Here is a 56,954-nt window from a genome sequence, read left to right on the forward strand (position 1 = left end):
GCGCCCCGAGATTGCCTTCTAGCAGCAGGATATAGCGGCCCGTATGCGGCATGGTCCGGGTATCGACGTCGCGAGCGTAGTCGCTGAACACCTGATTGCCGAAGGGATCGATCAGGCGCCACCAGCTGTTGAAATCGACATTGCTGCCGAAATCGAAGAACAGCCGGTCGCCCTCGCTGGCATCGAAGCTGTAGGCCCGCGTCTCGCTGCCCGGCGCGAGCTGGTCGGAGACCGCGGTGCCCAGCGTCAGCGGCGCGGCCTCCGCAAGATCGAGCACCGAAAAGCTGTAATCCCCGGTGGCCCCGTTCAGCGGTGTCACCGTCAGGGTATAATCGCCCGGAATCAGATCGAAGAGTGGCGCGGAGCCGGGATTGTTGGCGGCATCGCTATTGGTGAAGCGCCGTTCTGCCACCTTACCGCGCGGCCCGCTGAGGCTCCATTGGAAATTGCCGTTATAGGGCGTCTGCACATCGACAAGGATGCGTTTGGCCTCGCTCAGCGAGAAGGTGTAGCTCGCGGTCTGTCCCGGAAGATCGACGGAGCCTTCGACCGTGGTGTCGAATTCCAGCGCGGTGGCGGATCCGGTGAGCGGAACCAGGCGGAAGGAATGGGTCTGCTCCTCGCTCTGGGTCACGATGCCTTCGATGATCAGGTAGTGCGTGCCGGCGATGCTTACCGAAAGCGTGGTGATGTCGGAGCGCAGATTGGTCGTACTGCCGACAAGCTGGCCGAAGCTGTCGACGATCTTCCAGCGGCCCTGTAGCGTGCCTTCGAGGAAATCGAGATAGAAGCTGTCGCCTGCTTCGCCATCGAACATAAAGATCTGGGTGCTGTTGCCGGGATCGAATGTCAGGTCGGTCTGTTCCGAGAGGGTCAGCTCTTCGGCAGAGGCGAGCGTGCGGACCGCGAAGGAGAAGGCGCCGGTATCGAGATCCTTGCCGTCGATCCGGACGGTGTAGCTGCCTGCCGGCAGCGACAGCACCGCTGCATCGCTGCGATAGGTGGAATCGACGGCGTTGAGGTCGCGCGTGTAGATCTGCCCCTGCGGGCCGTCGAGCGTCAGCGTCAGCCGGTTTGAATTCGTCAGCGTGTCGAGCAGGATCTGCGTGTCGTTGTCGAGCGTGAAGGTGAAGTCCTGACGGTCGCCGGGGGCCTCGATCTCGCCGCTCACCACGGTGTCGAGTGTCATGGCCGTGGTGCCGGTGCCGGGTTCGCGCAGGGTCACGGCGTAGTCCACCGGTTCGCCGATTCCGGTGCGGCCCTCGATCAGCAGCAGATAGCGGCCGGCGACCGAGAGACCGGTGGTTTCGTAATCCGCCTCGGTGCGGTTGCGCTGGGAGATGACGCTGCCATTGGGCGCCACCAGTTTCCAGTAGGAATCGGGTCCGCTGACCGCGACGGTCTCGAGCAGGGCGCGGGTATCGCCGCCGGCCCAGTCGAAGGCATAGATCGCCGTGCTGTTGCCGGGATCAAGCCTGTCTTCGACGGTCTCTCCCGTCTCGAGCAGGGTCGGTGCTGTCGCGTCGCGCAGCGCCAGGGCATAGCTGCCGACCGAGGCGCCGCCCGTGTAGACATTGAGCGTGTAGGTGCCGGCGGGCAGGTCGGCCAGCGGGCTCGTGGTGAAGTCGTAGGAATCGGTCTGGGTGAACCGCCGTGCACCGAGACTGACGGGACCGTCCAGGCTCCAGAAGAGATCGCCATTGTCGGTCATCGCATCGAAAACGATGCGCGCCGGTTCCGAGAGTACGATCCGGTAGCGGTCGACCGATGCGCCGTCGGTCAGCTCGCCTTCGAGCATATCGCCCGGTGCGGCACTGAGCGCGGAGCTGGCCGCCGCCGTCGAGATGGCGACATTGTCCACCGTCATTCCCATGACCGTCGTGGTGCCGTTGCGCGCCTGTATCGCGACGCGGCGGTCGTCGAGATCGAGCCCGCCGACAAAGAAATCCTCGATCAGCGTGGTTTCGGTGCCGTCGGTGGTGAGCCTGACGGTCACCGTCGCGCCACCCGACGCACGCGCCATGCTGAGCGACAGCTTTCCGGGGGTCGAGATCAGGTCGGCCAGCCCGAGCCCGATTTCGCTGAACGGCACTTCGATCAGTTCGGAGCCGAAATGCAGCGACAGATGCGGGACCGCGCCGTCGCCGCCGTCCTGATACATGTCGATCACCGCGCCGAAGACGTTCGGCGCGTTGGGTTCGAGCCCCAGGAAATCCACCGAGCCACCGGCGCCGTAGGTGCCCGTCGGAAGCAGAAGCAGCGAAAAACCGTTGCCCGGCTCGCCGGAAGCGGGCGCGGTCAAGTCGTAGTCGAAGGACACCGCATAGCTCTCGGCGCGGCCCTCGCGGGTGGCGGAGAAGGCAATCGAGCTTTGGTCATTGGCCGACAGCACGTCGAGCAGGTTGAGAACCGCCGCGCCACCGCCCTGCGAGACCTCGGTCGGAGCGCTGCCGCCGTGATTGATCAGCACATGTCCGATCGAGGAGCCGGTTCCGAATTCCTCCAGCGTGTCTCCGATGGCCGGCGGATAGGCCGGGCTCACCAGCTCGAAGCGATAGCCGTTTTCGGTCTCGCCGTCCGAGACCGCGCCTTCGAGCAGCAGGTCGTAGCTTCCGGCATCGGGCAGGACAAAGCCGCTCTCGTCGCCCATGCGGCGGAAGCCGTAAACCTGGTTGCCGGAGGCATCGAGCAGCCGCCAGCCGGTATTGCTGGCGGGCCGTTCGATGGAGTCGAAATCGAAGCGCTGATGGCGGGTGCCGTCGATGCGGAACACCCGTGTGCCGAGCCCGCTGCTTGGCAGGTTGCCGAAGGTCTCGTCGTTGAAGAAGGCCTCGGTGGCGTTGTCGAGGTCGATCACCCGGAAATCAAAGGCGCCGGTCAGCGCGCCATTGCCCCAGATCGACAGCACATAGCTGCCTTCGCCCAGCAACAACGCCGGGTTGTCGGCAAAGCGGTTGCCGTCGGAATTGGCGAAATTCCGGTCGGTGACCACGTCGCCCTGCGGACCCGTCAGCGACCAGTGCAGCGCGCTGTTGTAGACGAGGCTGTCCATCACCATGCGCTTGGGGTCGCTCACATCGAAGGCGAAGCGGCGCACCTGGCCGGGCGTGTCGATATCCGCCGTCTGTACGATGTCGAAGGTCAGCTCCGCGGGATCTTCGTCGGCGATCTCGAAGACCGCGATCTCATAGGCGGAGCGGCTGCCAGGCGCGATCTCGCCCTCGACGAGGAAGGTCCAGGTGCCGTCATAGGGCAGCGACACCGTCCGGTCGCCGGGGTTCTCGTAGAGATGCACGCGCCCGAACGGGTCGATCAGCCGCCAGTCCATGCGGCCCTGCTCGGAGAGGTTTTGCAGGAAGACCTCCGCCTCGCCCGCGACATCGAACCGGTAGGCATGGGTCCGGTTGGCGGGGCGCAACTCGCCCGACACCGCCGTGCCCGGCGTCAGCTCTGTCGCCGCCGCGAGATCGAGCAGCGCGAAGTTGAAGGCGCCGGTGGTGTTGCCGTCTCCCTTGATCCGCAGCGTATAATCGCCGGGGCCCAGCGTCAGAACGGGATTGCCGCTGTTATCGGCCTGATAGAGGTTCCGGCTGACGATCAGCCCAGACGGCCCACGCAGTTCGTATTGCAGGCCGGCGGAGGGGTAGAGGCTGTCGAGATAGAGCCGGGTCTCCGCGTCCAGCGTGAAGGTATAGTCGTACTGCTTGCCGACCGTGTCGATGATGCCGGTCACGCCCTGGGGCAGCAGATGCATCAGGCTTGCGGTCAGCCCGGCGCCGCTCGCCTCCGGCGTGGTGCGGTCGCCGGCGACCTCGTCGAGTGGCAGGTAGAGCTCCAGATCGGCCTCGTCGCCGGAGAGCGCCGCCTCATAGCTCTCGGCGATCTGCGCCTCGCTGCGCGCGGTCGACCACAGGCGGATGTCGTCCACCGCGCCGTCGAACAGACCGTAGCTGTTACTGATCTCGCGTGTCCAGCCGATGAGCAGATCGCCGTCGCTGGCCTTGGCGACAGAGGTCGCCATCGCTTCGGTGGCGAGGAGCGCGCCGTTCAGATAGATGCGCTGCTCGCCCGCGGCGCGGTCGAAGACTGAGGCGACATGGAACCAGTCGCCCGTCTGCACGGCCCCGGCGCTGGTCTGGATGCTGTCGCGGCCGCCGGCATCGCGGTCGGTGGAGGAATAGATCGAGCCGTTGCTGTGCAGCCAGAGATCGTAGGTGCGGGTGCCGTCATCGCCGGTCTTGGACAGCAGCGGTGTCCAGGTGTTGTGGAGGCGCTCGACCCGGAACCAGCCCTCCAGCGTCAGATTGCCGGTGAGGTCGAGCGCCGGATCGTCGGCAACGACCAGATGTTCGGCGCCCCGCAACCGCACCGCCTGTCCGATCGGGCTTTCGACTGCCATCGGATCGCCGCCGGGATTGTCGCCGCCGGGCGTGATCGGCACGGTCTCGGTACTGATCCGGTGGACCTGGAAACTGTAGGCGATGTCCTGCTGCGGCTGCTGGTTGCGGTTCGATTCAAGCACTAGCGTGTAGCGCCCGGTGAACTGCATCGTCGTGGCGCCGATATCCGATGCGCTGCTCGGTCCGTAGACGAGCTGTCCGAACGGATCGAAGAGCCGCCAGCCCGCGCCTCCCGCGCCGTTCTCAATGCTGGCGAGATCGACGAGGATCTGGTCGCCTGCCTCGACGTCGAAGGCGAAGGCTGCCGAGGCGCGCCCGGCGGGGATCGCGCCTTCGACGGCGGTGCCGTCGGTGGAGACAGGCTCTGCCTCGGCGAAGTCGAGCAGCCGCAGCGCATAGGCGGCCTTAACCCCGGCATTGGCGCGCACGGTCAGCGTATACTCGCCGGCGGGCGCCTCGAAGCTGTAATTGCCGCCCGTCGAGCTGTGCCCGGTGTCGTCGAGCTCGCGGGTGATGCTGACCCCGCCGGGGCCCAGAAGCTCGGCGCGGATATCGCTGCGGTCGCCCAGTGTGTCCCAGTAGAGGCGCTTTGCCTCGTCCAGGGTGAAGCTGTAGACATGCACCTCGCCCGCGGCTTCGAGCCGGCCCTTGAACAGCCCCGCCAGCGGCTCGGTCAGATCGACCACGGTGCCGGCGAGATCGTTGCCGCTGGCATCGGCCAGCGTATCTGCGCCCGCCTCTTCGGTCATCGGCAGGTCGACGACCGGCGCGGCGGAGATCTCGTCGCCCTCGAACAGCGCTAGCGCGTCGTCGTCGCTCAGCGCAGTGTCGTATAGGGTGAAGCCGCCCATGGCGCCTTCGAACGCCTCGCCGCTGTTCGGCCCGCCGCCCAGCCGCAACGGCGAACTGGCCTCGACGCTGTCCTGATCGCGCAGCGCCGTCGTCGCGACGCGGGTTCCGTTGACATAGAGCCGAAGCTCGTCATTGCCGCGATCCACCACACCGGTCACATGGTTCCAGGTCTCGGGCACGATCTGCCCGGCCGGGGAGTTCACGGTGATCTGGCCAGAGCTGTCCGCCGATGTCAGATGCAGATAGCCCGCCGCGTTCAGCCAGAGCGTATATTGCCGGTCGCGCGCATCGTCGCTGTCGCTGTGATAGACCAGCGGCTGCCATGTGCGCTGCGGCACATCCGCCTTGACCCAGAGCGAGAAGGACACATCGCCGGTGATATTCACCGCCGGGTCGTCGATCTGCACCTGCTCGAACCCGGTGAAGCCCTGGGCGGTCGCGCCATCCGGGCCATCGGTGTTCAGAAGACCGCCATAGGCGCCTGCGGCGTCCGCATCTGCGTCGAAGCTGCGGGTGACCGCCGGTTGCAGGATAAAGCTGTAGTCGGTCTCGCCGGTGTCGCCTTCATAGATCCGGCCCTCGATCAGCAGCGTGTAGGTGCCGCTGCGCTTGAGCGTGTAGGGCCCTGCATCCTGAAAGCTGCTGCGGGTGATCTCCTGGTTGCCGGAGGGGTCGATCAGCCGCCAATAGACCGTCTGGTTGTTGCCGCTGAGGCGCAGCCGGTCGAGGACGAGGCTGTCGCCGGCCGTGCCGTCGAAGTGGAAAACATCGGTCTCGCGTTTGGGGTTGAGCGTGCCCTCGACAATCTCGCCCAGGCCGATATCGGTGCCCGCCGCCAGATCGCGCAGCGTGAAATCATAGGCGCCGGTGGTCGCGCCGTCGGCAAAGACCGTGACGGTGTAGCTGCCTGCTGCCGCGGCGATGGCCGGGTTGCCGGTGCCGAAATCGACGCTGTCCGCATCGCGCAGTCGGTAGAGCCGGTCGAGCCCCTCCGGCCCCTCGATACGCAGGCGCATGGCGTAATTGTTGGTGAAGCTGTCGAGATAGAGCAGCGCGTCGTCGTCCAGCTCGAACGTATAGACATGCTGCTGACCGGCGCGGGTGATCTCGCCCGCGATGTCGGTCCCGGGCGTCAGGGCCTGGGGATCGGGATCTTGCGGATCGAGCAGGGTGAACCCGTAGGTGACGGTATTGTCCGGGTTTTCGTAGATCCGGCCTTCGATCAGCAGCGTATAGGTGCCGGCCAGATCGAGCGTGCGCCCGCCCGATCCTTCGAGCCGCGTCGGCCCGGCGATGACCTCGCCCAGCGGGTCGATCAGGCGGTAGGACGCGTTATAGCCGCCGCCCGCATTGGCCACATCGGCAAAGGAAATCACCTGGCCCGCTTCGACGGTGAAGCGATAGATATCCGTTTCGGTGCCCGGTTCCAGCGTGCCGGACACCGCTTCGCCAAGCGCGATCTCGCTGCCGCCGGCGGCGTCGAGTACGCGCAGACTGTAGGTCGGACGATTATAGAAATCGTCGCTGCGGATGGTGAAACGGTACTGCCCGGCGGCCAGCCGCAGGAGGGGGTTGAGACCGGTATCGAAACCGTCCACCCCGTTCAGGTGCAGCGAGCGCGAAAAGCCATTCGGTCCACGGATGTCGAGAAATCCGTCATCCGAGCGCGCCAGGCCGTCGAGCACGATGTCGGTGGTTTCGTCGAGCGTCAGAACATAGGTGTCGGTGCCGTGCACCGTGCCGATCTGCCCCTCTATCGTGTCGCCCAGGGTGAGCGTTTCGGTGTTGTGCTCGACCTCGGTGATCGTGAAACCGAAGGGCAGGGTCGCGACCGTCTCGTAGGGATCGCCCTCGAAGAGCAGGGTGTAGGTGCCGTCCTGAAGAATATCCAGCGCCGGCGCGTTCCGCAGCCCCTGCGGGCCGAAGATCTCGCGGTTCCACGGGTCGAGCACGCGCAAGACGGGCTGGTAGCGGACACCGCCGAGGCTGCTGTCGCTGAAGCTGAGCTGCTGGCCGGCGCTGGCCTCGAAGGTGAAGACCTGTGTCTGCCGCGCCGGGTCGAGCGTGCCGGTGACGGCGGTGCCGATTTCGATCTCGGTGTTTTCGCTCAGGTCGAGCACCCGGAACCCGTAGGTGCCCGTCGTGTCGCCGAAATGCGCGATATCGATCTGATAGGTGCCCGCTGGCAGGTCGAAGGTGACCGCTTCGAAGGCGTTGTCGCCATTCAGCCGGTAAAGCGGGCGGTTCTCGATCTCGATGCCGCGCGGTCCGAACAGGCTCAGGAAGGGCAGGTTGGTGTTGTCGCCGAGCGCGTCGAAATAGACCGTCGCGGCTGAGTCGAGCGTGAAGACATAGCTGTCCTCCTCGCCGGCCTGCGCGATATTGCCCTCCACCGCCGCCCCCAGAGCGATCTTCGTGCCGCTCGGGCTGGCCACGGTGGAGGTGCGCAGATGGTTCAGCACGAAGCTGTGAGAGATCGACTCGGAATTGGCGTTGTAGGGAAAGCCCTCGACCATGAGCGTGTAGCTGCCGGCCACCCGCAGGGTGATCTCGCCCCGGTCGGCGAACTGGTCGTTGGCAAAGATCTCGCGGCCGAACGGATCGATCAGGCGGCCATAGGCCGAGCGCCTGTCGTCGGTAAAGGAGATGACATCGCCGCCCTCGGCATCAAAGCGGTAGATCTGTGTCGCGCTGCCGGGGCTGAGTACGGCGGTGACCTCGTCGCCATAGCCGATCTCTGTGGCCTCGCCGATGTCGGCGAGGCGGAAGCTGTAATCGCCGGTGGCGGCGGCGCGGCCCGAGACCACGAGCCGGTAGTCGCCGGGGGGCAGCATGAGGATGGCGTTGGCGACATTATAGGAATCGGACGCGCTGAAACTGCGGGCATCGACCTCGATCCCGCGCGGGCCGAGCAGCATCCATTCGATATCGCTGCGTCCGCTCGACACGGAGTCGAAATAGAGCTTGGTCGCCGCATCCAGCGTGAAGCTGTGGCTGTCGGCCTCGCCGATGGCCTCAAGTGTGCCCTCGACCAGCTCGCCGATGGTCAGGCTAAGGGTCTGGGTACTGGGTGGCACGAGCACGAACTCGTAATCGCGCGGTCCGAAATTCGCGATATGACCTTCGACGATCACCGTGTAGCGGCCAGCGATCTCTGGCAGCTCGATATCGGCGCCGTCGCCGGTGCTGGGGGCGAAGATCCGATTACCGTCGGGGTCGTAGACGCTGAAATAGACGCCGGAGCCGAGCTTGCTCAGCACCAGCGCTTCACCCCCCTCTGCGTCGAAGCGGTAAAGATGCGCCTCGGTGGCATGGCCTGACAGTGTTGTGGCGTCGAACCCGTTGCCGGAGCGGTCCTCGGCGCCCTCGGGCGCCGTAGCGTCGAAGCCCAGCGACAATTGCAGCCCCTCGGCAGAGGCGACGACCTGATCGTAGCCGCCCGCAATCTCCTCGGCGGTCCGTGCGTGATCCCAAAGCCGCAGCTCGTCCACCGCCCCCTGAAAGCGGTAGCCCTCGGAATTGCCGCCGATCATGAAGGGATCCGCGGTATGGTTGATGGTGCCGGAATAGGCCTGCTCGGCCGCGAGCTCGCCATTCACGTAGAGCTTGATCGATGCGCCGTCATATGTCGCTGCGACATGGCTCCAGACGCCCAGCTGAAGATCCGCGCTCACCTGGCTGCTGGAGTTGAACCAGTCGTTCAGAAAGAACGCGACCCCGCTGTTGGTCATGTGGAAGCCGTAGCCGTCGTTCAGCGCGCCGGCGGTGGTCTTGCCGGCGATGAAATCGTACCAGTCCTCGGCATCCGGGCGCAGCCAAAGCTCCAGCGTGAGCGTCTCGGGTGTCAGCGCCTCGTCGTCGGCGATCTCCATGATCGGTGTCGACAGCGAGAACTGCTGCGCTTTTCCGGGCGAGGGGAGGTCGGCCCCGGAGTCAATCCGCGTACCGAAAATTCCGGTGCCCTGATCGCCGAGCGTTCCGGCAACCGGATCCGCCAGATCTATCGCCTGCGCGGCGTCAATCGGCAGAAGCTGAAAGCCGTAGGTTCCGATATCGTCATCGCCGCCGCCGACGGTCAGCGTGTAGTCGCCCGCGGTCAGTTCGAGCAGGCCCGGCGCGTTGCCGCCATCTGCACGGTTGAGCTGGATATCGCTGCGCACGGTGCCGCGCGGACCGGTCAGCGAATAGGAGACGGGCGTGTCGGTGAGCGCGTCGAGATAGACCGCGGTGTCGGTGTCGACCGAAAAGGTCAGCGCGTGTTTCTGCCCTGGCTGGCTCAACACGCCGCGCACCGTCTCGCCGATCTCGATGCCGCGGGTCTCGTCGACCACCTGCGCGATCATGAACGAATAGTCGAGATCCGTGCCGTTCGAGACGCGGCCCTCTAGCATCAGGGTATAGGTGCCGGTTTTGGGTGCGGCAAAGCGCGTGACATCGCTGAAGGTGCTGAAGCTCTGCGGCCCGAAAACGGTCGCCCCATCGGGATCGACCAACTGCCAGGTCGCCGATCCCGCGCTCTGGCTGCGGGCATCGAAGAAGAGCTCGGTGCCGGCGGTTACGTCGAACTGGAAGAGGTCGGTCTCGCGCCCGTCCTGTTCCAGCGTTCCGGCGATGACGGTGTCGGTCTGGACCGGTTCGGCATTTTCGATGTTGAGCAGCCGGAAAGCGTATTCGCCCTGCGCGTCGCCTTCGCCGTCGATGGCGAGCGTGTAGCTGCCGGCGTCGAGCGCGATGATCTCGCCGCCCGAAGCACCGTCACTGTTGCCGAGATCGGTGGGCGCGACGATCTGGCCGCCGATCCCCTCCAGGGACCATTGCAGATCGTAGCGTTCGGTCAGCGTGTCGAAGAGGATGCTGCGCTCTTCGGCGAGTTCGAATGTGTAGAAATCCGTCTCGCCCGGAACCTCGATTTCGCCGGCGACGGGAATAAGGTCCGCCGAGAGCAGCAGCCGGGGCTCGAGCATTTCGACGTGAAGGCCGCGGCTCAGAATGCTTTCGCCCCGCAATATGCTCTTGGCGTTGCGCGGTCGGCCCCGTCCGCCGCCCGAGCGCCCTTCGGCGTCAAGCAGCCTCCTGGAATGGAGCTCCTCCAATTTTTTCATCTGCTCCCCCTCTCCTGGGGGCCGAAATGGCCTTGAAGTAACGACGACTTGAAAACGAATCCGCTTGATCGATATTTTGAAGACTAAGATGACCCGACGGCAGAAGGGAACATTTTTATGAGAATCAGCTCTTTCGCTTGTCTATGCACCTCCCGTCACCCCCAGCATCTTGTGTCTTCTTTTCCCTGGGCAGCGGTATTTGTCGTGTTACTTTCGTCATCCGTGTGCTCACAAGAGGCGATGCCTCCCATAAGTTGTTTGATCGAGCCGAATCAGGTGATTCGGCTTTCCACCCCGGTGGCGGGCATCGTCGATGAGGTTTTCGTGGATCGCGGCGACCAGGTCGAAAAGGGCGAGATCGTGGCGCGCCTGAATACCGATCTCGAGGAAATCGCACTGGAAATCGCCCGCGCCCGCGCCGAAGATTCTTCGCAGATTGCCTCGCTCGAAGCGCGGATCGCGTTTCTCGAAAGCCGGGCCGAGCGCAACGAGCAACTGGCGGAAACCAATGCGGTCTCGCAAGCGCAGGCGCAGGAGGCCAGGCTCGAGGCGCAGGTCGCGCAGAAGGAGCTGGACCTCGCCCATCTGGAGAAGCGCCTCGCCGCCATGCAGGTCACCGAGGCCGCGGCGCGGCTGGAGCAGAAGGTCATGCGCAGCCCGGTGGACGGGGTGGTGATGGAGCGGTTGCTCAACCCCGGCGAATATCGCGACGGCGAGGCTCATATCGCCACCATCGCCAAGCTCGACCGGCTGCGTGTCGAGGCCTTTGTGCCGATCGACTACTATGACCGCCTCGCGCTGGGTCAGCCGGTCACGATACGCCCCGAGCCACCGCTCGATTCCCTATATGCTGCGGAGATCACGGTGATCGACCGTATTTTCGATGCGGCGACGGCGACGGTGGGGGTGCGTATGGAGATCGCAAATGAAGAGCTTGCTCTGCCGGCCGGGCTACGCTGCGACGTGATTTTTGACGGTGCCATGGCCGCTGCCGGCAAAGACTGACCGCCTCAGCCGGTCAGCAGCCGTTCCAGGCTGCGGCCCATCACACGCGCGCTGTCGAGCATATCCGTGACACCGACCCATTCGTCGGGCTTATGCGCCAGCTCCAGCACGCCCGGCCCATAGGCGATGCAGTTCTTCAGCTTGCCGATGCGGTCGATATGTTTCTGATCGTAGCTGCCCGGCGAGGCGACATAGGTCGCCTCCGCACCCAGCTCCTCGCGGATCGCCTCGGTCACCGTGCGCACCACCGGCGCGTCGCGGTCCGTCATCGACGGGATCACCCGGTTCAGCTCGCGTATTTCGTAGTCGAAATTGGCGCGCCGGGCCTTGAGATCTTCGAGCAGCCCGATCACCTCGTCGCGCACGCCCTCGACGGTCTCCTCGATCAGAAAACGCCGGTCGATGACGATGCGGCAGCTATCGGGGACGCAATGGGCGGGCAGCCCGTCGAAATCCGGCGGGTTCTCGGGCTGGCCGCCATGGATCGAGTTGATGTTCATGGTCGATTGCCGCGCGCCCTCGGGCACCACCGGCATATCGGTATGCCGCGCCGCCATGGCGGGGAAGAGCCGTTCTTCGAAGGCCGCCAGCACCGCGCCCATATGGCGCACGGCGCAATCGCCGAGGAACGGCATGGAACCATGGGCGATCTCGCCCTTGGTCTCGATCTCTGCCCACCAGCCGCCGCGATGGCCGAGGCAGATGCGATCCTTGTTGAGCGGTTCGGGGATGATCACATGCTGCACCCGCTCGGGCGCGAAAAACCCCTGCTCCGCCAGATAGGCGACACCGCCATAGCCGCCGGATTCCTCGTCGGCCGTGGCGCTGATCTCGATGGTGCCGGCGTAGCCGGGATGTGCCTCGACAAAGGCCTCGGCGGCGATGATGGAGGCGGCGAGCCCGCCCTTCATGTCGCAGGCGCCGCGGCCAAAGATCCGGTCGCCGTCGAACTCGCCGCCAAAGGGATCGCGGGTCCAGCCATGGCCGACCTCGACCACGTCATGATGCGAGTTGAAATGCACGCAGTCGCCGCCCTGCGCCCCTTCATGCCGGGCGACGAGGTTCCAGCGCGGATAGCGGTCGCTGTCGCCGGGGGCACCCTCGGCGCGGATCATCTGACAGGCAAAGCCGCGGGCCTCCAGCCGCTGCCGGAGATAGTCGCAGACCGCGCGGTAATTCTCGCCGGGCGGGTTCAGCGTCGGGATGCGGATCAGATCCTGGGTCAGCGCGATCAGCTCTTCGCGCCGCGCCTCGATCCTTTGGGAGAGGGTGTCGCTCATGGGCGCCACTGTTCACGGGATCGCGGGGCGGCGCAAGACGCCATCACGCCGCGCGCGGGTGTCAGCGCGCCACCACCACGGGCCGACCCTTGTGGTGCAGCAGGTCGAAGGGCGTGTCGAACACCTCGCGCAGCACCTCCGGCGTGAGCAGCGCGGCGCTGCTGTCCTGCGCCAGGATCCGCCCGTCCTTCATCGCGACGATATGGTCGGCCCAGCCGGCGGCGGCGTTGATGTCGTGCAGCACGATGACGATGCTGCGCTTGTCGTCCCGCGACAGCGCGTGCAGCCGCGCCATCAGATCGCGGGCGTGGCGCGGGTCGAGCGCGTTCAGCGGCTCGTCGAGCAGCATCCACGGCGTATCCTGCGCATAAGTCATCGCAATAAAGGCCCGCTGCCGCTGCCCGCCTGACAGCGTGTCGATGCTGCGCCCGGCGAGATCGTCCAGCGCAAAGGCGGTGAGCGCCCGGTCGATCTGGGCCGCGTCCTCCGGCCCGGGGCGGCCCTGGTGATGCGGCCAGCGCCCAAAGCCCACCAGCTCGCGCACTTTCAGCCGGCTGACCAGCGCCGGCGATTGTTGCAGCAGCGCAACCGTCCTGGCGCGCTGCCGATGCGGCACGGTGAACGGGTCGATGCCGTCGATGCGGACGCTGCCCGAGGACGGTTTTTCCAGCCCCGAGATGCAGTGCAGCAGCGTCGATTTCCCGGCACCGTTCGGCCCGATCAGCGCGGTGATCCCGCCGCGCTCCAGCGTCGTGGTGATGCCGTGCAGGATCGGGGTGTGGCCCGCGGAATAGTGCAGATCGGCGATCTCGATCATCGGCGTCTCCGTTTCAGGACGAGGGCGAGGAAGAGCAGCCCGCCAAAGAGCTCGACGATCACCGCCAGCGCCGACTGGCTGCCCATGAGCCGCTCGAAGACGAATTGCCCGGCGACGAGGATCAGAGCGCCGATCATCGCGGCGGCGGGCAGCAGGATCGCATGGCGGTGGCTGCCGGTGAGCTGGCGGGCGAGCGAGGCGGTGAGCAGGCCGAGAAAGGTGATCGGCCCGACCAGCGCGGTCGAGACCGAGACCATCGCCGCCATCAGCAGCAGCGTCACCAGCACCAGCCGGTCGTGATCGAGCCCAAGCCCGCGCGCGGTGCTGCGCCCGAGTGCTGCCACATCCAGCGCCGGCGCCATGCGCAGCGCGGCGGCCAGCGCGGCAAGCAGCACCACGGCCGACACCGCGAGCTGCTGCGGATCGACCCGCCCGAAGCTTGCGAACATCGCCTGCTGGACCACCGCGAAATCCGACGGGTCCATCAGCCGCTGCACCATCTCGGCCAGCCCGCGCAGCATCACGCCGAGGATGATGCCGGTCAGGATCATCCGGGTCACGTCGCGCGCGTCGCGGCGCAGCAGCAGGCCGAAAAGCGCGGTGGAGGCGGCGGCGAGCGCGATCACCTCCATGCCGAAACGCAGGCTGGAGGGCAGTTGCGCCAGCCCGACGCCGCCGAGCGCCAGCACCAGCAGCGTTTGCAGCAGGATGAACAGCGCGTCGAAGCCGACGAGCCCCGGCGTCAGCAGCCGGTTCGAGGCGACGGTCTGGAACAGGATCGTGGCCGCTCCGGTGGCGGCACCGACGCAGACCAGCGCGCCGAGCTTGGCGGCGCGCAGCCCGAGAATGAAGCCCATCGGCGCCCGCAATTGCCAGGCGAGGAACGCGGCGCAAAGCGCCATCAGCGCCAGCGCCAGCCAGAGCACCCGACGCTCAGCCATGTCGGCGCCCCGGGGCGGCGTGCAGCAGCCAGAGGAAGACGCCGGCGCCGAACACCGCGATCACGGTGGCGGCGGGGATCTCGAACGGGTAGCGGATCAGCCGCCCGATGACATCGGCAGCGAGCAGCAGCGCGCCTCCGCCGAGCGCGATCAGCGGCAGGTTGGCGCGCAGGTTGTCGCCGCGCCAGCGCGCCACGAGGTTGGGCGCCACGAGCCCGACAAAGGGAAAGGCGCCGACTGTGACCAGCACCAGCGCGGTGATCACCGAGACCACCACCAGCCCCAGCGCGCGGGTCTGCGCATAGTCGAGCCCGAGGCTGCGTGCCTGCGCCTCGCCCAGCCCCAGAATGGTGATGCGGTCGGCGATGACGTAAAGCAGCCCGGCCAGCGCGGCGATGGCCCAGAGCCATTCATAGCGCCCCTGCATCACGCCGGAGAACTCGCCCAGCCGCCAGGCACCGAGATATTGCATGAGATCGGCGGACCACGCGGCCCAGACGCCGATGGCGCCGAGAATGCCGCCATAGACCATGCCGACGATGGGCAGCAGCATCGGGTCTTCGCGTGGCAGCCGCGCGGCCAGTGCCAGATAGCCCGCCATGCCGGCCAGCGCGCAGCCGGCGGCGATCAGCATCTTGCCCGCCACCGCAAGGCCCGGCGCCAGCAGCGTCACCGCCAGTAGCCCCAGCATCGCCGCTTCCGGCGCGCCGGTGAGCGAGGGCTCGACCAGCCGGTTCTGCACCACCTGCTGCACCACCACCCCGGCCAGCGCCAGCCCGGCGCCCGCCAGCAGCGCCGCCGCCGTGCGGGGCAGGCGGCTCACCATCAGCAGCCAGCCCGCATCCTCGCCAAAACTCGCCGCGCCCAGCGACAGGCTGAGCGCGATGAGACCGGCAAGCGCGGCAAGCGGGAAGAGCCAGCGGCGCAAAGGGCGTCAGCCTTCGTCCGGGGTGAAGGCGGCGACGATTTCGTCGAGCGTGTGCATCATCGCGCCCGCGCCGCCGCCGGCGATATAGAGCGGGGCCGCGTCGAGATAGACGATATGGCCCTGCTGCGCCGCCTTGGTGCGGGCGACAAGCGGGTTGTCGAGCGTCGCGGCGGCGGCTTCGCCCTCGGCGCCGATGGCGGCGCCCCGGTCGATCACCAGCAGCCAGTCGGGATCGGTCTCGGCGAGGAACTCGAAGGAAACCGCCTGACCGTGCGATTCAGAGCTGAGGCCTGGATGCGCCTCGGGCAGATCCAGCGCGCCATGCAGCCAGCCGAACCTGCTGTCGGCGCCAAAGGCCGAGATCTTGCCGCCATTGGTCAGCAGGATCAGCGCGTTGCCCTTGCCGGCGACGGTCTCGCGCGCCTCGGCGAGCTTGGCGTCGAGCGCGGCGCTGAGCTCGGTGGCGGCGTCCTGCCGCCCGAAGATCTCGCCATAGGCGTCGATGCGCGCCTTGGCCTGTTCGACCATGCCGTCGCCCCAGATCGTCATGTCGATCACCGGCGCGATCTGTTCCAGCGCTTCGGCCTGGGCGGAAGAGCGTCCACCCACGACGATCAGGTCGGGCTGCATCACCGCCAGCGTCTCGAAATCCGGCTGGAACAGGGTGCCGACGGGCTCGGCCCCCTCGGTCGCGGCCTCCAGCCGGTCGATATAGAGCGGCTGCGGCACCCCTGCGATGGGCTGACCGAGCGCCGAGATCGTGTCGATGGCGGCAACGTCGAACACGGCGACGGTCTCGGGGGAGGCGGGCACCTCGGCGGTTCCGGTGGCGGTTTCGACACTGACGGTGTCGGCGGAGGCGGCGCTGGCGCAGGCCAGCAGTCCCGCGATCAGGAGGGTACGCATCTGTAAGATCCCGGTCGGAAATGGGCGCGTGGCATGGCGGATCGCCGGCTTCGCAGAACTATTTTGCTAGATAGCGGATTGTTCTTTGCGCCTGCAATGCATAATCTGACATAAACAATCAACTTTTGGAGCGCAGCCATGCCCCTGCACGAGACCGGCACTTTCCAGACGTCCAACGCGTCGAAATATCTTCAACAGCTCTGCAAGCATTTCGCCCACAAGATCGAGGTGGAGTATGACGAAACCTCGGCCCGTATGGCGCTGCCGACCGGGCCGGCGACGCTGAGCGCTTCCGGCGAGGCGCTGCGGGCAGAGATCAGCGCGGAGAGCGATGAGGGGCTGGAGCGCGCCCGTGGCATCATCGACAAGCATCTGGAGCGCTTCGCCTTTCGCGAAGAGTTCACCGGGATGGCCTGGGCGGCGGCCTGACGCAGGGTCGTCACGACCTGCAAAGCAGTTGTGCAAGAAAAAAAGAGCGGGCATCGCTGCCCGCTCTTTTCGTTTTCAGCGCTCTGCGTGCTATTCAGAACCGCATTTTAGCCGTGACAAGGAAGGTACGGCCCGGCTCCGTCAGCGGCACGACCGTGCCGGTTGAATCGAGCCCGTCCGAGCTGCGGCTGGCATAGGTTTCGTCAAACACATTCCGGATATCGAGCCGCAGTTCGAGATTGTCGAACCCTCTCGGCGTGTAGCTTGTGTAGAGGTTCAGCACCTCATAGCCCGGCAGGTCGGGATCGGTATCGCTGTTTTCCAGCGCAATCTCGGCGCTGCCGCCGACGCGCCAGTTGTCGTAGATGTCATAGCCCGCCTCCAGCGCCATGATGCTGCCCACCGGGCGGCCGATATAATAGGCGGTGGTGCCGACCGTGTCGTCGTCGAGCTCCACATCGGCATAGGTGTAGTTCAGCTTGGCAAAGCCGCGCGTGCCGGTGTAGCTGACCGACCCGTCAAACCCGCGCGAGACCATATCCGCCTGTGCGCCCCGGTCGCCGCCATCGGGCAGCACAGCGGTGATGTCGCTGATTTCGGTGTGGAACAGCGCGCCGCTGACCGCCCAGGGGCCGGCCTCATATCGCAGTCCCAGCCGCGCGGCATTGGCGCGGGAGGCTTCGAAATCGTCATAGGTCCAGGGCGTGCGGAAATCGACCAGCGCCGCCTCGCCCAGGGCGAAGCCGCCCCAGGTGGAGGCCAGCCCCGCGTTCAGCGTCAGGCTGTCGGTCAGCACCACGTCGACGGCGCCGTTGACGCTGAAACCGCCATCCTCGAAATCGCTGCCATCGGCGCCTTCGAACCACTGATAGTCGTAGCGCGCGCCGTAGCTCACCGAGACGCGGTCGCTGATATCCTGCCGCGCCTGAGCGAACAGGCCGACATTGAAGCGGCTCTCGTCGCCATCGGCGCCCTCGGTCGCCTCGGCGCTCTCGTCGAAGAAATCGAGGCCAGCGGTCAGTGTGCCGTTGGCCAGCTGCCATTCGTTCTTTGCAGTGCCCGACAGGCTGGTGTTGATCCCGGAATTGCTGCCGACATCGACCTCCTGCTCGTTATAGGTCAGCTGCGCGGTGGGCGCGAACCAGCTCTCCGGCGCCTCGTCGGTATAGGTCAGCGTGTAAGAGCTGCGGCGGGCGTAGCCGTCGATGATTTCGGTCGGTCGGCCGGGGCTTGTCAGACCGGCGAAATCGGCACGGATAAAGCCGCCCTGCGAGGCGCGTGCGCCGGTGTCCTCGGTTTGCGAGGCCGAGAAGGAGAGGCGTTTGCCGGTCTCGGAGGTGAAGGCCAGCTTGAGCATGTAATCGTCCAGCTTGGCGCCGGTGCCGTCGATGCTGTCGCCATCGCCGTCCTCGTAATCGTCGCCCTCCTGGCTGGTCGTGCTCAGCAGCCATTCGAAACCGCCCTGCTGGCCAAAGAGCGACAGGGTGCTGCGCAGCCCCGTGCCGTTGTTGCCGCCGCTGAGGGTGACGATGCCGCCAAAGGGATCGCCCGGTTCGAGCAGGTCGCGCGCATCCTTTGTGGTATAGGCCAGCGCGCCGCCAAGCGCGCCGGGGCCCGCATCTGCGGGGGCGAGCCCTTCGCTCACCTCGACCGATTTCAGCAGCGACGGGTCGAGCAGCACATTGCCGGTGTGGTGAAAGGCGCCCTTGTTCTGGCGCGCGCCGTCGATGGTGACCGACAGCAGCGATTCCTCGATACCGTTTACCATGACCTTTTGCGCCATGGCCGAGCCGCCGCTCACGGTGACAGAGGATTCGCCGGCGAACACGTCTTTCACCGTGGCCGGGTTGCGCGCTTCCAGCTCTTCCTCGGTGATTTCGTCGTTGCCGAGCAGGTTCTGTGCCGCCACGCCCTCGATGCGCAGCGTGCCGAGAAACAGCGGGTCGGTCTCTTGCGCCATGGCGGCGCCTCCGGCGCAGAACGCCGTCGTCAGGAGCAGCAGCCCCCGTGTCGTCTGGTTCATTGGAATGTCCCCGGTTTGTGACATGCCGCGCTTGCTGGATGGCGCCTCACGGGGGTGCGGGGACGGCTTTCTGGCGTCATGATGCGGCTTGCGGAACCGGGTATCTTACAAAAAGACTCGGGTCAACGTCAGGCTGTACGGTTTGCGCCTCAGCGTGCCAGGCCGAGCAGCCCCTCCACGTCGAGATGTGCTTCCATATGTTCGGCCAGCGCATCAAGCACTTGCTCGACTGCGGCGTCGTAGCGGCCCGCTGCCTGCACATCGAACCCCGCCAGCCAGGCAGCGCGAAAGGCGTCGTCGCGGAACATGCCGTGCAGGTAGCTGCCGCAGACCCTGCCATCTGCGCTGACGGCGCCCTCGGGCCGGGTCTCGACCGTGGCAAAGGGCCGCGCCCGGTCGGGCCCGTCGCTGCGGCCGATATGAATCTCATAGCCGTGAAACCCTGTGCCGGTGGCGGCATGCACCGCCCGGGTTTCCGTCAGCCGCTTGTCGCCAGTCATCACCGTGTCGATCTCCAGCAGGCCGAGCCCGGGATCGGTGCCCGGCGCGCCTTCGATCCCGTCGGGATCGGCGACGCTGCGCCCGAGCATCTGATAGCCGCCGCAGATCCCCAGCACATGGCCGCCGCGCCGGATATGCGCTGCAAGGTCCACATCCCAGCCCTGCGCGCGCAGAAACGCCAGATCGCCCCGGGTGGATTTGCTGCCGGGCAGGATCACCACATCCGCATCGCCCGGGATCGCACGACCCGGGCCGAGCATGGTGAGCCGCACACCGTCTTCCTGCGCCAGCGGGTCGAGATCGTCGAAATTCGCGATCCGCGACAGCGCGAGGCAGACCACATGCAGCCCGCCGCTGCGCTCCGGCGCGCCGATGTCGAGCGCGTCCTCGGCGGGCAGCTTCCACGCATCGGGAAACCATGGCAGCACGCCGAAGCCGGGCCAGCCGGTGCGGTCGACGATCAGCGCATAGCCGTCGTCGAAGAGGCGGGGATCGCCCCGGAACCGGTTGACCAGGAAGCCGGCGATCATCGCGTTGTCTTCCTCGGAGAGCACCGCCTGCGTGCCGACGATCTGCGCGATCACGCCGCCCCGGTCGATATCGCCGGCCAGCACCACTGGCACATCCGCCGCGCAGGCAAAGCCCATATTGGCGATGTCATTGCGGCGCAGATTGACCTCGGCGGGGCTGCCGGCGCCCTCCACGATCACCAGATCATGGGCCGCGCGCAGCCGGGCAAAGCTCTCCTGCACCGCCGCCATCAGACGCGGTTTCAGTTGCGGATAGTCGCGCGCCCGGGTCGAGGTCAGGCGCTTGCCCTGCACCACGACCTGCGCGCCGGTATCGGTTTCGGGTTTCAGCAGCACCGGGTTCATATCCGTGTGCAGCGGCAGTCCGCAGGCCAGCGCCTGCAACGCCTGGGCGCGACCGATCTCGCCGCCATCGGCGGTGACGGCGGCGTTGTTGGACATGTTCTGCGGCTTGAACGGCGCCACCGAAAGCCCGCGCCGCCGTGCCGCGCGGCAGAGCCCGGCCACCAGCAGAGACTTTCCCACGTTCGAGCCGGTGCCCTGAATCATCAGCGCGGTCATCGGGGGCCTAGCTCACCGGCTTCTTGCGGGCGCGGATCAGCGTGTGCTGGTGGACGATCTCGTAGCCCAGCCGCGCCACCAGCTCCTGACGCAGCCGGTTGATCTCTGCGCTGTCGATCTCGATCACCTCGCCGGTGTCGATATCGACCATGTGGTCGTGCTCGGAAACCGGCATGATCTCGAACCGCGCCGGCTCGTTCTCGAAGCTCAGCCGCCGGATCAGCCCGGCCTCTTCCAGAGCCGCGAGCGTGCGGTAGACCGTGGCGAAGGAGACCGAGCCGTCGATCTCCTTGGCGCGGGTAAAGACCTCGTCGGCATTGGGATGGTCCTGCGCCTCCATCAGAATCGACAGAACGCTCATGCGTTGCTGGGTGACCCGCAGCCCCGCCGCGCGCAGCGCGTCGGCAAATTCCGTCGTTTCCGCGTTCATCCGATCCGCCCATCCGTGAAGTGAGCCCCTTGGTATCGCCGGCGGGAGAGGCTTGCAAGAATTTGAACCTGCGACTGCGTCTCATTTACGTGCTTGACAGGTGAGAATGGTTCGCATTTACATGACGCAAATCTGAAAGGAGAGCCCATGCACGCGATTCCGATGCGCCTTGCCGCCGCCGTCCTTCTCGGTCTCTGCTCCGCGCAGGCTGCTCTGGCGGCGGAGAAGATGAAGGTCGTGACCACCTTCACCGTGCTTGCCGACATGGCGCAGAACGTGGCGGGCGATGCGGCGGAGGTGGTCTCGATCACCAAGCCGGGGGCCGAGATCCACGGCTACGAGCCGACGCCACGCGATCTGTTCCGCGCCCATGGCGCCGACCTGATCCTGTGGAACGGGCTCAATCTGGAGCTGTGGTTCGCACAGTTTCTCGACAATCTCGGCGATATCCCCTCGGTGACGCTCTCCGAGGGCATCGACCCGATCGCCATCGGGTCCGGCAGCTATGAGGGCAAGCCCAACCCGCATGCCTGGATGGGGCTGGATAATGCGCTGATCTATATCGACAATATCGCGGCTGCCTTTGCCGAGTACGATCCGGAGAATGCCGCGACCTACGCGCAGAACGCCGAGGACTACAAACAGGCCCTGCGCGACACGCTGGAGCCGCTGCGCGACGAGATTGCACAGATCCCCGAGCCGCAGCGCTGGCTGGTGACCTGCGAAGGCGCGTTCAGCTATCTGGCGCGGGATTTCGACATGCAGGAGCTCTACCTCTGGCCGATGAATGCCGACCAGATGGGCACGCCCCGGCAGGTGCAGACCGTGATCGACAGCGTCGAGGCGCATGACATTCCGGCGGTTTTCTGCGAAAGCACGGTCAACACGGCGCCCGCCGAACAGGTCGCCCGCGAGACCGGCGCGGCCTATGGCGGGGTGCTCTATGTCGACTCCCTGTCGGAGCCCGGCGGCCTGGTGCCCAGCTATCTCGACCTGCTGCGGGTGACCTCCGAGACCATCGCGCGCGGCCTGAGCGGAACCGGCGAGTGAGCGCGCCATGACCACAGCCGGAAGGATGCCAGAGATGATCCAGCGATCCGATCCCGCCGAGCACGCGCAGGCGCCGGACGAGGGGTTATGGGCCCGCGACGTGACGGTGACCTACCGCAACGGCCACACCGCGCTGCGCCGCGCCAGCTTTGCGGTGCCGCGCGGCAGCGTGACCGCGCTGGTAGGGGTGAACGGCGCCGGGAAATCGACGCTCTTCAAGGCGATCATGGGGTTTGTGCCCGTCGCACAGGGCGAGATTCGGCTGCTGGGCCACACCGTCAAACAGGCGCTGAAACGCAACCTCGTCGCCTATGTGCCGCAGGCCGAAGAGGTGGACTGGTCCTTTCCGGTGCTGGTCGAGGACGTGGTCATGATGGGGCGCTACGGCCATATGGGCTTTCTGCGCCGCCCGAGCCGGGCCGACCGCGACGCCGTCGAGACCGCGCTGCGCCGGGTCAATATGCTGGAGTTCCGTCACCGCCAGATCGGCGAGCTGTCGGGCGGGCAGAAAAAGCGCGTCTTCCTGGCACGGGCGCTGGCGCAGGATGGGCAGATCATCCTGCTCGACGAACCCTTTACCGGCGTCGACGTGACCACCGAGGAGCAGATCATCGCGCTGTTGCGCGAGCTGCGCGAGGAGGGGCGGGTGATGCTGGTCTCGACCCACAATCTGGGCTCGGTGCCGGAGTTCTGCGACCGCACGGTTCTGGTCAAGGGCACGGTGCTCGACCACGGCCCGACCGCGCGCGTCTTTAACCGCGAGAACCTCGAACGCGCCTTTGGCGGGGTGCTGCGGCATTTCACCCTTGGCGGTGGCGATCTGCATCAGGACGACGACGCGCGCCGCGTGACGATCCTCACCGATGACGAGCGCCCGCTGGTGCAATACGGCGACGAGACCCGCGTGCGCGGAGAGGAGCAGTGAGCGTGCTGCTGGAGCCCTTTGCCTATGGCTACATGTCCAACGCCATGTGGGTCTCGGCGCTGGTGGGCGCGGTCTGCGCCTTTCTCTCCGCCTATCTGATGCTCAAGGGCTGGTCGCTGATCGGCGACGCGCTTTCGCATTCGGTCGTGCCCGGGGTTGCCGGCGCCTATATGCTGGGCCTGCCCTTTGCGCTGGGCGCGTTCCTCTCGGGCGGGCTGGCGGCGGCGGCGATGCTGATGCTGTCCGAACGGTCCGGGCTCAAGGTAGACGTGATCATCGGCATCATTTTCACCAGCTTCTTCGGACTGGGGCTGTTTATGGTCTCGGTCAACCCGATGGCGGTCTCGGTGCAGACCATCACCATGGGCAATATCCTGGCGATCTCGCCGGGGGACACGCTGCAACTGGCGATCATCGGATTGGTGTCGTTGATGGTGCTGCTGGCCAAGTGGCGCGACCTGATGGCGGTGTTCTTCGACGAGGCGCACGCGCAGAGCATCGGGCTGCGGCCCGGGCTGCTCAAGGCGGTGTTCTTCACGCTGCTCTCGGCCTCGGTGGTGGCGGCGATGCAGACGGTGGGGGCGTTTTTGGTGGTCGCCATGGTGGTGACGCCCGGCGCCACCGCCTATCTGCTCTGCGACCGCTTTCCCCGGCTGATCGTGACCTCCGTCGCCATCGGCGCGCTGACCGCCTTTTTCGGCGCCTATCTCAGCTTTTTCCTCGACGGCGCGACCGGCGGGGTGATCGTGGTGCTGCAAACGCTGCTCTTCCTCGCGGCCTTTGTCTTTGCGCCACGGCACGGGATGCTAGCAGCGCGGCGCCGGGCCGCCGAGGCGCTGCGGGAGGACGTGGCATGAGCGAGCTTCTGATGCCCTTCCAGTTCGCCTTCATGCAGAACGCCTTCCTGATCTGCGCCATCGTGGCGATCCCCACGGCGCTGCTGTCGTGCTTTCTGGTGCTCAAGGGCTGGGCGCTGATGGGCGACGCGGTGAGCCATGCCATCCTGCCCGGTGTGGTGCTGGCCTATGTGGCCGGGCTGCCGCTGGTGCTGGGCGCCTTTGCGGCGGGCATGTTCACGGCGCTCGCCACCGGGTTTCTGTCGCGCAACAGCCGGGTCAAGCAGGATACGGTGATGGGCATCGTGTTTTCCGGCATGTTCGGGCTCGGCATCGTCATCTACACCCAGATCGACACCGCCATGCATCTCGACCACATCCTTTTCGGCAATATGCTGGGGGTGGGGACGCAGGATCTCTGGACCGCCGGTATCATCTCGCTCTTTGTCACCGCGGCGCTGCTGCTGAGCTGGAAGGACCTGCTGCTGCATGCCTTCGATCCGGCGCAGGCGCGGGTCTCGGGCCTGCCGGTGGGGCTGCTGCATTACGGGCTGCTGGCGCTATTGTCGCTGACCATCGTCGCGACGCTGACGGCGACCGGGCTGATCCTGGCGGTTGGGCTGCTGATCGCGCCGGGGGCCATCGGGTTCCTGGTGACCCGCAGCTTCGGCCACATGCTGGTGGTCGCCTGCCTCGCCTGCCTGTTCTCGATGCTGAGCGGCACCTATCTCAGCGTGTTTCTCGACAGCGCGCCCGCGCCCACCATCGTGCTGATCCTGACGGCGCTCTTCGGGCTGGCCTTCGCACGACGGCTCTGGCTGACCCGGCGCGCCACGCAACTGGGCTGATCCGCCGGCATGTGGGCGATTTCCGCGCCTTTGCCTGTGCCCTGCCTTGCAAAGCCCGGGCGGCGGTGAAACCAATCGCGCTATCGTTCAATGCTCCGGGCGGCGCGCGGCGCGCCCGGATGGAGATGCGCTCATGACCCTTTCCGCCGATCTCTGGGACCGTTCGCTCTGGTACGCCACCGCAGAGGAGCCGGACCCGGGGAGCGACGCGCCCGAGGACGCGCAGGTGCTGGTGATCGGCGGCGGCTTCACCGGGCTCTCCACGGCGCTGCACCTGGCCGAGCGCGGCGTCGCGGTGACGCTGATCGAGGCGGAAAAGATCGGTTTCGGCGCCTCGGGGCGAAACGGGGGGCAGGTGATCCCGGGCCTCAAGATCGACCCGGCGGAGATGCGTGCCCGCTGGGGTGCGGAGGCGGGCGACAGGCTGGTGGAGTTCGCCGGCGGCGCGGCGGACCGGGTGTTCGACCTGATCGAGCGGCATGGCATCGCCTGCGCCGCGACGCGGCAGGGCTGGATCCAGGGCGCGCATTCGGCCAAGGCCCTCAGCGCCGTGCATGCGCGGGCGCGGGACTGGGAGCGCGAGGGCGCGCCGGTCGAGATCTACGACGCCGACACCATGGCAGAGGCCACCGGCACGCGGGTCTATCACGGCGGCTGGCGCGATCTGCGCGCCGGGCTGGTCAATCCGCTCTCCTATGCGCGGGGGCTTGCGCGGGCGGCACGGGCGACGGGCGTGCGCATCGTCACCGGTGCGCGCGCCACGGCGGTGACGCAGGAGGGCGCGGGCTGGCGGGTCGACTTCGGCGGCAGCCACCTGCGCGGCCAGACCGTGGTGATGGCGACCAACGCCTATGACGACAGGCTCATGCCGCGCATGGCGCGCTCGATCCTGCCGGTGCAATCCTCCATCGTCGCGACCGAACCGCTGCACGAGGCGGTCGCCGCGACGATCCTGCCGCAGGGCGCCTGCTGTTCCGAGACCCGCAAGCTGGCCTTCTACTACCGCCTGACGCCGGACCGCCGCCTTGTGATCGGCGGGCGCGGCGCCACCGGGCCGGTCTATTCCACCGGCTTGCAGGACGCGCTGGAGCAGGGCATGCGCCGGCTCTTTCCGCAGATCGCGGACGCGCGGGTCGAGATGGCCTGGTCGGGGCATCTCGCGCTGACCATGGATCACCTGCCGCATATCCACGAGCCCGAGCCGGGGCTCTGGGCGGTCGCCGCCTATAACGGGCGCGGGGTGGCCATGGCCACCGCCATGGGCGCGGCGCTGGCAGACCGGCTTGCCGAGGGGACGCCGCTGCCGCTGCCGGAAACGCCGATCCGGCCCATCGGCTGGCATGCGCTGCGCGGGCCGGTGATGGATATCGGCGTGCGGTACTACTGGATGAAGGACAGGCTGGGCTTTGCCTCCTGATCCCGTGCGCCGCGCTCAGCGACAGCGCCGGAAGAACGGCATCCTGTCGGTCAGCTGGATTTCCGCGTCGGCGCTGAACAGATCGGCGTAATGCAGAATGAGCACTTCCGGATCTGGGCCGCGCAGCGGCGCGTGTGTGGCATGCGTGGCGACGGCGGCGATGATCTCCTCGCCCACGCCGAGTTCGGCCAGCATAAGCCCCGCGAGCACCCCATGCGGAATGCGGCTCGATACGGGTGTGTCGATATCCAGCCCGTTTTCGCGCCGCATCAGCAGCGGCTTGTCGAGATCGTGTAGCAGCAGGATGGCGAGCAGCCGTTCGCGGTCGACCTCCCATCCCCAGCGGCTTTCCGCCAGCGCATGCAGCGCCAGCCCTGCCTCGATCACATCATTGGTATGGTCGATGAGCCGCGCCTTCGAGCCGTGCGAGAACGGCACCGCGCCGATCTCCGCGAAAGACGAGCTCGCCACCATGGAGGCCCAGGCGACCTGCGCCTTGTCGCGCAGCTCGGCGCTCAGCTCTGTCATGCGGGGAAATGCCTCCAGAAGGGCGGTGCGCTCTGCGTCGGTCGGCGCAACGATCTTGTAGCTTTTCATTTGGGGTTCGACCTGCTCATTTGGAAAGATGACAAAGACGGGTTCTCTCAACGGATCGGCGGAATCGGGTCTTGAGCGGCTGTCGCTCGAGGCGCGTATCTATCGTGCGCATGCCGGCCTTACGCGATCGGAGAAACGACTGGCGGATGTCCTGCTGGAACACCAGATGGACCTGCCGCTTTTCACCGCCGTCGAGCTGGCGGAAAAGGCCGGCGTGTCCAAGAGCACGGCGGCGCGGCTGATCCGGGCACTGGGCTACAAAAGCTATACCGAGGCCAAGCGTGCGATCCGGACCGAGCAGTTCTGGGGATCGCCGCAGGCCGGTCTGCCGGTCAGCACCGAGCACGGGGCGAGCGCCGCGAAGATGATGGAAGCGGATCTGGAGAATATCCGCCTGACGCTCGCGACCATCTCCGAACAGCGCCTGAGCGAGATCGCCCGGCGGGTCGCCGAGGCGCGGCGCGTCTGGATCATGGGGATGCGCAGCGGTGAGGGTCTTGCCCTCCACGCCGACCACTATCTGAACCTGATCCGCGACGGCGTGCAGATCCTCGATTACGGCGCGGGAGCGCTGTCCCGGTCGGTGGCGGCTGTGGGGCCGGGCGACCTGCTGCTGGTGATCGCGTTCCGACGCCGACCGCGGGTTCTGGTGCGGCTGCTCGAAGAGGCGCGGCAGGCCGGCGCCGAGACGCTGCTCATCACCGACCGCTCCGCCGGGGCGAGCGCCCGGGCGGCGGATATGACCCTGCGCTGCCACACCCAGAGCCCGGCGCCTTTCAACTCTTTCGCTGCGGCGGTGACGCTGATCAACTGCCTGGCCTGGCAGGTGCATGCGGCCATGGGCGCGTCGGCAATCGAACGCTACCGCCGCATCGACGACCTGGTCTCGGAATTCGACGACGTGTCGACTCCGCTTCCGCAGAAGTGACGCGCCGGGCGCCGTTGCCGGCCGACACTCACCCAACGAGATGACTCCGGGAGGGGCGTGCCCAGACACCCTGTCGCGAGCTCACCGCGTTCTGGCGGGCGAGCAGGCTGGCCAGACCGACCGCGGCACCGACCCCTTCGACCACCGGCAGGCCGTGCCGGGCTTCGAGCGTGCGGGCGAACTCGGCCATGCCGGCGCAGCCCAGGACGATGGCCTCGGCGCCCCGTGCGCGGGCGGTCTCGATATGGCCGGAGATGATCTCGGGCGCGCCGGACCGGGGATCGTGCAGGGACAGGACGGGGATGTCGCTGGCCAGCACCGCCCGGCAGCGCGAGGCGAGCCCGTATCGTGCCACGTTGTCGCTAAGCACCGGCACCGAGCGCGATAGCGTCGTGACGATGGCAAAGCTGTGGCCGAGCAGCGAGGCGACATGCATGGCCGCTTCGCCGATGCCCACGACCGGGCGTTCGAGAAAGGCCCGCGCCGCGTCGAGCCCGGTGTCGTCGAAACAGGCAATGACATGAGCGCGCGCGCCCTCGGCCTCGGCGTCGCGCATCCGCGCCAACATGCCCGGCACCGCCAGCGCTCCGTCGAACGGGCCCTCGATGGCCGCCGGGCCCCTGACCGACTGGCCGGCAATGATCTCCACATCCGGCGCGGCGGCAAGCCGGGCGGCAGCGGCGATGCTCTCGGTCATCGCGGCGGTGGTGTTGGGGTTGGTGACGGCGACGCGGATCATGCGGCCCCCCGCGCGGCGAAGGGCAGGGTCGGCACGCCGTCGTTGAGCGTGTCATACGCGATCGGCGCCGCCGTCAGATGCGCATCGGCGATGCCGGTCTGCCAACGGGCGTATGACGCCTCGCCGATACGCGGCGTGGTCCACATGTTCTGCGCGCGGTAGATCTCCACGACACGGACCGAAATGCCGGGGTCGATGTTGGGGAAGGTCTTTGCCAGCATGTCGCGCATCCCGGCCGCGTCACCTTCGTTGACCCGGCGCATGCCGCGCGCCAGGGCACGGGCAAAGCGCGCGGGGCGGGTGTCGTCTGGCGCCAGCCCTTCGGTGTAGTAGACGCTCCAGGGGATATCGCCGCCGTCGATGGCAAAGATCGCGGCCACATGCCCTTTGCCGGCAGCTTCGACGGCCAGCGCGCCGGGCAGGTCGATCAGCAGGTAATCCCCCATGCCGCCCGCAAAGCAGTCTTGCAGAATGCCGGCGTCGAGATCCTGGATGTAGTTCACACGATCGGGCTCGACGCCGTTTTCGCGCAGCATCATCTTGAGGAAGATGCCGACGCTGGCGCCGTTCGATCCCTTCATCAGCACGGTCTTGCCCACCAGCGTCTGCGCGTCAAAGCGCGGGGTGCCCGCCGACCGCCCGACCAGCGCCAGCGGTGCGCGGTTCGACACTTGCGCGAAAGGCACGAGCCGCCGGCCGCGCCCGTGGAACATGGAGGGCACCCAGATGCCGCCGAGCGCGGCTTCGGCATTGCCGTTGCGGATGTGATCGAGCACCAGATCCCACGGGCGCGGCACGACCTCGGACACCGCGAGGCCCTCCTCGGCGAAATAGCCCTCTTGGGCGGCGACATAGTGCGGGAGGTAGTTGAGGCTATGGCCAGTGGCGGAGACGAGAAACCGGTCCACGACGGGTGTCCTTTCCTTGCGGGGTTCGGCGAGTGGGCTCAGAGCGCGCTTGCGGCCTCTGGCGTCGCGGTGGCGGGCAGCGGCGTGACCCGCTGGCCGGTGGGTTTGTCGAACCAGACGGCATCTGCATCGTCGTAGTCGAGAGTACAGGCGGCGCCGAGGCCAAGGGGCGGATGGCCAGGCATCCGCACGAAGACCAGATTTTCGGTGCTGATGCCGCCATACTCGCCGTCGCCCAGCCGGCACCCCAGGATGGTTTCGGCGCCCAGCCGTTCGATCACCGCGACAGTGCCGGGCATGCGGCCGTCGCCCGTGGCGGAAATCGTCATCTTTTCGGGGCGGATGCCAAAGATCGCGCTGTTCGCACGTTCCGGTGTGCCGCCGCAATGTGTCCAGCCGATGCCTTCGGCGCTCAGCTCGTCGCCGACGATCTGCACCGGGATCAGGTTCATCGGGGGGGCACCGACGAAGCGCGCGACAAAGGTATTGGCGGGCGTGTCGTAGATCTCGTCCGGTGTGCCGATCTGCTGGATGATACCGCTGTTCATCACCACGATGCGGGTTGCCATGGTCATCGCCTCGACCTGATCGTGGGTGACGTAGACAAAGGTCTTTTTCACCTTCTGATGCAGGGTGGTGATTTCCGAGCGCATCTGGGTGCGCAGTTTGGCATCGAGATTGGAGAGCGGCTCGTCCAGCAGATAGAGCGATGGATCGCGCACCAGCGACCGTGCCAGCGCCACGCGCTGCCGTTGCCCGCCAGAAAGGCTGCCGGGGCGGCGGTCGAGCAGCGCGGTCAGTTCGAGCTGCTCGGCTATGCGCTCCACCGCCGCTTTCACCTCGGGCTGCTGCATCACCCGCCAGCGCTGGACCATGTTCACCAGCGGAATGTGGTGCCATTTGCGGAACGCCGCCATGACCAGCGGAAAGGCGATGTTGGACCGCACCGTCATGTGCGGATAGAGCGCGTAGCTCTGGAACACAAAGGCCACACCGCGTTCCTTGGGCGACCAGTCATTGGCGCGCTGGCTGTCGAACAGCAGGTCGCCGCCCGAGATATCCGCCAGCCCCGCGATCATGCGCAGCAGCGTGGACTTGCCGCAGCCGGACGGCCCGAGCAGCACCAGGAACTCGCCGTCCTCGACGCTGGCATTGAACCTGCGGATGACGGTGTTGGATCCGAACGTCTTGGAAATACCGTTGAAATCTATCTTTGGCATCTGATCAGCCTTTCACCGCACCAGAGGTCAACCCGGCGACGATCTTGCGTTGGACGAGGAGAAAGAAGGCGACGGCGGGCAGCGAAAAGACGAGCGCTGCGCCCATCACCGCCGAGAGCGGGGTTTCGTACTGGCCGATGAAGCTGGCCAGCCCCACAGAGGTCGGCCACAGCTCGCGGTCCATTAGGAAGGTGGCCGCGAACAGGAATTCGTTCCAGCCGGCAAAGAACGAGATGACGGCGGCGGCGGCCAGGCTGGGGGCGATCAGCGGCAGGATGATGAAGGTGAGGATGCCGACGCGCGGACAATTGTCGATGGTCGCGGATTCCTCGATCTCATAGGGGATCGCATCCATCGCGCTCTTGAGGATGAAAGCGGCCACCGGCAGCGAAAAGCCGACATTGGCGAGCACCAGCCCCCACAGGCTGTTCAGCAGCCCCATGGTGATGAACATCGCATAAAGCGGCACCACCAGCAGCGCTTCGGGGATCACCTGGGTCATGAACATCAGAAAGCCGATCATGCCGCGTCCGTGGAACCGGAAGCGCGACAGGGCGTAGCCGAGGATCGAGCCCATCGTGAGGCTGAGCGCTGTGGTGCCGCCGGCGATCAGCCCGGTGTTGAACAGCCAGCGCAGCAGCGGCAGCTCCACCAGCTCGCGAAACAGCTCTGGCAGATTGCCGAACTGGAGCCAGGGCACCTGCCCGGTGTTGTAGAGCTGGGCGTTCACATTGAGGGCGGTGGAGGCCATCCAATAGATCGGGAAGCCCGCGAAGGTCACCAGAACCACGATCAGAAGGGCGCGCAAGGCGGCGGTCAGCGGGGCGTTTTTCATTTCGACATCACCTTGGCGCGGCGGCGCTCGAACAGGTAGTTGATCAGCGCCACCAGCAGCGCCAGAAGCAGGCCCACCGCGCCATAGGCGCTGGCCAGGCCGAGTTCGTAATCCTCGAAGGCGGTCAGGCGGATCTGCACCACCAGCGTGGAGGTCGAGCCGATGGGGCCGCCGCCGGTCAGCAGATAGATGATTTCGAACCGCCGGATCGACCAGACCGCCACCAGCAGCGAAACCAGCTGCATGGTCGGCATGATGTAGGGCAGGGTGACGTTGCGAAACACGTTCAGCCCGTCGGCGCCGTCGATGCGGCAGGCTTCGCGCACCTCCTCCGGCACCGATTGCAGCGCTGCCAGCATCACAAGCATGACGAAGGGCGCAACCTGCCAGACCGTGACCGCGAGGATCGAGGGCAGGGCCCACTGGATCGAGGTCAGCCACTGGATGCGTCCCAGCCCCAGCCATTCGGTGATCTCGTTCGCCACGCCCGAGGGCCCGTTGAAGATCCAGAGCCAGACCAGCGTGGCGGCGACGTTGGGCACCGCCCAGCCGAACAGCAGGATGGCACGGATGATCGTGCGCCCCTTGAATGGGCGATCCATGGCAAGCGCCGCGACGGTGCCCAGCCCGACACCCAGAACGACCGTCCACAGCGTGTAGAGGATGGTCACGTTGAGCGAGGTATAGAACTGCGGGTCGGTGAGCAGATCGCGGTAGTTTTCCAGGCCGACGAAATCGCCATGGGTGGGGTTCATCAGCCTGGTATCGGTGAGGCTCATCCAGATCTGGCGACCAAGCGGCCAGAACATGAAGACGCCGAGATAGGCGAGCGGAGCCGCGACAAAAGCGTAGGGAACAAGTGCCGCCAGCCGACCGGATCTTGTCCGGTTCTTGCGGCTTGTGGAGGCAAGCCCTGTCGTTTGCACCGTCTGCATTTGTCGCGGTCCTTTCGGGTGTCAGGCCAGGATCAGTTGAAGTCGGCCTTGATTTCGGCTTCGGCCTCGGCCAGCGCGTCTTCTGCGGTCTCGGCCCCCAGCAGGACCTTTTCGACCGCCGTCATGACGATGCGCATGATCGAGGTGGTTTCGACTTCATAGCCCGGGATCAGCGTCGAGCGGGAATTTTGCGCAAGCTCGGCAAAGGCGGGTGCCCAAGGATTGGAGGCAATGAAATCCTCGGTCACCGGAACGTCGGTCGCCAGGGCATCCGGGCCGGACACGTCGCGCAGCGCCTGCTGCGCCTCGTCGCCCAGCATCCAGGCGATGAAGTCCAGCGCCGCTTCGGGATGCTCGGAATGGCGGCTCAGCACGATAAAGAGCTGCTGGTGCGCACCCGGCTCGGGGAATGGCAGCTTGCTCGCGCCCAGATCGGTGGAAGGCATCTCTCCGCCCGAGGATACGTTGAGCGCGCCGCCGGAGCTTTCGATGGCGAAGGCCACCTGCTCTTCCTTGAAGCGGGTTCGCTGTGTGGTCATCGGATCGCCGATCGGCATGATGCCGGCGCTGTAGGCCTTGGCGAAGTTCGTCACCGCGGTGATCGCCTCGGGCGTGTTGATGGTCAGATTGCCGTCTGCATCGACCCAGTTGACGCCGAACCCGTAGGCCCAGTTCTGGAAGTCCATGAACCAGGCGTTGAATTCGTTCATGGAATGCCGCCCGGCGAGGCCGATGGCGCCGGTGGCTTCGGTTGCGGCCTGTGCGGCGGCGATCAGGCTGTCGACATCGGTCGGCACCTCGGCCCCTGCTTTTGCCAGGATCGCGTCGTTGTGGATCAGCGCATAGACCGCGCGCTGCCAGGCAATGCCGAGCCGTTCGCCACCGATAACGCCGTTTTCATTGGTGACATTCAGGTCAATGCCTTCGGCGGCGGCATCGAGCGGCAGCAGAAAGCCGGCATCGGCCATGGTGTAGAGCATGCCTTCCTGCACGATCGCCATATCCGGGCCTTGCCCGGCGCCCATCTCGGTCATCAGCCGGTCGGCATATTCGTTGTAGGGGACGGCCTGTTGCACCATGTCGATCTCGGGATTGACCTCCTCGTATTTTTCGAGGGCGGCCCAGAGGCGCGAGCCGCGCAGCGCGTCGAGCCATTGCGAATTGGCAACGACCAGTTCGGTCCGGTCCTGTGCCAGCGCAGGCGAGCCAAGCGCGCCGGCGATCAGGGCGATGCTGGCCGCTCCGGCCAGAAGAATGCGTCGGTTGAAGGTCATGACAAGGGTCCTCTCGTTGGATGTTTTTTGTCTGAAGCCGGCTCAGGCGGGAACGCGATGAGCCGCAAGGGGAACGTGACGGGAGAGGTTCTCTGCCCCTGTTTCCGTCACGAGATAGCAATCCCCGATGTTCGCCCCTGCCTTCAGCGGGTCGAGCCATTGGGAATGCAATACGAAGGTCATGCCCTCTTCGAGCCGGGCATGGTTGTTGGACTGGATGTTGTAGGGCGGCATCTTCGGCATCGAGACCGAATGCCCGACATTGGGGTTGTGCGGCCCCTTGGTGGCGGGCCAGACATGGTTGACACGGCGGCCCATCGCCTCCCAGTCTGGGTTGGGCACATGCTGCGCTGGCACCTTCAGCGGGGCGCCGTTCTCGCCCGCGCTCCAGTTATACGGCATGGTCCGGCTGTCGGCGTCGGTCAGATAGCCGCGCGCGATATAGGGCTCGAAAGACGCGTTGGCCACGTCAGAAATCAGGGCGCCCGGCCGGACCAGCGCGGCGGCCGTCTCCACGCCCTCGGTGCACATCGCCAGAACCTCTTCCTGCGCGTCGGTGATCCCGCCGACGGCGATCATGCGGGCGATCTGCGCCGTATAGCCGTGGTATTGCACCGCAGAAATGTAGAGATTGATAAGCTCGCCCTCACGCACCACATGGCCGTATGGCTTGCCGCAATGGGTGCCCCAGGGATTGATGCCGATCTGATAGCCGTCGCCGGTTTCTCCGCCGCGCGCCATTTGCGCAAATGTGAAAGCGGCATAGATCTCGTGATCGGTCACGCCGGGGCGGATCACATGATAGGCGGCCTGCATGCCGATGCAGGCAAGCTGTGCGGCAGCCCGTACGACCGCCTGCTCGGCCTTGCTGCGCCGGCGCTGCATGCGGTCGACGATCGCATTGCAGGTTTCGAACCGACTGGCGGGCAAAAGCTGTTGCAGTCCGCCCCAGTAGGGCGCGGAGGTGGCGTCGCCGATCAGGCCGATCTGCGATTTGGCCAGGCCGAGATCGGCGAGATGCCGCGCCGTCGCCTCGACGACCTTGTCGACGCCGCGCCCGGGGCGGTTATAGGTTTCGCGGCCCCATGTGCCGATCTGCCAGATGTCCTCCACCAGAACCGGCTCGCCTGCCGGGGGCAGGACGACCGAACTGGAAAAGATCGTGTAGAGCGCCAGCGGCTTGTCGGTATCGGTGGGGATGACGAGCATGCCTTCGCGTGCCCAGTCGCAGATATAGCGCAGGTAGGAGTTCGAGGTCTTGTAGGATCCGATACTGTCGCTGTGGATCAGAAGCACATCATGGCCAGCGGCGCTGGCCTCCTGACGGATGCGCCGCAAACGGTCTTCGAACTCCGCCTCGGCGAGCGGCGGCACCGGCTCGAAATCGAAATCGGGGACGAACCCGTCCAGCAGGCGCTCCATGCGCGGTAGCGGTTTCGTCGGGGCGTCCAGTCTGGTCATATAGTGCGCTCTGTCTGAATGGCTTGCGCCGGAAGGTCGGCGGTTTCAGTCACAAGAGCGGAGCACCGACGCCTCCGACAAGCGCCTTCGCAGCCGCGGTGATCGGAGTGTCTGAAATTTGGTCGCTGCGGAGCGGGTGCAGTTTTGAGACTTTTCGCACACGACTCTGGGCGCAAAGTCGTCATTTGAAAAATTTGCAATAATATTATGATTTTTAATGATAAAATAGGGAATTCCTGACAGGAGCGCATCGCTATTCGGAAATAATTACGCGAATTTTGGGAAAAAAGTTTCAGGCGGAGAATCTCCGTCCGATGAAACTTTGTGCGACATCTGGATGGGTGGGGCGGCGTGCCGGACTCGAAGCAACGACGCGAGTCAATCAAAAACCGCAGGTCAGGGTTGGATCGCTGGTGTTCGAAAAGGCGTCGGATGCGCAAAGGCGAGTTGCGAATGCACTTTTTCTCAGGAAAATGCGTCATGATTTTCGGTGTCAGAAGAAGCGCATTAATGAAAATCAGTGAGTTGGGCATCCTTTCGGGTTCGGGTGCGACGGATTGCATCCCAGTAATACCTCAAATGGCGTATTTGCCTGAACAATAATCTTCTTTGCTTTCAGCGGCCTGTTTATCCTTACCCAAGGTAACAAGACGCATCGAACAGATGCGCGACACTGATGTACTCGACCAACAAGGAGAGCCCTCATGACATCCGCTTCAAAGTTCCTCCAATTCGCAAGGTGCGCGTCTGTTATGGCGCTTGCCGCGCTGCCGCTCGGCGCGGCGGCGCAGGATGCGCCGGAGCCCGTCACGCTGACGATCGCGAACTCCCAGTGGCTCGATGCGCTGCGGGGGGAAAACCTCTGGAATGCGCTTCTGAAATATCAGGAGGTTGCGCCGCATGTGACGCTTGAGCAGCGCCCCATTCCCTCGTCTGAATTCGCTGCTCGGATCACCACCGAGCTGGCGACAGGGCAGGGTCCGGATCTGGCCATCATGCTCGAACCGGTCTTTTACGCGCTCGCGGATGCGGGGCTGCTGGCGGATCTGACCCCGGTGGTCGATGGCCACGACGATCTGAACATTACCAATGAGAGCGGCATGATCGACGGCCATCAATATGGCATCGCATGGCAGCGCGCGGTTTATGGGCTGATCTACAACAAGGCGCTTCTGGACAAGGCCGGGGCCTCCGTGCCCACCACCGTGGACGAGCTCATAACCTCCGCCAGTATGGTCAAGGAGGCGACCGGTGCGCAGGGCTTTGCCGCGCGTCACCAGATGAACGAGTTCGAAGTCTGGAGCCTGGATTTCCAGAACTGGGCCTTTGGCAACGGCGTGCACTATGTGGACGATGCCGGAAATCTGACCATCGACACGCCCGAGCTGGCGGCGGCCTTCCGCGATTTCAAAAAGGTCTATGACGCGGATGTCATTCCGCGCGGCGACGACATGTCGACCCAGCGCAACCGCTTCAAGTCCGAGCAGATGGGCTTCAGCATCGACAATACCGGCGGCTCGCTCAATATCGCGTCGGGCGGCGCCATGCCCTCCACAGATCTCTATACGGCGCCTTTGCCTTTCGAGCATGTTGGCGCGCACAACCAGCTCTTCATCACCGTATCCGATAGCAGCGAGAACCGCGAGGCGGCGTTCGATTTCCTCGACTGGCTGATCGGCCCCGACGGTCAGGTGGCGCTGCGTGCGGTGTCCGGTCCGGACGCGCTGGCGACGGATGTGCCCATGCTGCCGGAATTCGCGGCGCAGCACCCTTGGGCAGAGGAAATGGTCGAGCTGGCCAAGACCTCGCGCAGCCCGCTCATTCCCGGCTATGAGACCCGGACCAATTCGATCATGCGGTTCGTCATGACGGCGCTCGAAGAGGTGCTGGTCGCCGATGCCGATCCCGAAACCGTGCTTGCGCAGGCGCAGGAACGTATCGACCGCGAATTTTGAGGATCGGAATGACCAGTACCTATCTCCCCGAACTCCGGCGCGCTACGCGCCGGACATCGGGCGCGCCCGGCGCGCGCCCGGCACAGCCCTGGCCGGGGGAGGCCAGATGCGCCGTCGCGATCACCGTCGACATGGATGGCGACGGCAACGAGGCCGGTATCGGAGAGGCGCCGCTCGGCATCCACTCCATGGGGCGCTACGCTGCGCGCCGCGGCGTGCCGCGCTTCCTCGACATGTTCCAGCGCCACGGCATCCCGGCGACCTTCTTCATCCCCGGGTATGACTGCAAGCAATCCCCAGACCTGATCCGCCGCATCGCCGCCGAGGGGCACGAGGTGGGCTCGCATGGCTATATGCACGAGGGGTTCATGATGAGTGACGAGGAAGAGGAGCGCAGGCTCCGCCTGACTCACGATCTCATCTCCGACGCCATCGGCAAGGCGCCGCGCGGCTGGCGGTCGCCCTACGGGCAGAAGACCCGCCACACGATGAAGGTGCTGAAATCGATGGGCTATATCTACGATTCCAGCGACAAGGACACCGATACGCCCTATCTCTTTGCTCCACACGACGCGCCCGGGGCGATGGTCGAGATACCCAACAACACGCCCATTCTCAGCGATACCTCCTGGTATCAGGACGCGCGCACGGCGCCTTCGGATGTCGAGCGCGAATGGTGCGCAGAGTTCGACAGCGTCTATGGCGGCCACGGCTTCTTCATTCTGACCTTCCATCCGCGCCCGGGTTTCGGCTCGGGAATGCCGGCGCGGGCGAATGTGATCGACCGCCTGTTGCAGCATATCAAGAGCCACGCGGATGTCGCGTTCGTCACGCTGGAACAGGTGGCGGAACACGTCCTCGCGGGGGCCGAGGCATTCGAGGAGCTGGCAATTTGACCGTCGCCTTTCATGACACGGGTTTTCCGGCCTGTCCGGCCTTTCTCGGGGTGACGCTCGAAGTCACCGCGCGGGATGGCAAGGCGGCGATAGAGCAGGGCTTTCTCGGACGGCACTCGCATGGCCGCTACGCCTTGCGTGAAGGTCTTTGGAACCTGCTCGAGGTGTTCCGGGCCGAAGACGTGAAGGCCACGTTTTTCACCGACCCCGACGATGCGCTGCGCTACCCGGAGATGCCCGAGGCGATCGTCGAGGCCGGTCACGAGCTTGCGCTGCTCGCGCCCGCTGGTCTTTGCGACCCACGCCATCCCGAGCGGCTGGCCCGCCTGGAAGAACAGCTCGACCGTCTGCGCGAGGTGACCGGCGCGCCGGTCACCGGTTGGCGGGCTGCCGATGGCCGGTTGAGCGATGCGCTGATGCAGCGCCTGCCAAGGCTCGGTTTTACCTATGACAGCAGCTTTTACGACGATGACCGCCCCTATGTCTTCGACGCCGGAGGCGGTGCGGTGCTGGCCGAGCTGCCGGTATTCGAGTTCCTGACCGACACGGTCCTGCACGGTGCCAAGCACCCGCTGGCGCTTGTCGAGAGGATCTGGGGCGAGGAGCTGAACGCGCTGCACGAGGCCGGCGGCTATCTGCCGCTGTCGCTGTCCTGCCGCGCTGATTTCGGATCGGGGCGGATGTCGCGGGCGAGGGCGGTCGGCGCATGGGTCGCAAAGGCGCGGCGCAAGCCCGGTGTCGGGTTCCGCACCGCCGCCGAGATCGCGGCGGCGGCGGTCGAGACCTGTGTTCCCGAGCCGATCCCGGCCATTGTCGACTGAGCGAGACCAGGACGGAGCCGGCAGGCGCGTGTCGCGCGCCGCGCGCCTGCCGGCCTTGACCTCGCCGGGGTTGGAAAAATACCCTCCGGTTCCGGACATCTTCGCGGCGCAAGGACGAACGCTCTGGAAACGCGCATATTTCAAGCCTGGGAAGAGCTTTCGGTCGCCGAGAAACGGCTGGCGCGGGTGTTTCTGACCTATCAGGCCGATATGGGCCATCTCCGCAAGGAAGCGCTGATCCGGCTGGCCGATGTCTCCAGATCCACCGCCGACCGGCTGGTCCGGCGCCTCGGCTATCGCAACTACCGCGAGCTTCAGCAATCCGTCCGCAACGATTTTTCCTGGGGCGCGCCGCAGGTGCCCGAGGGCGCGGTGGCGCCGAACTGGAGCGATGTGATCGAGGCGGACCGCTTCAATATCACCGAGACCTTCTCGACCATCGACCCCGCCGAGATCGAAGCGCTGTGCGAGCGCGTCGCCTCGGCTCCAAAGGTCTGGGTCATGGGGCTGCGCGCCAGCGTCGGGCTGGCGGAGATCGCGACGCATTATCTCGGGCAGGTGCGGCGCGGCGTGCATGGTATCTCAGGCGACAGCGCGACCTGGTCGCGGGATCTGGCGTTGCTCGATCCCGGCGATGTGCTGCTGATCTTTGCCTTTCGCCGGCGCCCGACGGTCTTGCCCAGACTGATCACGGAGGCGCGCCGGCTTGGCGCGACCACCGTTCTGATCACCGATATCAGCGCGGGCGCCAGCGCGCGCGTGGCCGATCACGCCCTGCGGTGCAGCGGACAATCGCCGTCGCCGCTGATCTCATTCTCCGCCGCGATCACCATTGTCAACGTTCTGACCCTGGGTGTCGCGCAGCGGCTCGGTGAGGCCAGCCGCAAACATATGGACGATGTGAACAAACTCGTGCGTTCGGTCGAGGCGGTGTCTTCGCCCTATCAGCGGCCCCGCGACGGGACCGCCGACTGATCGCGCAGGAAGCGCTCACTTTTCCGTCTGTCCCGTGGCATGGCTGAGGGGGCGACGTGGCTCGGCCCCGCGCAGCAGGCTGGCATAGACGAGCGCAAAGATTGCCACGCCGGCGACATCCGTCCAGATCGCGCTGGGAAACAGCCCGGCGGGCAATAGCGCCAGCAGCCCCCCGAGACCCAGCAGGCCACGCCAAAGGCCGCTCACCCTTCGGTGCAGGAACCCTACCATCGCCGCAGTGACCATCAGGATGCCGAGGATCGCCGAGCCGAGCGCCCAAAGAATATGCAGCCAGTCCCCCTCGAGGATCAAGGACGGCGCGAAGATGAAGAGGAACGGCACGATATAGGCGGGCCAGGCCAGTTTCATCGCGGCGAGGCTTGTGTCCCATGGGCTCGATTGCGCGATATTGGCGCCGGCAAAGGCGGCGAGTGCGACAGGCGGCGTGACCATCGAGAGCAGGCCGAAATAGAGCACGAAGAGATGCGCGGCCACGACCGGCACGCCGACCTCGACCAGCGCCGGCGCCACCAGCGTGGCCAGCAGCACATAGACCCCGACGGTCGGCATTCCCATGCCCAGCACGATGCTGATGAGCGCGGTGATCAGAGCGAGCAGGAAAACCGACCCGCCGCTGGCATTGATGATGTGCAGGGTCAGGTTGAAGGCCAGGCCGGAGATATTGAGCACCCCGATAATGAGCCCGGCCGCGGCGCAGACGATGACCAGTCCGGAGGCGGCAATTCCGGCCTCGCCCAGCACGCTCCAGCTTTCGCGCAAGGCGATGCGCCGGCCTTTGTAGCCAAAGGCGAGGCTGACCGCGAAGAGCGTCACGATGGCCCAGATCGCCGCCCGCTCCGGCCGCATGTTCAGCTCGAAAAGGCCGTAGAAGAGCACGGCGAACGGCAGCAGGAAATGCCAGCCCTCGCGCAGGGTTCCGAGCGCAGAGGGCAGATCCTCATGTGGGATCGCCGTGACCCCCGCCTTGCCGGCGTTCAGGTCGACATTGATGAAAATCGCCAGGTAATAGAGCGCCGCCGATGGCAGCGCGGCGAGCATGACGACCGCATAATCCACTCCGATGAAATCCGCCATGATGAAGGCGGCGGCGCCCATCACCGGCGGCACGAGCTGGCCGCCGGTGGAGGCGACGGCCTCGACCGCTCCGGCATAGGTGCCGCTGAAGCCCGCCCGTTTCATCATCGGGATGGTGACCACGCCGGTGCCCACCACATTGCCGACTGCGCTGCCGGAGATCGAGCCGAAGAGGCCGGAGGCCGCGACGGCGACCTTGGCCGGCCCGCCCCGGAAGCGCCCCATGCCGGCGAGAGCGATATCGTTGAAGAAATCGGCGGCGCCGCAGCGCGCCAGAAGTTGTCCGAAGAGCAGATAGGGGATCACGATCACGACGCCGACCTTCAACGCCGTGCCCAGCATGCCGTTGGCGTCGATGGCCAGATAGGTGACGAGCTCGGCGGCGCTGCTCGGGCGGCTGCGCAGCTCGCCGGGCAGCAGGTGGCCGAAGAGGCCGTAGCCCAGGAAGAGCAGCACGACCACCAGAATGCCCATGCCGACGCTGCGCCGCAGGGACAGCATGAGTGCGCCGAAGAGCACCCCAGAGAGCGCGATCAGCCAGGGCGGCATGAACGGTGCGTCCATGGAAATCTCGGGGTAGAAAAGCCCGACATAGAAGCCCACCCCAAGGGTCAGAGCGGCGCAGAACAGCATGAGCCCACGCAGCAGCGGGCCTTTCTCGCCCTCGATATGGATCTGCAAAAACCCTCTGGCGAGGGCGATCGACAGCACCGTCACGAGAAGCTGCGCGTCATAGACAGAGAGGCCGAGCTGGCGCTGAAGATTGGCCGCATAGGCCACCGGCAGGGCGACCAGCAGGATATTCAGCGTCAGCGCCAGCAGCGTGGCCCATGACGCGCGTGGCGTCATGGGAGCGTTATGATCGGCGGATCCCATCTGCGTCAGTCCATCAATCCGACGGATTTGTAGTAGGCGACGGCGGCCGGATGGTAGGGCAGCCCGCCGAAGTCCGGCGCCATCGTGTCGACCGCGAACTCGGAAAAGGTCGAGCGGATGGCGCGGACACCGTCGGGATCGTCATGCAGCGCGCCGAGGATCTTTGCGACCACCTCGTCGGACACATGCGCGCCGGCCACCAGCACATAGTCATAGCCCATCATCGGCGTCGGCTCCGCCACGCCCACGGCGGTTGGGCCGGGCTCCACGGTCTTGATGTATCCGGTCGGCAGAACGCCCTGCATCGCGGCTTCCGCCTCCGGCGTGTCGTCGAGCGCGAGCCAGCGGATACCGACCGCGGCGTCGGCCTCGCGGGTCTTGCCGCCCTGAAGTGCAAAGAAGGCCACGTCAGCCGCACCGGCGATGAACTCGTCCACGCCATTGGGCACCGAAGGCACCATGACCGGCTCCATCTCGTCGATGGACAGCCCGGCGGCGGCCAGCATGCCCTCGACCTGCGTGACAAGGTTCGGCTGCGCCGAATAGCCGTAGGTGATGGTCTTGCCCGCGATGTCGGAGACCTTGGTATAAGGCGAATCCGCCCGCACCATGAACCCAACGACCGAGGGGCTGAGCGAGGCGAGAACGCGCAGCTGCGACAGCTGCCGGCCTTTGAACGCGCCCTTGCCGCCGGCGGCTTCCTCGAATTCCGGGCTCGGCACCAGCTGAAGGTCGAGCCGCCCGGCGTCGATCAATGGCATGGATTGCCCTGAGCCGCCATAAGACTGGACACGCAGGTCCATGCCCGCCTCTTCGGTCAGAAAGCTGGCGAGCCCGGCATTGCTGGCATAGTTCTGCGAGCCCTGACGGCCCGCACCGATGCCGAGCGACTGCGCGGCGGCGATGTCGCCGAACGCAATCGCGGCGGTGACGCAAAGCATGGACAGTTTGAAGATTTTCATTTTCCCCTCCCTTGGTTGAAAATCGCTCGCGCGCGCCTCTGGTTCTTTCGGCGCGCGCAAGGCGGTCACAGGCCGGAATATCCGGCGCGCGCGACCCAGTAGTCCCAGGCCCGTGCCAGCGGCATCTTGCCCAGAAGCATGGCGCTGGTCTTTTCGATCTCGCCATCGGTCAGCGGAACCGGCTCGCCGATCTGGAGCGCCTGCTGTACCAGCTCGGCATTGTCCCGCAGACCCATCGAGATCATGCAGACCGACTTGATGTCGGGGGCGACGCAGATGCAGCCATGCCCGCGCAGCAGCGCGACGCTGTTCTGACCCAGCGTCCGCGCCAGCGAATGGCCCATCTCCATGCTGTCGACCAGCATATTGGTATCGCCGAACTCATCCTGGCTTTCCCAGATCGGCACCTCCTTGCCGATGACCGAGGACATGTGAAAGATCGGCCGCAGCGAGATATTGTTCATGGTGAACGGGATGATCGAGCGCGCATGGTGATGCGTCACCGCGTTCACATCCGGGCGGTCCTTATAGAGCGCGCCATGAATGTGCCGCTCGCTATAGGGCCAGCGGTGATCCTTGCTCAGCAGCTCGCCTTCGAGCGTGAACTCCATGATATCGTCGCGTGTCACGTTGCCCGGGCTGCGCGAGCGCGAGAGCAGATAGCGGTCGCGGTGAACCGGGTGGCGCACGCTGACATGACCGAAATTGTCGATCACGCCTTCATGGTCGAGAATCCGGTTGGCAACCACCAGTTCGGCAATGGCGGCATCGACCAGCTGGGTCTGGTCGGGCGGGAGCATGTCTTCGGGCATCGAGGCCTCCTCTTTCGTTCCGTGGGCGAAAGCTAGCAACCCTGAAGAAAACCGAATAATATATATCTTATCAGCGTAACATAGCTTATGAGATATGATATGCGCTCCGCGGTTTCACAGCTTTCCCTGCACAAGCTCGAAGTGTTCTGCATGGTTGCAGAGCTTGAATCGGTGTCGCGGGCGGCAGAGCGGCTTGGCATCGCGCAGCCGGTGGTGTCGGCGCATCTCAAGGCGATGTCGGAAAAGCTGGGCACCCCGCTGACGCAGCGAAACGGTCGCCGAATAGTCCTGACCGACGAGGGGCGCCGGGTGCTGAAATGGGCGCAGGAAATCACCGTCCGGACGCTGGAGCTGGAACGCGAGCTGATGGAAAGCAAGAGCGGGCTGCGCGGTGCGGCAAGTGTCGGCGCCTCGATGACGATCGGTTCGTTCATCCTGCCAGCCATGATCTCGGATTTCCGCAGACGGCATCCGAACGCGCAGATCTCGGTCCGGGTGGCGCCGCCGTCCTCGGTCACGGATGCGGTGCATAGCGGCGGCTGCGATTTCGCCTTCACCATACTCGATCCGCGCCAGGAACTCGCGGGGTTGCAGATCGAGCAGGTCCGCGACGAACGGCTGATGCTGGTGGCGTCTGACAGGTCCGGGTCGGTTGCCCCCCGGATCGCACCGGCCGAACTTTCGAAACACTGGTTCGTAACCGCCCAGACCGGCACGCCGCGCCGCGAGCTGGAAGAGGCGGCGCTGCGGCGGCATGGAGTGTCGACGCGCCGGATCGCGATGGAATTCGGTCATGCGGAGGCGATCAAGCAGGCAGTGCGCGCCGGGGCCGGCATGGCATTTCTGTTCGAAAGCTCGGTGCGCGACGAACTGGCCTCGGGTGTCCTGCGCGAGATCGAGACGCTGGGCATGCGCCTTGCCGTGCCCGCCTATCTGGTGCGCCGCGAGGGCAAGCGTCTCAACCAGTATCAGACCCGCCTCATGAAGGATCTGACGGCCGCGATGCGCGGCAGCGCCGCGGGCTGAGACTGGGCGGGGCCGGACGGCTCGTTTTGCCGATTCTCTGCCGCTTGTAACGGGTCGCTCGATGCGGTGCGCGCTGCGTGGCAGGGGCCGCCGACCACAGGTCGCCTTGCCAAGCCGACAGCGCTGCGTGCCTGAGTTCGCACCGCTCCGCGCTCGCGCCGGCGCCTGACACTCGAGTGGAGATCCGTTTGAAACCCTGCGGTTGCCCGGAAAGTCTATCGATGGGCCGGCGACGAGCGGGAGACGCTTTGCGGCGACTGTCGCGCGGCGGTCAGGGCAGCCAATGCGGCATGATCACATTGGATCTTGCTTGTGTTGCCGGACAGGAGTATCCCCCGCAGCGGGACACCCCTCCCAACGAGGGACAGGCGTTGTCCCGGATTCTTCCATATATTTCATGAGCTTGGTTCCTCGTTGTCGGGGCGCTGTGTCGCTGATGTGTCAAACAGCGTGTCGGTGACGGTCTTGTCCTCGATCGCGTGGGCGTATGTGCGCAGCACCGTGGTGGCATCCTTCCAGCCGCCACGCTCGGCCACGGTCTTCACGTCATAGCCGTTCCGCAGCATCGAGGTGGCGAAGCCATGTCGGCAGCAATGGGGCGTCAGCCGCTCGATCCCGGCGCGGGCGGCGACGTTGTTCCAGGGGCCCCGAACGCTGCCGCGACCGGCATAGCCAAAGACGCTGTCATCCGGCCTGCGGTTCGAGGGGATGCTCTCCAGCGCCCGGACGAGGTCCGGCTGAAGGTGGGCAATCCGGCTCCAGGGCCGCGGCTTTTGCAACTGGATCTTCGCAGTTGATCCGGCGAGGTCGACATCCCGCCACTGAAGACGGCAGGCTTCCCCGACCCGCGCGGCGGTGCCATACATGAACAAGCAGATGGCTGCGAGGTGCGGCAACCCGTCCTGCTCTGCCTGACGGGCGAAGGCGCGCACCCAAGTCAGGGTGGCTGGCGTCTTGATCGCAGGGTCTTCGCTGTAGCGCTTCACGGAGAGCCGCTGGCACCAGCCAAGCTCGGCCGCGTGATTGATTGCGGCCTGCGTCGGCTTGATCACCTGGCGGTTCCAGGTCGGCTCTGCCGCATGCGGATAGATCTTCCGCGCGGCTTGGCGGATCGTTTCGGCGCGGACTTCGTCGACGGGCATATCCTTCCAGAAGTCCGCAAGGCGCAGCAGGAACCGTTCCGGCTTTTCGGCGTCCAGATATGCGGTGAAGACCTGTGCCATCGTCAGCCCTGCGCCCGGCCCGTCGAACTTCCGGTCCCATGCCTTGGCTTCCGTTTCTGCCTTGATCCGCTCGGCGATGTTCCGGTCAGACGTGCCCGTAGAGCCGCGTAATCGCCTGCCGGAAACCGTTCCTCGGAAGTGCCAGACGTCACCGCGCCGGTAGAGTGTGAGGGGCATTGGATCGCCTCCATGAATGAGCGAACATGGTGCGGAAACATGACCTTGCGACGCCCCAGCTTCGCGTAGGCCCCCAGCTCTGCCACCTTCTCGTTTACCGTCCGGGCCGACATGCCGAGGTGTTCGGCAAGGTCGGTCGGGGTGGTGTACTCGGGATGCAGGCGGGACGTGGGCATCTGGTCCTCCGCAAGATGGCGTCAGTGCGCCGCGCGTGTCGCCGACGGGTTGCGGCGATAACCGGGGGCGCGACGCGCGGCCTCGGATTTCAGGATCACCTCGACGTGCGATGGCAGCAGGAACATCGCCTGCCCCATGGCGTAGAAGGCGCCGTACTGCCGCGCCTTCTGCCGCAGCGTTCTTGCAGACAGGTGGATGCCCTGCTCTGCCATGAGTTGGCACCAGCCTTCGGGTGTCCGCCCTCCTTCAACAATTCGGTCCATCATGCGCTCCTTTCTGCATGTCCCAGCAGTACCTGCCTCCGGTGGTCTGAGGCAATTAAATGAGATATAATGGGATCACATTGGAAGTTTTGCGCCATATATTGCGCATATCGGTAGTTGGGAGTGTAAGGAATGGCGAAGTACAGGTTCGGCCCACGGCCCGAGAACGACGACGAAGCATCCGAGGCGATGGAGCGCGAGCTGTTCCGGGAGGAGTGTGAACGGCGAAGAGACATTTGCCAGCCCCACATCCGCCTGAAAGCGCTGCGCAAGTCTTACAAGCTGTCGCAGGAAGAGATGGCAGAGGTGCTGCAGGTCAGCCGCCGGACCCTCCAGGACTTCGAGCGCGGCAAGCGCGCGATCCCCTCAGACGCAGTGGCGAGGCTCTATGGTCGCTTCAACTGCGACCTGCACGCCCTTTTTGTCGGCCAGCCCTATCCGATCAGCCGGGAAGACCGCGCGAGCTTCGTGAAGGCGGGGCTGGATGCGGTCTTCGAGCTTATGCGAAAGTTCCCCGACATGTCGGCCGAGGACGTCAGGCACTACGCCACGCTGACGGCAGAGCTGACCGATCCAGGTGAGGATCCTGAGCTCGGTTGGCTGCTCGAAATGGTCGGCCGTAGGCGGGCCGAGGCGGAGGGCCTTCTCTGAGTTGGTGCTGGGCACGGACCAATTGGTAGATATGGCCGCCTCTGGCAGTCTTCTGCGCGCAGCCTGACACTCTCGGCCCAGAGCGGACGTTCGTGCATCCTGAGAATGCCGCAGTGCAGCAGATGGATCGAAACCTGTCCGATTCATTCGCTTTGCAGTGCGATTTACAAACAGAGCAGGGATAGTGCCAGCCTATCCGAAGACCGCAGCACCTTCCGACCATATCCGTAGAGAAGCACCCGTCAGGCATAGTGTTCCGAAGCCAAGCATCGCCAATGTGGCGATAAGCTCGACCTGTCGAGCGCGACGAGTCTCCATGCAGTCGGGAAGATCGCAGAGCAGCCGGTCAATCGTTGCTGCTCGCCAAGCGACAAAAGCGCCGATTGTGGTGAACACTGTGACCATGATGTCGTTGATTGCGGACAGGCTCGGATTTCTGAAAATTGCGCCGACCAGGGGCACTGCGGCAAGCCCTACCCAGGACAAGCCCGCGATATAGTCGACCAGTCTATTCACCGAGTAACACTGTCATGGGAAGTGTCACGCGATCGGTTCCGGAGGTCACGATGACATCTGCATCACCCATTTCGGTCGCGAACTCGGCTGCGCCGTCGCTGCCGCTGACCACGACGGAGGCTCCGCTGAATTCGAGGAGGAGACGCCGGTTGTCTGGCAGATAGATCAGCATCGCCCCGGACCCGTCGTTTTCACGCGCCAGGCCGAAGTCGCAGGGCGCGGCAGGACCGTCCAGGGTGCCACAATCCACACGGCCGATTTGATCGAACAGTTCAGCGCCCGCGCGACGAATGGCAGACGCGGGCGATAGAAACTCCGCCGCAGCCCAGCCTTCGATCCCCGACGCATCGATGAAGCTGATCTGGCACCACGTTCGGTCGCCACCCTCTTCGCATCCCTCGTTGCGAAGGATGATGCCAAGCGGGGCATGTGCGACCACGCCGGCAGAGGTCGTGGCCCCGCTGCGGATGTTCAACGTGGCATCGACCCCGGACACGATCACATAGGCCGCCGATGACATCTCTGGCTGAGGGAGCCCGGGGACAAGGCGCGCGGTCACGCCGTTGCCGACAAGCGTCAGGCTGTCGTCAAAGGGATCGACCTGCATCTGGACGTCGCCCTGCAACAGGGTCGTCAGGCGGCTCTCCTGCGCAGACAACGCTGCGCCCAGACACGCGCGACGGGTCATGGCCAACGCGGGAGAGAGCTGCAAGACCCCGGCTGCCACGTCGGCCTGGCCCGTGAAGCCGTTGCACCCGGTCGAGCCGGAGATACCCCCGTCGGCGAACGTGACCGTGGGCGCGCCGATCGTTGCCGCGCCGTCGACTCTCGCAATGGTCCAGTCCGACGCTGCGGCAGGCGCGGTCATGCAGGCAAGGGCGAGAGCGAACAGGCGCATGAAGTCATTCCTCTCAGGACATGATGACGAAATCGCGCCCGGATCGCCGGTCCGGATGCAGGGGAAGATCGGTGAAGACGAAGATCATACCGGGATGGCTGTGGCTGGCGATCACCTCCGCGAACGCCTTCTCCGTGCCCACGCGGGTCAGGTCATGGTCAGCCTGTTCGGCAGAGCCATCATAGGTCAGCGCCTGCCACCGCATGCCACGCGACCCGTCGTCGGGCCCGTGCAGCACGTAGACATGCGGGCCAAGCGGCTTGCCATCCCAGGTGAGCGGACCTTCGGCGACCTGTCGGTCGTTCTCGAGGATAATGATGCGTTCATCGTGGGAGGACGCCACGATCGAGGTAATCGGATAGGTCCCTTCCATGTTCCAGTCCGACGGGTGCTGGCGCGGGGTCAGCGTCTCGAGAACCTTCTCGAACTCGGTCTCTTCGTAATTCCCGAGGATGAACCCTGGGTGGACAACGCTGTCCGGCGCCGAACCGCTGGCCGCTATGATGACCGGCGTCCCCAGATGCGTGACCTCGAAGAGCAGCGCAGAGAATTTCAGCGGCAGCCGGACACAACCGTGGCTGGCCGGATATCCGGGCAGGTTCCCGGCGTGCAGAGCGATCCCGCCCCATGTCAGCCGGTTCATGTTCGGCATCGGCGCGTTGTTGTAGGTCGATGACCGGTGATCGCGGTCCTTCTGAAGCACGACGAAAACACCGGTCGGGGTTTCGTGCCCGGGCTTTCCGCTCGAACAGGTCGACACCGCGATGCGCACACCGTTTCGATAGACATGGACCCGCTGCTCATCGAGTGAGACGACAACCGACACTGGCCCGTCCGGCTGCCTCTCGGGGTGCCAGGTGAATTCGCCGGGCTGGAGAGCGTTCACTTCCTTGAAGACATGCTGACCAGCCAGCGGCCCCGCAAGAAAGGCCAGCCCGGCCGCCCCGGCCAGGGCCGCGAGCTCCCGTCGTCGCAGTTTCCGATCCTGACCCATGCGGCACCTCCTCGAACATGCTGGCGCCTGGAAAGGATATGGCACAGCGCGTCACCTGCAAAGTGTGGGATGGCGCGGGCAGATGCTGTTCAGCAAGCGACTGGATAGAAACGCTCAGATGCGGCGCGGAAAAGCGCAGACAAATCAGCAGCTACCCGGTAAGCTTTCTCATAGGTTGACGCCGGATGCGCCCAAACATGTTAAGCTACCACTCAAGACATTGGAAAGAAAATGCCCGCGGTCGCGCCGACTTCGGGTCACTGCTTTTCAGTGCTCCAGATCATTTCGATATGTCGAATGGCCCCGACAGGAAGCTGTCGATACATTCGGCGGCCTTTCCCGATATCGGGACCAGCCTGCTTGGCGTCACGTCATCTGGCCATGAAATCGACCTCGCCGATGACAAATACCTGACGGTCATGATCCCGACGCGGGGACGGACGCATGTTCACATGGACCGCCGGAAATCCGTGATCGAGGAAGGGGCTGCACTAGCGCTTGGCCCATCAGAGCGCTGGACACGCGTGGAAAAAGGCAACCGCCGGGATTTCCGCGCCAACCTTGTCAAGATTTCGCTCGATGCCGCCCCGGTCCGCCATATCCTGCCCGTGGTTGCGGGTGATCCGGTCCTGCCGATCGCGCCCAACGCCCTCGCCGGGTTCAAGGCGCTGATGGACTACCTGTTCAGAGACCTCGCGTCCCCGATGCCGACGCTGATCCACCGCCCGGCATCGGACCTGTTCGCGGCGCTCGTTCTTGAGCATATCCGCATGTTGTTCCTCACGGGCATGGACGAGATCATCGACGACACTCCACGGCACGCGCTTGTGGGCCGTGCCGAGGACTACATGGTGGCCCATCTTGGCGAGCCCCTCACTGTGCCGATCATGGCCGAGGCGCTCGGTGTATCCGTTCGCCAGCTTCAGGATGCCTTTCGGCAGTCGGTCGGACAATCGCCCTGGGAACGGCTGACGGCGCATCGTCTGGACAGGGCCCGACGGCGTCTGCTCGCCGGAGGCGGCCCTTCGGTGACCGCGATCGCCTTTGACTGCGGGTTCTCTCATCTGGGTCGGTTTGCGCAGACCTATCGCGCGGCCTTCGGAGAGGCGCCCTCAACCACGTTTCGCAGGGCGCGCGCGCATTCAAACGCAATTCGGACAGACGCCACGCAGAGCGGATAGCCCGGCCCTGCTGCAACAGCGTAGCGTCCATGCAGCGTCACGGATCACGGAATGCGTTGAGTCGGATGGCGCGTGCGAAGGTTGAGGTAGAATGGTCCGATCACCTGAAAACGCTGCTGCGGGGCGCGAGATGTTCCGGTTCGAACGGGCGGGTAGCGATCTGCCGTTCTATCGTGGCGCCCCGGTTTCCATTTCCGCCGCAGGCTGGCTCATGGTGCTCGCGTCAGTCGCAATTGCGTTCCTAGCGCTCAACATGACGCAACCGATATTTCCGACGGGTCCGGGCACGTTCATCCCGGCGCTGCTGTTTCTGCTGATCCCTCTTGCCACGCTGGTCATCGTCGCGGGCCGACATGCACCGCTGGCGCTGTTCCGACCCGTCAGGCGGAGAGACGCCAAGATCATCGTCGGGTTCTTCCTGCTGAACGCGGTCGTGACGGTCGCGCTCGGGCTGCTGGTGACCAGTCTTCTTCACACGGCGGCCAATCCGGCAGGCGACAGGGCGGCGTCGGCATCGGGGCTGGACCGGGTGCTGTTCTTCGGCTGGACCGCCATCCAGCTGGTCGGGGAAGAGGTCTTCACGATCCTGCCCTTCCTTGCCGTCCTGACGTTCCTTGACCGCAGCCTGCCAAGGAAAACCGCGATTGCGCTGGCGGCCCTTGGCGCCGCGGTGATCTTTGCGCTGATCCACCTTCCCACCTACCAATGGAACGTTCCCCAGGCGCTGATCGGCCTTGTCCCCATCCGGATCATCCTGCTGATGCCCTATCTCATCACCCGCAACATCTGGGCCTCGGCGGGCACGCACATCCTGAACGACTGGACGATCTTCGGGCTGTCGATGGTCGGCGGGGCTCCTGAATGACGCAGGTTTCCCGGTTTTCAAAGAAAGGTCGCCCGATGCACAAGCTCATGCTTACCGTCCTCATCCTGGGGTCCACCCTGCCACTGGCAGCCCGCGCGCAGGACGAACCGGCCTTCGATTGCACCAGGGCCGAAAGCTCGGCCGAGAAACTGGTCTGTGACGACGCGGCGCTCGGGGCGTTGGACCGGCGGCTTGCGGACCGGTTCGGCGCCGCGCTGGCCGTCACCAGGGGGCTGGATGCCGGGGCGCAGGAGGCCGAGGACACGTTGCGGGCCACGCAGCGCGGCTGGATCAAGGGCCGGGACGAATGCTGGAAAGAGCCCGACCTGCGCGCCTGCGTCGAGACGGAGTATCTGCGACGCGAGGCCGAACTGACCGCTCGGTGGATGCTGGAAGACCCGTCGGACATCCGCGAGCTGATGTGCGGCGACGGGGCGCGGTCACTGACGGTCTATGAATTCGCGACCGAATTGCCCGGCATCCGTGTCGAAGAGGGAGACGGCGTCCATGTCGGCGCGCTCATGTCGGCGGATATGCCCGGCGCCTACTACGTCGTCCAATGGGGCAGCGTGTCGCTTGGGGACGGGCCACAGATCGAGGACGTCTACGGAGAGCAAACATCCTGTCGTTTCGCAGGCTGACAGCCACCTTTTTGTCGAGAGGAGACACCGGAATGCCCAGATTTCTGCGGTTCATGAGAACCGCTACCACAGCGATGACCCTGACCCTCGCATCTTTCGTGTCGCTGCCGGATGCTGCCCTCGCACAGATGGGGCCGGACTACTGGCAAGTCACGGGCGTGGCGTCGAACGACACGCTGAACATCCGCTCCGGACCTGGCACATCGAACCGGGTGGTCGCACGGGCACCGAACGGCGCGGTGTTCCGCAACCTTGGCTGCCGGGGCGAAGGGACCGCCCGCTGGTGTCACCTCGAGACGCCGAACGGTCAAATCTCAGGGTGGGCGGCAGGGCGGTATCTGCGCGAAAGCGGTGCGCCGACCGGCGGCACCATTGCGGGGCGGCCAGACGTGCCGGAATTGCACGCGCGCAGTTCGGGCGAGATCGAGGTGCGCTTTGCCAGTGGCTGCACGGCGCTGTTCAATCCCATCGGCCGCGTGATCACCGCGGGAAGTTCGTGTTCCCGCGCGCAACGGTCGGCAGCGGACCAGGCCGTGGCAAGCTATCTGCGCGAAAACAGCCCCGGTGCGGACCACAGCGGCGGTGCGTCCACCACCGACGTCAACGTCTCGGGGTCCGGCACGATCTACGGCGGCGCATCGCTGAACGGCAGGATCTTCGGGCACAAGGAAGGCGCCTATGCGCTGACCGTGTCCGGTGACGGGCTGACTTGCACTGGGCTCCTGCGGCACGCTCCCGGCACGGTCGGAAGCGAAAGCACGAACGTTCACTGCGTCGGCGGCGCACACGGACTGGCCGTTCTTGTCCGCAATCGCAGCGGCAATGGCAGCACCCTGACCATTACGCTGACCAACGGCACCGGTGGGTATGTGCTCTTCTGAACGTCACGGATGTCACACCCTCGTCCCGGGTGCTCCGGGGTGACATCCGCACGTCCGGCCCGGCGCCGCGCGTCCCGTGGCGCCGGGCCATCGACCACCCTGCAAGCCCTGACCCGAAAGGCGCATCATGTCCCCCGATCAGATCATCCTGACCCTCATCGCCCTGATGACATCGGCAACGGACCCGGCGTTCGATCGACTGAAACAGGGGGGCCATGACGACAGGTATCCCGTGACGGTGGAGACCTGCCCGCGACCGCTCGGCGTGCTGGAGGTCGAGGGCAAGACGGTCATCTGTGGCCGGGTGTCCGTCCCGGAAATCCACGGCACCGAGACCGGAGAGACGATCCCGCTGGCCTTCGCCGTGCTCAAGTCCCGGTCCGCCGCGCCTGCCTCCGACCCGGTCATCTACCTGCACGGTGGCCCCGGCGGCTATACCGTGCAGACCATCCCTATGAATGCGAAGATCTTCGATTTCCTGCGCGACCGGCGGGATGTCGTGCTCTTTGATCAGCGCGGTTCCGGGATCTCGGACCAGACGATTGCCTGCTACAACGAGCTGGCCGGGGATTTCCTCGCCTTCGCGAAGCCCGACGATGACACGATGTTCGGCGCAGATGGGCCGCTGGCCACCTGCCTGGCCGAGACCGTGGAGGCAGGCACCGACCTTGAACCCTACAACACCACCCAGAGTGCGATGGACGTCCGCGCCATCATGCATGCCCTCGGTTACCCCGAATACAATGCCTTCGGCATTTCCTACGGCACCAAGCTGGGGCAGGAACTGCTGCGTATCGCGCCCGAGGGTCTGCGATCCGTTGTCATCGACAGCATCAGCCGCGTCGACAATCCGGCCTATGACACCAACGGCGTTCCGGCGGACCAGGCGCTTGGCTGGATGGTCGACTACTGCATAGCCGACGCAGCCTGCGCCGACGCCTATCCCGACCTCGAAGAAATCATCAGCGCCGCCGGTCGCCGGCTTGCCGAAGAGCCCAAGGTGATCCTGTCCGGGGAAGAGCTGGATCCGAGCTTCGTCCAGGCGATCCTCGAGCTCAGCAACAAGCGGGCCATGCCCTTCACCGCCTACCTGCCACAGGTCTACACCGAACTGGCAAAGGGTGAGACCGCGACGCTGCAGACGTTGCTGGCGGGCGGTTTCAACCCGCCGCAGTCGTCCGATGCGATCCTTGCGGCCTACGGCAAGGGCCTCGATCCGCTGGACAGGACCCTGGCGGAATTCGTCCTGAAACAGGCCGAGGCCATGCGCATGGAAGAAGACAACATCGCCAGGCTGATGACGACCCTGTCGGACGATCTGTCAGGGTCGGGCGCGGCCCGGACCGAGGCCCTGCTGGACGAGGCGCTGTCTGAGGTCGCGACCACGATGGAGGCCGACGCGCTTCTGGCGTTCCTGCACGACTACGTGCTCTTCATCGGCCAGTCTCCCGACCGCGACCGCGTCGCCGCCTTCCTTGCCTCCCATGTCCCGGAAACCGAGACCCCTCGCATCATGGGGCTCTTCGCCGCCATGACGGACGACGATATCGCCGCATTCTACGAACGCGCCCGCGTGGACGCGGCCAATCTGACGGCAAAGTCCCGGATGATGTTCACCCTGGGCATCATCGCCTGCCAGGAGGATTACCCCTTCAACTCGCGCGAGGGGTTCGATGCGGTGTCGAAGGGCTATCGCTTCCCCGTGATCGACGCGGGCACGCGGGAGTCGACGCTGCGCCTATACGACTTCTGCGACCTCTTCGAAAAGCACCCGCGCGACGGCTTCCACGACCCGGTTGTCAGCGACATTCCGGTTCTGGCCATGTCCGGTACAAAGGATACCCAGACCAACCCGGATGCCGCCGAAATGGTGATCCGCACCCTGTCCAACGGCCAGGCGGTGCTGTTCCCCGAAGCCGGGCACGCCGTGATCCAGTTCTCGCAATGCGCGCGGGACGTGGCCCTGGGGTTCCTTGAAGACCCCGACGCCCCGGTGAACGCGGCCTGCACCGAAGGGCTGAAGCCGGAATTCCACATCCCCCAGAAAACTGACTGACCGGAAGGACCTGCCATGTCGCCCGACCAGATCTTCGCCCTGATCGCCGCCCTCATCGGCGAGCCTGACCCCGAAGCCTTCGCCGATCTGAAAGCCGGCGGTCAGGACGCGGCCTATCCCGTCACGATAACGCCCTGCGCCCGCCCGGTGGCCCCAACCGAAATCGACGGCAAGACGGTCATCTGCGGCCTGGTCGAGGTGCCCTACGATCATGGCGATCCGGATGGCCGCAAGATCGACATCGCCTTCAATCTCTACAAGGCGCATTCCCTGTCGCCCGAACCCGATCCGGTCATCTATCTGCACGGTGGGCCGGGGGACGGCACGGTGTCCCGCGTCGGGCGGACGATCGGGTTCTTCGAACACCTGCGCGCGCGTCGCGATATCATCGCCATCGACGAGCGCGGCGTGGATTCCAGCGCACCCGACATGGATTGCTACGCGACACTCGGCGACCATCTTGCCCCGGTCGTCGAAATGGGGGCGGACGTCGCCGCCGCCGTGCTGGAACAGGACCTCATCAAGAGCTGCCTGGCCGAGCTCGATGCCAAGGGGATCGACTATTCCCTCATCAACACCGAACAGAACGCAAAGGATGTGCCCGCCGTCATGTCGGCCCTCGGATATGACAGCTACAACATCTACGGCATTTCCTACGGCACGAAGCTGACGATGGAGATCCTCCGGCAGGATCCGCCCGGCATCAGGTCGGCGATCATCGACGGCAACGCACCGCCGTGGCTGCCGCTGTATTCGATGATCTGGCAGGCGCATTCCGAACCGATCCGGGCCAGTCTCGAACCTTGCGAACGCGACCCGGTGTGCAATGCTGCCTATCCCGACATCATCGACCGCACCTTTCAGCTGTTCGAGACGCTGGATGCCGAGCCGGTGGATGGGGCGCAGGGGCCGATCGACGTCAATGTTCTCTACGAGATCCTCAACTACCGGGTGAACATCCACGGCGATTACTCTGCGATGACGCCCTACATCCCGCTCATGGTCACCCAGCTGGAACAGGGCGACCCGACCATCGCCGACCAATGGGCGGCCGGAGAGATTCCACCGAAAGCCACAAACGCATCCGCGGAAACCGTGCGCACAGCGGCCCTGGCCGCCGGGCTTGCCGACGCGGAAATGGCCCAGGTCGACGCAATGCTGGCCGCCGCTGAGCACATCCGCCTTGCCGAGGGCACCGTCACCCGTTCCGCGCAGCTGCTCGAGACAGACCTTGACGCAGATACCCGCGGCACCGATGTGGCACAGGTCTTCGATGCCCGGCTGGCCGCGGCGATCAAGGATTTGCCGGAGCTGACGGATCGACTCGATGCGGGCCGGGACTACCTCGCCCTGCGCTTCGAGGAGCCCTCTGCAGACGCCCTGGTCACACTGGCTGACACCCATTTCCCTGCCGAGACCGCGTCCGCTCTGACGCGACTGGCGCGGCAACTGAGCCCGTCCGACCTTGCGCGGGTCTTCGATCTGATCCGCGTCGACAACCAGGCGACGGTCGATACCGTGGAGGGTGCCTTCCAGACCTACCTCTACGCCTGTCAGGAAGATTTCTCGGACGGCTGGAATTCCATGGAAAAGTTCATGGAGCTGATGAGGGCCGAAGGCTCGTGGGGGCCGGTCCTTCAGGACGGCATGGCGCAAGGTGTCGTGTCGTTCCATGCGGCCTGCGAGAACTTTCCCAAGCATCCGCGCGAGGATTGGACCTCGGTCGGCACCACGGATGTGCCTGTCCTGTCGATGAATGGCGAGCTGGACACCCAGACCGCCGTCAGCTGGGGCGCGCTCGCCGTGCAGGACTTCGCCAATGCCAAACTGGTCGTCGTGCCAGAGTCGGGGCACGGCACGATCCGGTTCAGCCAATGCGCGAAGGACATCACGGCTGCCTACATGGAGGACCCGGCAGGCGATCTTGACACATCTTGCGTAGAAGACCTGAGACTGCCCGTGATGCTGCCTGACGGGACGTTGCACCCTTTGCCGTATTGATCGATGGTTTGACCGCCTGAAAGCTTCCAAGGCCCGCCGGCACCGATGCGCGCTGGCATCGCAGGCAGTCGATCGAACCGCGCTGCCTTGGCCGAAACAGACCAGCACTGCAAATGGGCGATCTGGGGATCAGACACCGGCTTCGGCTCGCCCGACGACGGGCGGCTTTGCGGCATTCACCCCAACGTTGACCGGTTGCAGCGAATGTCGGCTGTCCGCCGATTCCGTGGAAAAACACTCGTTCGCGAGCGCAGAATATCGAGGTCTGAAAGGGGCGCGAGCGCCTTTCCTGTCAGGCGTTTCGCGATTGCTGCGGTGCGGGAAGGATCTTGGC

The 56,954-nt window shown here is 65.5% G+C and carries 45 protein-coding genes and 1 pseudogene (1 of these 46 running past the window's edge); 21 read left to right on the top strand and 25 right to left on the bottom strand.

Features of this window, described 5'->3' with window-relative positions; translation table 11 throughout:
• Window positions 1-10,354 carry the 5' portion of a putative Ig domain-containing protein gene (locus I6N89_RS16610; protein WP_207019555.1) on the bottom strand. 29,099 nt of this gene lie to the left of the window's left edge, so only the first 10,354 of its 39,453 coding nucleotides appear in the window; its start codon is at window positions 10,352-10,354; its stop codon lies beyond the left edge, outside the window.
• A 240-nt stretch (window positions 10,355-10,594) separates the two neighbouring features.
• Here I6N89_RS16610 and I6N89_RS16615 point away from each other — a divergent pair, with 240 nt between their 5' ends.
• On the top strand, window positions 10,595-11,359 hold the full coding sequence (locus tag I6N89_RS16615; RefSeq protein ID WP_236016682.1) for an efflux RND transporter periplasmic adaptor subunit: 765 nt from the start codon (window positions 10,595-10,597) through the stop codon (window positions 11,357-11,359).
• Between the two features lie 5 nt (window positions 11,360-11,364).
• On the opposite strand, the gene I6N89_RS16620 is transcribed toward I6N89_RS16615, so the two are convergent.
• From I6N89_RS16620 to I6N89_RS16640, 5 genes are all read right to left on the bottom strand, one after another.
• Window positions 11,365-12,639: an acetylornithine deacetylase/succinyl-diaminopimelate desuccinylase family protein gene (locus I6N89_RS16620; RefSeq protein ID WP_207019558.1), complete on the bottom strand. Its 1,275-nt coding sequence runs from the start codon at window positions 12,637-12,639 to the stop codon at window positions 11,365-11,367.
• A gap of 61 nt (window positions 12,640-12,700) precedes the next feature.
• The gene (locus I6N89_RS16625) at window positions 12,701-13,456 is read right to left on the bottom strand and encodes an ABC transporter ATP-binding protein (protein WP_207019560.1); all 756 of its coding nucleotides are present in this window, start codon (window positions 13,454-13,456) and stop codon (window positions 12,701-12,703) included.
• Window positions 13,453-14,397 (bottom strand): iron chelate uptake ABC transporter family permease subunit, encoded by a 945-nt coding sequence (locus tag I6N89_RS16630; protein ID WP_207019562.1) that lies wholly within the window; start codon window positions 14,395-14,397, stop codon window positions 13,453-13,455. The genes I6N89_RS16625 and I6N89_RS16630 overlap by 4 nt, the downstream gene beginning before the upstream one ends.
• The gene (locus I6N89_RS16635) at window positions 14,390-15,325 is read right to left on the bottom strand and encodes an iron chelate uptake ABC transporter family permease subunit (RefSeq protein ID WP_076697925.1); all 936 of its coding nucleotides are present in this window, start codon (window positions 15,323-15,325) and stop codon (window positions 14,390-14,392) included. Before I6N89_RS16635 ends, I6N89_RS16630 begins: the two co-directional genes overlap by 8 nt.
• Before the next feature lie 6 nt (window positions 15,326-15,331).
• Window positions 15,332-16,231: a siderophore ABC transporter substrate-binding protein gene (locus I6N89_RS16640; protein WP_207019563.1), complete on the bottom strand. Its 900-nt coding sequence runs from the start codon at window positions 16,229-16,231 to the stop codon at window positions 15,332-15,334.
• Window positions 16,232-16,369: 138 nt separating this feature from the next.
• On the opposite strand from I6N89_RS16640, the gene I6N89_RS16645 reads away from it, so the two are divergent.
• The gene (locus I6N89_RS16645) at window positions 16,370-16,660 is read left to right on the top strand and encodes a DUF2218 domain-containing protein (RefSeq protein WP_207019565.1); all 291 of its coding nucleotides are present in this window, start codon (window positions 16,370-16,372) and stop codon (window positions 16,658-16,660) included.
• Window positions 16,661-16,754: 94 nt separating this feature from the next.
• Here the strand turns inward: I6N89_RS16645 and I6N89_RS16650 are convergent, their stop codons facing one another.
• The 3 genes from I6N89_RS16650 to I6N89_RS16660 form a co-directional block, all read right to left on the bottom strand.
• Window positions 16,755-18,683, bottom strand: a complete 1,929-nt coding sequence (locus I6N89_RS16650) for a TonB-dependent receptor (protein WP_207019567.1) — start codon at window positions 18,681-18,683, stop codon at window positions 16,755-16,757.
• A 149-nt stretch (window positions 18,684-18,832) separates the two neighbouring features.
• On the bottom strand, window positions 18,833-20,275 hold the full coding sequence (locus I6N89_RS16655) for a cobyric acid synthase (protein ID WP_207019569.1): 1,443 nt from the start codon (window positions 20,273-20,275) through the stop codon (window positions 18,833-18,835).
• A 7-nt stretch (window positions 20,276-20,282) separates the two neighbouring features.
• Complete coding sequence (locus tag I6N89_RS16660; RefSeq protein WP_076697903.1) at window positions 20,283-20,705, bottom strand: Fur family transcriptional regulator; 423 nt, start codon at window positions 20,703-20,705, stop codon at window positions 20,283-20,285.
• 147 nt (window positions 20,706-20,852) lie between these two features.
• Between I6N89_RS16660 and I6N89_RS16665 the strand changes: the two genes are divergently transcribed.
• The 5 genes from I6N89_RS16665 (at window position 20,853) to I6N89_RS16685 (ending at window position 25,781) form a co-directional block, all read left to right on the top strand.
• Entirely contained in the window at window positions 20,853-21,755 is a 903-nt protein-coding gene (locus I6N89_RS16665; RefSeq protein WP_419247626.1) for a metal ABC transporter substrate-binding protein, read from the top strand.
• Window positions 21,756-21,789: 34 nt separating this feature from the next.
• A complete protein-coding gene (locus I6N89_RS16670) occupies window positions 21,790-22,680 on the top strand; it encodes a manganese/iron ABC transporter ATP-binding protein (protein WP_207019570.1) in 891 nt (296 codons plus the stop codon).
• A 32-nt stretch (window positions 22,681-22,712) separates the two neighbouring features.
• Window positions 22,713-23,537, top strand: a complete 825-nt coding sequence (locus I6N89_RS16675; protein ID WP_236016690.1) for a metal ABC transporter permease — start codon at window positions 22,713-22,715, stop codon at window positions 23,535-23,537.
• On the top strand, window positions 23,534-24,364 hold the full coding sequence (locus tag I6N89_RS16680) for a metal ABC transporter permease (protein WP_207019574.1): 831 nt from the start codon (window positions 23,534-23,536) through the stop codon (window positions 24,362-24,364). Before I6N89_RS16675 ends, I6N89_RS16680 begins: the two co-directional genes overlap by 4 nt.
• A 133-nt stretch (window positions 24,365-24,497) precedes the next feature.
• Window positions 24,498-25,781: an NAD(P)/FAD-dependent oxidoreductase gene (locus tag I6N89_RS16685; RefSeq protein WP_207019575.1), complete on the top strand. Its 1,284-nt coding sequence runs from the start codon at window positions 24,498-24,500 to the stop codon at window positions 25,779-25,781.
• A gap of 15 nt (window positions 25,782-25,796) precedes the next feature.
• Here I6N89_RS16685 and I6N89_RS16690 read toward each other — a convergent pair whose 3' ends face one another.
• Window positions 25,797-26,378 carry an HD domain-containing protein gene (locus I6N89_RS16690; RefSeq protein ID WP_207019576.1) on the bottom strand — a complete coding sequence of 194 codons (582 nt, stop codon included), beginning with the start codon at window positions 26,376-26,378 and terminating at the stop codon, window positions 25,797-25,799.
• A gap of 28 nt (window positions 26,379-26,406) precedes the next feature.
• Between I6N89_RS16690 and I6N89_RS16695 the strand changes: the two genes are divergently transcribed.
• Window positions 26,407-27,306, top strand: a complete 900-nt coding sequence (locus tag I6N89_RS16695) for a MurR/RpiR family transcriptional regulator (RefSeq protein WP_207019578.1) — start codon at window positions 26,407-26,409, stop codon at window positions 27,304-27,306.
• 28 nt (window positions 27,307-27,334) lie between these two features.
• Here I6N89_RS16695 and I6N89_RS16700 read toward each other — a convergent pair whose 3' ends face one another.
• Genes I6N89_RS16700 through I6N89_RS16730 form a run of 7 tightly spaced genes read right to left on the bottom strand, consistent with a single transcriptional unit; the run spans window position 27,335 to window position 34,678 of the window.
• Window positions 27,335-28,045: an aspartate/glutamate racemase family protein gene (locus tag I6N89_RS16700; protein ID WP_236016683.1), complete on the bottom strand. Its 711-nt coding sequence runs from the start codon at window positions 28,043-28,045 to the stop codon at window positions 27,335-27,337.
• Window positions 28,042-28,953: an ABC transporter substrate-binding protein gene (locus I6N89_RS16705; RefSeq protein WP_207019580.1), complete on the bottom strand. Its 912-nt coding sequence runs from the start codon at window positions 28,951-28,953 to the stop codon at window positions 28,042-28,044. Before I6N89_RS16705 ends, I6N89_RS16700 begins: the two co-directional genes overlap by 4 nt.
• Before the next feature lie 38 nt (window positions 28,954-28,991).
• Window positions 28,992-30,173: an ABC transporter ATP-binding protein gene (locus I6N89_RS25790; protein ID WP_207019583.1), complete on the bottom strand. Its 1,182-nt coding sequence runs from the start codon at window positions 30,171-30,173 to the stop codon at window positions 28,992-28,994.
• A gap of 4 nt (window positions 30,174-30,177) precedes the next feature.
• Window positions 30,178-31,008 carry a carbohydrate ABC transporter permease gene (locus tag I6N89_RS16715; protein WP_207019584.1) on the bottom strand — a complete coding sequence of 277 codons (831 nt, stop codon included), beginning with the start codon at window positions 31,006-31,008 and terminating at the stop codon, window positions 30,178-30,180.
• A complete protein-coding gene (locus I6N89_RS16720; RefSeq protein WP_207019586.1) occupies window positions 31,005-31,943 on the bottom strand; it encodes a carbohydrate ABC transporter permease in 939 nt (312 codons plus the stop codon). The genes I6N89_RS16715 and I6N89_RS16720 overlap by 4 nt, the downstream gene beginning before the upstream one ends.
• A 32-nt stretch (window positions 31,944-31,975) precedes the next feature.
• The gene (locus tag I6N89_RS16725) at window positions 31,976-33,217 is read right to left on the bottom strand and encodes an ABC transporter substrate-binding protein (protein ID WP_207019588.1); all 1,242 of its coding nucleotides are present in this window, start codon (window positions 33,215-33,217) and stop codon (window positions 31,976-31,978) included.
• A 42-nt stretch (window positions 33,218-33,259) separates the two neighbouring features.
• Window positions 33,260-34,678, bottom strand: a complete 1,419-nt coding sequence (locus I6N89_RS16730; RefSeq protein WP_207019590.1) for a M24 family metallopeptidase — start codon at window positions 34,676-34,678, stop codon at window positions 33,260-33,262.
• Window positions 34,679-35,382: 704 nt separating this feature from the next.
• On the opposite strand from I6N89_RS16730, the gene I6N89_RS16735 reads away from it, so the two are divergent.
• The 4 genes from I6N89_RS16735 (at window position 35,383) to I6N89_RS16750 (ending at window position 39,325) form a co-directional block, all read left to right on the top strand.
• Entirely contained in the window at window positions 35,383-36,633 is a 1,251-nt protein-coding gene (locus tag I6N89_RS16735) for an ABC transporter substrate-binding protein (protein ID WP_207019593.1), read from the top strand.
• Window positions 36,634-36,641: 8 nt separating this feature from the next.
• Window positions 36,642-37,529: a polysaccharide deacetylase family protein gene (locus I6N89_RS16740; protein WP_207019595.1), complete on the top strand. Its 888-nt coding sequence runs from the start codon at window positions 36,642-36,644 to the stop codon at window positions 37,527-37,529.
• Window positions 37,526-38,350 (top strand): polysaccharide deacetylase family protein, encoded by an 825-nt coding sequence (locus I6N89_RS16745; RefSeq protein ID WP_207019597.1) that lies wholly within the window; start codon window positions 37,526-37,528, stop codon window positions 38,348-38,350. Before I6N89_RS16740 ends, I6N89_RS16745 begins: the two co-directional genes overlap by 4 nt.
• A 186-nt stretch (window positions 38,351-38,536) precedes the next feature.
• Window positions 38,537-39,325, top strand: a complete 789-nt coding sequence (locus I6N89_RS16750; RefSeq protein ID WP_207019599.1) for a MurR/RpiR family transcriptional regulator — start codon at window positions 38,537-38,539, stop codon at window positions 39,323-39,325.
• A 15-nt stretch (window positions 39,326-39,340) separates the two neighbouring features.
• On the opposite strand, the gene I6N89_RS16755 is transcribed toward I6N89_RS16750, so the two are convergent.
• The 3 genes from I6N89_RS16755 to I6N89_RS16765 form a co-directional block, all read right to left on the bottom strand.
• Window positions 39,341-41,296, bottom strand: a complete 1,956-nt coding sequence (locus I6N89_RS16755; protein WP_207019601.1) for a TRAP transporter permease — start codon at window positions 41,294-41,296, stop codon at window positions 39,341-39,343.
• Between the two features lie 5 nt (window positions 41,297-41,301).
• Window positions 41,302-42,258: a TAXI family TRAP transporter solute-binding subunit gene (locus I6N89_RS16760; protein ID WP_207019603.1), complete on the bottom strand. Its 957-nt coding sequence runs from the start codon at window positions 42,256-42,258 to the stop codon at window positions 41,302-41,304.
• Window positions 42,259-42,323: 65 nt separating this feature from the next.
• Complete coding sequence (locus tag I6N89_RS16765) at window positions 42,324-43,070, bottom strand: class II aldolase/adducin family protein (protein WP_236016684.1); 747 nt, start codon at window positions 43,068-43,070, stop codon at window positions 42,324-42,326.
• A gap of 99 nt (window positions 43,071-43,169) precedes the next feature.
• Between I6N89_RS16765 and I6N89_RS16770 the strand changes: the two genes are divergently transcribed.
• On the top strand, window positions 43,170-44,096 hold the full coding sequence (locus I6N89_RS16770; RefSeq protein ID WP_207019605.1) for a LysR family transcriptional regulator: 927 nt from the start codon (window positions 43,170-43,172) through the stop codon (window positions 44,094-44,096).
• Window positions 44,097-44,491: 395 nt separating this feature from the next.
• Here I6N89_RS16770 and I6N89_RS16775 read toward each other — a convergent pair whose 3' ends face one another.
• Both I6N89_RS16775 and I6N89_RS16780 read right to left on the bottom strand, forming a co-directional pair.
• Window positions 44,492-45,496 carry a site-specific integrase gene (locus I6N89_RS16775; protein ID WP_207019607.1) on the bottom strand — a complete coding sequence of 335 codons (1,005 nt, stop codon included), beginning with the start codon at window positions 45,494-45,496 and terminating at the stop codon, window positions 44,492-44,494.
• A 197-nt stretch (window positions 45,497-45,693) separates the two neighbouring features.
• Window positions 45,694-45,936: a hypothetical protein gene (locus I6N89_RS16780; RefSeq protein WP_207019609.1), complete on the bottom strand. Its 243-nt coding sequence runs from the start codon at window positions 45,934-45,936 to the stop codon at window positions 45,694-45,696.
• 132 nt (window positions 45,937-46,068) lie between these two features.
• On the opposite strand from I6N89_RS16780, the gene I6N89_RS16785 reads away from it, so the two are divergent.
• The gene (locus I6N89_RS16785; protein WP_207019610.1) at window positions 46,069-46,587 is read left to right on the top strand and encodes a helix-turn-helix transcriptional regulator; all 519 of its coding nucleotides are present in this window, start codon (window positions 46,069-46,071) and stop codon (window positions 46,585-46,587) included.
• Window positions 46,588-46,779: 192 nt separating this feature from the next.
• On the opposite strand, the gene I6N89_RS16790 is transcribed toward I6N89_RS16785, so the two are convergent.
• The 3 genes from I6N89_RS16790 to I6N89_RS16800 are packed head-to-tail and all read right to left on the bottom strand — an operon-like array spanning window position 46,780 to window position 48,995.
• Window positions 46,780-47,103 carry a hypothetical protein gene (locus I6N89_RS16790; protein WP_207019611.1) on the bottom strand — a complete coding sequence of 108 codons (324 nt, stop codon included), beginning with the start codon at window positions 47,101-47,103 and terminating at the stop codon, window positions 46,780-46,782.
• Complete coding sequence (locus tag I6N89_RS25530; protein WP_236016685.1) at window positions 47,096-48,001, bottom strand: META domain-containing protein; 906 nt, start codon at window positions 47,999-48,001, stop codon at window positions 47,096-47,098. The genes I6N89_RS16790 and I6N89_RS25530 overlap by 8 nt, the downstream gene beginning before the upstream one ends.
• A 13-nt stretch (window positions 48,002-48,014) precedes the next feature.
• Window positions 48,015-48,995 (bottom strand): L,D-transpeptidase, encoded by a 981-nt coding sequence (locus I6N89_RS16800; protein WP_207019613.1) that lies wholly within the window; start codon window positions 48,993-48,995, stop codon window positions 48,015-48,017.
• 197 nt (window positions 48,996-49,192) lie between these two features.
• On the opposite strand from I6N89_RS16800, the gene I6N89_RS16805 reads away from it, so the two are divergent.
• The 7 genes and pseudogenes from I6N89_RS16805 to I6N89_RS16835 form a co-directional block, all read left to right on the top strand.
• A complete protein-coding gene (locus I6N89_RS16805; RefSeq protein WP_207019614.1) occupies window positions 49,193-50,176 on the top strand; it encodes an AraC family transcriptional regulator in 984 nt (327 codons plus the stop codon).
• A gap of 130 nt (window positions 50,177-50,306) precedes the next feature.
• Window positions 50,307-51,041, top strand: coding sequence for a type II CAAX prenyl endopeptidase Rce1 family protein (locus I6N89_RS16810; protein ID WP_236016686.1), 735 nt, complete (start codon window positions 50,307-50,309; stop codon window positions 51,039-51,041).
• A gap of 35 nt (window positions 51,042-51,076) precedes the next feature.
• Window positions 51,077-51,682: a lysozyme inhibitor LprI family protein gene (locus I6N89_RS16815; protein ID WP_207019618.1), complete on the top strand. Its 606-nt coding sequence runs from the start codon at window positions 51,077-51,079 to the stop codon at window positions 51,680-51,682.
• A 32-nt stretch (window positions 51,683-51,714) separates the two neighbouring features.
• Window positions 51,715-52,563, top strand: coding sequence for an SH3 domain-containing protein (locus I6N89_RS16820; protein ID WP_207019620.1), 849 nt, complete (start codon window positions 51,715-51,717; stop codon window positions 52,561-52,563).
• Between the two features lie 127 nt (window positions 52,564-52,690).
• On the top strand, window positions 52,691-54,619 hold the full coding sequence (locus I6N89_RS16825) for an alpha/beta hydrolase (protein WP_207019622.1): 1,929 nt from the start codon (window positions 52,691-52,693) through the stop codon (window positions 54,617-54,619).
• 15 nt (window positions 54,620-54,634) lie between these two features.
• On the top strand, window positions 54,635-56,620 hold the full coding sequence (locus tag I6N89_RS16830; RefSeq protein ID WP_207019624.1) for an alpha/beta hydrolase: 1,986 nt from the start codon (window positions 54,635-54,637) through the stop codon (window positions 56,618-56,620).
• A gap of 87 nt (window positions 56,621-56,707) precedes the next feature.
• A pseudogene (locus I6N89_RS16835) lies at window positions 56,708-56,954 on the top strand (hypothetical protein); the annotation flags it as partial.

The sequence above is a fragment of the Salipiger abyssi genome, from assembly GCF_017311415.1.
GTDB lineage: Bacteria > Pseudomonadota > Alphaproteobacteria > Rhodobacterales > Rhodobacteraceae > Salipiger > Salipiger abyssi_A.

Coding starts and splice junctions, on each gene's coding strand:
- I6N89_RS16685 (WP_207019575.1), top strand. CDS start 24,498: ATGACCCTTTCCGCCGATCTCTGGGACCGTTCGCTCTGGTACGCCACC.
- I6N89_RS16655 (WP_207019569.1), bottom strand. CDS start 20,275: ATGACCGCGCTGATGATTCAGGGCACCGGCTCGAACGTGGGAAAGTCT.
- I6N89_RS16735 (WP_207019593.1), top strand. CDS start 35,383: ATGACATCCGCTTCAAAGTTCCTCCAATTCGCAAGGTGCGCGTCTGTT.
- I6N89_RS16830 (WP_207019624.1), top strand. CDS start 54,635: ATGTCGCCCGACCAGATCTTCGCCCTGATCGCCGCCCTCATCGGCGAG.
- I6N89_RS16675 (WP_236016690.1), top strand. CDS start 22,713: ATGTCCAACGCCATGTGGGTCTCGGCGCTGGTGGGCGCGGTCTGCGCC.
- I6N89_RS16785 (WP_207019610.1), top strand. CDS start 46,069: ATGGCGAAGTACAGGTTCGGCCCACGGCCCGAGAACGACGACGAAGCA.
- I6N89_RS25790 (WP_207019583.1), bottom strand. CDS start 30,173: ATGCCAAAGATAGATTTCAACGGTATTTCCAAGACGTTCGGATCCAAC.
- I6N89_RS16680 (WP_207019574.1), top strand. CDS start 23,534: ATGAGCGAGCTTCTGATGCCCTTCCAGTTCGCCTTCATGCAGAACGCC.
- I6N89_RS16650 (WP_207019567.1), bottom strand. CDS start 18,683: ATGAACCAGACGACACGGGGGCTGCTGCTCCTGACGACGGCGTTCTGC.
- I6N89_RS25530 (WP_236016685.1), bottom strand. CDS start 48,001: ATGCGCCTGTTCGCTCTCGCCCTTGCCTGCATGACCGCGCCTGCCGCA.
- I6N89_RS16690 (WP_207019576.1), bottom strand. CDS start 26,378: ATGAAAAGCTACAAGATCGTTGCGCCGACCGACGCAGAGCGCACCGCC.
- I6N89_RS16780 (WP_207019609.1), bottom strand. CDS start 45,936: ATGGACCGAATTGTTGAAGGAGGGCGGACACCCGAAGGCTGGTGCCAA.
- I6N89_RS16755 (WP_207019601.1), bottom strand. CDS start 41,296: ATGGGATCCGCCGATCATAACGCTCCCATGACGCCACGCGCGTCATGG.
- I6N89_RS16800 (WP_207019613.1), bottom strand. CDS start 48,995: ATGGGTCAGGATCGGAAACTGCGACGACGGGAGCTCGCGGCCCTGGCC.
- I6N89_RS16665 (WP_419247626.1), top strand. CDS start 20,853: ATGCACGCGATTCCGATGCGCCTTGCCGCCGCCGTCCTTCTCGGTCTC.
- I6N89_RS16815 (WP_207019618.1), top strand. CDS start 51,077: ATGCACAAGCTCATGCTTACCGTCCTCATCCTGGGGTCCACCCTGCCA.
- I6N89_RS16620 (WP_207019558.1), bottom strand. CDS start 12,639: ATGAGCGACACCCTCTCCCAAAGGATCGAGGCGCGGCGCGAAGAGCTG.
- I6N89_RS16810 (WP_236016686.1), top strand. CDS start 50,307: ATGTTCCGGTTCGAACGGGCGGGTAGCGATCTGCCGTTCTATCGTGGC.
- I6N89_RS16725 (WP_207019588.1), bottom strand. CDS start 33,217: ATGACCTTCAACCGACGCATTCTTCTGGCCGGAGCGGCCAGCATCGCC.
- I6N89_RS16825 (WP_207019622.1), top strand. CDS start 52,691: ATGTCCCCCGATCAGATCATCCTGACCCTCATCGCCCTGATGACATCG.
- I6N89_RS16625 (WP_207019560.1), bottom strand. CDS start 13,456: ATGATCGAGATCGCCGATCTGCACTATTCCGCGGGCCACACCCCGATC.
- I6N89_RS16765 (WP_236016684.1), bottom strand. CDS start 43,070: ATGCCCGAAGACATGCTCCCGCCCGACCAGACCCAGCTGGTCGATGCC.
- I6N89_RS16670 (WP_207019570.1), top strand. CDS start 21,790: ATGATCCAGCGATCCGATCCCGCCGAGCACGCGCAGGCGCCGGACGAG.
- I6N89_RS16775 (WP_207019607.1), bottom strand. CDS start 45,496: ATGCCCCTCACACTCTACCGGCGCGGTGACGTCTGGCACTTCCGAGGA.
- I6N89_RS16770 (WP_207019605.1), top strand. CDS start 43,170: ATGCGCTCCGCGGTTTCACAGCTTTCCCTGCACAAGCTCGAAGTGTTC.
- I6N89_RS16615 (WP_236016682.1), top strand. CDS start 10,595: ATGCCTCCCATAAGTTGTTTGATCGAGCCGAATCAGGTGATTCGGCTT.
- I6N89_RS16715 (WP_207019584.1), bottom strand. CDS start 31,008: ATGAAAAACGCCCCGCTGACCGCCGCCTTGCGCGCCCTTCTGATCGTG.
- I6N89_RS16645 (WP_207019565.1), top strand. CDS start 16,370: ATGCCCCTGCACGAGACCGGCACTTTCCAGACGTCCAACGCGTCGAAA.
- I6N89_RS16660 (WP_076697903.1), bottom strand. CDS start 20,705: ATGAACGCGGAAACGACGGAATTTGCCGACGCGCTGCGCGCGGCGGGG.
- I6N89_RS16740 (WP_207019595.1), top strand. CDS start 36,642: ATGACCAGTACCTATCTCCCCGAACTCCGGCGCGCTACGCGCCGGACA.
- I6N89_RS16760 (WP_207019603.1), bottom strand. CDS start 42,258: ATGAAAATCTTCAAACTGTCCATGCTTTGCGTCACCGCCGCGATTGCG.
- I6N89_RS16695 (WP_207019578.1), top strand. CDS start 26,407: ATGACAAAGACGGGTTCTCTCAACGGATCGGCGGAATCGGGTCTTGAG.
- I6N89_RS16640 (WP_207019563.1), bottom strand. CDS start 16,231: ATGCGTACCCTCCTGATCGCGGGACTGCTGGCCTGCGCCAGCGCCGCC.
- I6N89_RS16720 (WP_207019586.1), bottom strand. CDS start 31,943: ATGCAGACGGTGCAAACGACAGGGCTTGCCTCCACAAGCCGCAAGAAC.
- I6N89_RS16630 (WP_207019562.1), bottom strand. CDS start 14,397: ATGGCTGAGCGTCGGGTGCTCTGGCTGGCGCTGGCGCTGATGGCGCTT.
- I6N89_RS16700 (WP_236016683.1), bottom strand. CDS start 28,045: ATGATCCGCGTCGCCGTCACCAACCCCAACACCACCGCCGCGATGACC.
- I6N89_RS16805 (WP_207019614.1), top strand. CDS start 49,193: ATGTTAAGCTACCACTCAAGACATTGGAAAGAAAATGCCCGCGGTCGC.
- I6N89_RS16730 (WP_207019590.1), bottom strand. CDS start 34,678: ATGACCAGACTGGACGCCCCGACGAAACCGCTACCGCGCATGGAGCGC.
- I6N89_RS16820 (WP_207019620.1), top strand. CDS start 51,715: ATGCCCAGATTTCTGCGGTTCATGAGAACCGCTACCACAGCGATGACC.